56 protein-coding genes and 3 pseudogenes (1 of these 59 only partly in view) are annotated in these 55,512 nt (G+C 60.7%); 50 read left to right on the forward strand and 9 right to left on the reverse strand.

Going from position 1 to position 55,512, the window contains the following annotated elements:
* Nucleotides 1-157: 157 nt before the first annotated feature.
* From ACWKV4_RS12025 to ACWKV4_RS12045, 5 genes are all read left to right on the forward strand, one after another.
* A complete protein-coding gene (locus ACWKV4_RS12025; RefSeq protein WP_483832470.1) occupies nucleotides 158-508 on the forward strand; it encodes a flagellar protein FlaG in 351 nt (116 codons plus the stop codon).
* Nucleotides 509-588: 80 nt separating this feature from the next.
* Nucleotides 589-2,025, forward strand: coding sequence for a flagellar filament capping protein FliD (gene fliD, locus ACWKV4_RS12030; RefSeq protein ID WP_483832469.1), 1,437 nt, complete (start codon nucleotides 589-591; stop codon nucleotides 2,023-2,025).
* A 153-nt stretch (nucleotides 2,026-2,178) separates the two neighbouring features.
* Nucleotides 2,179-2,577, forward strand: coding sequence for a flagellar export chaperone FliS (gene fliS, locus ACWKV4_RS12035; protein WP_483832468.1), 399 nt, complete (start codon nucleotides 2,179-2,181; stop codon nucleotides 2,575-2,577).
* 16 nt (nucleotides 2,578-2,593) lie between these two features.
* Entirely contained in the window at nucleotides 2,594-2,887 is a 294-nt protein-coding gene (locus ACWKV4_RS12040; RefSeq protein ID WP_483832467.1) for a flagellar protein FliT, read from the forward strand.
* A gap of 209 nt (nucleotides 2,888-3,096) precedes the next feature.
* The gene (locus ACWKV4_RS12045; RefSeq protein ID WP_483832466.1) at nucleotides 3,097-4,572 is read left to right on the forward strand and encodes a sigma-54 dependent transcriptional regulator; all 1,476 of its coding nucleotides are present in this window, start codon (nucleotides 3,097-3,099) and stop codon (nucleotides 4,570-4,572) included.
* A 41-nt stretch (nucleotides 4,573-4,613) separates the two neighbouring features.
* Here the strand turns inward: ACWKV4_RS12045 and ACWKV4_RS12050 are convergent, their stop codons facing one another.
* Entirely contained in the window at nucleotides 4,614-4,796 is a 183-nt protein-coding gene (locus tag ACWKV4_RS12050; protein WP_483832465.1) for a DUF1289 domain-containing protein, read from the reverse strand.
* A 375-nt stretch (nucleotides 4,797-5,171) separates the two neighbouring features.
* Between ACWKV4_RS12050 and ACWKV4_RS12055 the strand changes: the two genes are divergently transcribed.
* The 11 genes from ACWKV4_RS12055 (at nucleotide 5,172) to ACWKV4_RS12105 (ending at nucleotide 16,446) form a co-directional block, all read left to right on the forward strand.
* Nucleotides 5,172-6,548 carry a sigma-54-dependent transcriptional regulator gene (locus tag ACWKV4_RS12055; protein ID WP_483832464.1) on the forward strand — a complete coding sequence of 459 codons (1,377 nt, stop codon included), beginning with the start codon at nucleotides 5,172-5,174 and terminating at the stop codon, nucleotides 6,546-6,548.
* Between the two features lie 95 nt (nucleotides 6,549-6,643).
* Nucleotides 6,644-6,979: a flagellar hook-basal body complex protein FliE gene (fliE, locus tag ACWKV4_RS12060; protein ID WP_483832463.1), complete on the forward strand. Its 336-nt coding sequence runs from the start codon at nucleotides 6,644-6,646 to the stop codon at nucleotides 6,977-6,979.
* Nucleotides 6,980-6,993: 14 nt separating this feature from the next.
* Nucleotides 6,994-8,805 (forward strand): flagellar basal-body MS-ring/collar protein FliF, encoded by a 1,812-nt coding sequence (gene fliF / locus ACWKV4_RS12065; RefSeq protein WP_483832462.1) that lies wholly within the window; start codon nucleotides 6,994-6,996, stop codon nucleotides 8,803-8,805.
* Nucleotides 8,798-9,820, forward strand: a complete 1,023-nt coding sequence (gene fliG / locus ACWKV4_RS12070) for a flagellar motor switch protein FliG (protein ID WP_483832461.1) — start codon at nucleotides 8,798-8,800, stop codon at nucleotides 9,818-9,820. The genes fliF and fliG overlap by 8 nt, the downstream gene beginning before the upstream one ends.
* An 85-nt stretch (nucleotides 9,821-9,905) precedes the next feature.
* On the forward strand, nucleotides 9,906-10,667 hold the full coding sequence (fliH, locus tag ACWKV4_RS12075) for a flagellar assembly protein FliH (RefSeq protein WP_483832460.1): 762 nt from the start codon (nucleotides 9,906-9,908) through the stop codon (nucleotides 10,665-10,667).
* Nucleotides 10,657-12,015 carry a flagellar protein export ATPase FliI gene (gene fliI, locus ACWKV4_RS12080; protein WP_483832459.1) on the forward strand — a complete coding sequence of 453 codons (1,359 nt, stop codon included), beginning with the start codon at nucleotides 10,657-10,659 and terminating at the stop codon, nucleotides 12,013-12,015. The genes fliH and fliI overlap by 11 nt, the downstream gene beginning before the upstream one ends.
* Before the next feature lie 6 nt (nucleotides 12,016-12,021).
* Nucleotides 12,022-12,471, forward strand: coding sequence for a flagellar export protein FliJ (gene fliJ / locus ACWKV4_RS12085; protein WP_483832458.1), 450 nt, complete (start codon nucleotides 12,022-12,024; stop codon nucleotides 12,469-12,471).
* A gap of 88 nt (nucleotides 12,472-12,559) precedes the next feature.
* Nucleotides 12,560-12,868: an STAS domain-containing protein gene (locus ACWKV4_RS12090; protein ID WP_483832457.1), complete on the forward strand. Its 309-nt coding sequence runs from the start codon at nucleotides 12,560-12,562 to the stop codon at nucleotides 12,866-12,868.
* Nucleotides 12,868-14,571, forward strand: coding sequence for a SpoIIE family protein phosphatase (locus ACWKV4_RS12095; protein WP_483832456.1), 1,704 nt, complete (start codon nucleotides 12,868-12,870; stop codon nucleotides 14,569-14,571). The genes ACWKV4_RS12090 and ACWKV4_RS12095 overlap by 1 nt, the downstream gene beginning before the upstream one ends.
* Nucleotides 14,572-14,593: 22 nt before the next feature.
* Entirely contained in the window at nucleotides 14,594-14,923 is a 330-nt protein-coding gene (locus ACWKV4_RS12100) for an Hpt domain-containing protein (protein ID WP_483832455.1), read from the forward strand.
* A 95-nt stretch (nucleotides 14,924-15,018) separates the two neighbouring features.
* Nucleotides 15,019-16,446, forward strand: a complete 1,428-nt coding sequence (locus tag ACWKV4_RS12105) for a flagellar hook-length control protein FliK (protein WP_483832454.1) — start codon at nucleotides 15,019-15,021, stop codon at nucleotides 16,444-16,446.
* 12 nt (nucleotides 16,447-16,458) lie between these two features.
* On the opposite strand, the gene ACWKV4_RS12110 is transcribed toward ACWKV4_RS12105, so the two are convergent.
* Nucleotides 16,459-19,449, reverse strand: coding sequence for a dermonecrotic toxin domain-containing protein (locus tag ACWKV4_RS12110; RefSeq protein WP_483832453.1), 2,991 nt, complete (start codon nucleotides 19,447-19,449; stop codon nucleotides 16,459-16,461).
* Nucleotides 19,450-19,594: 145 nt separating this feature from the next.
* Between ACWKV4_RS12110 and fliL the strand changes: the two genes are divergently transcribed.
* The 23 genes and pseudogenes from fliL to ACWKV4_RS12225 all read left to right on the forward strand — a co-directional run.
* Nucleotides 19,595-20,110, forward strand: coding sequence for a flagellar basal body-associated protein FliL (gene fliL, locus ACWKV4_RS12115; protein WP_483832452.1), 516 nt, complete (start codon nucleotides 19,595-19,597; stop codon nucleotides 20,108-20,110).
* A 9-nt stretch (nucleotides 20,111-20,119) separates the two neighbouring features.
* Nucleotides 20,120-21,088, forward strand: coding sequence for a flagellar motor switch protein FliM (gene fliM / locus ACWKV4_RS12120; RefSeq protein ID WP_483832451.1), 969 nt, complete (start codon nucleotides 20,120-20,122; stop codon nucleotides 21,086-21,088).
* A gap of 40 nt (nucleotides 21,089-21,128) precedes the next feature.
* Nucleotides 21,129-21,593, forward strand: a complete 465-nt coding sequence (gene fliN, locus ACWKV4_RS12125) for a flagellar motor switch protein FliN (protein ID WP_483832450.1) — start codon at nucleotides 21,129-21,131, stop codon at nucleotides 21,591-21,593.
* Complete coding sequence (gene fliO, locus ACWKV4_RS12130; RefSeq protein WP_483832449.1) at nucleotides 21,593-22,063, forward strand: flagellar biosynthetic protein FliO; 471 nt, start codon at nucleotides 21,593-21,595, stop codon at nucleotides 22,061-22,063. Before fliN ends, fliO begins: the two co-directional genes overlap by 1 nt.
* Nucleotides 22,063-22,815: a flagellar type III secretion system pore protein FliP gene (fliP, locus tag ACWKV4_RS12135; RefSeq protein ID WP_483832448.1), complete on the forward strand. Its 753-nt coding sequence runs from the start codon at nucleotides 22,063-22,065 to the stop codon at nucleotides 22,813-22,815. Before fliO ends, fliP begins: the two co-directional genes overlap by 1 nt.
* A gap of 14 nt (nucleotides 22,816-22,829) precedes the next feature.
* A complete protein-coding gene (fliQ, locus tag ACWKV4_RS12140) occupies nucleotides 22,830-23,099 on the forward strand; it encodes a flagellar biosynthesis protein FliQ (RefSeq protein ID WP_483832447.1) in 270 nt (89 codons plus the stop codon).
* A gap of 1 nt (nucleotide 23,100) precedes the next feature.
* A complete protein-coding gene (gene fliR, locus ACWKV4_RS12145) occupies nucleotides 23,101-23,877 on the forward strand; it encodes a flagellar biosynthetic protein FliR (protein ID WP_483832446.1) in 777 nt (258 codons plus the stop codon).
* 3 nt (nucleotides 23,878-23,880) lie between these two features.
* On the forward strand, nucleotides 23,881-25,032 hold the full coding sequence (flhB, locus tag ACWKV4_RS12150) for a flagellar biosynthesis protein FlhB (protein ID WP_483832445.1): 1,152 nt from the start codon (nucleotides 23,881-23,883) through the stop codon (nucleotides 25,030-25,032).
* A 238-nt stretch (nucleotides 25,033-25,270) separates the two neighbouring features.
* On the forward strand, nucleotides 25,271-27,388 hold the full coding sequence (gene flhA, locus ACWKV4_RS12155; RefSeq protein ID WP_483832482.1) for a flagellar biosynthesis protein FlhA: 2,118 nt from the start codon (nucleotides 25,271-25,273) through the stop codon (nucleotides 27,386-27,388).
* A gap of 11 nt (nucleotides 27,389-27,399) precedes the next feature.
* A complete protein-coding gene (flhF, locus tag ACWKV4_RS12160) occupies nucleotides 27,400-28,725 on the forward strand; it encodes a flagellar biosynthesis GTPase FlhF (RefSeq protein ID WP_483832444.1) in 1,326 nt (441 codons plus the stop codon).
* Nucleotides 28,726-28,928: 203 nt separating this feature from the next.
* Nucleotides 28,929-29,762: a flagellar synthesis regulator FleN gene (gene fleN, locus ACWKV4_RS12165; protein WP_483832443.1), complete on the forward strand. Its 834-nt coding sequence runs from the start codon at nucleotides 28,929-28,931 to the stop codon at nucleotides 29,760-29,762.
* A complete protein-coding gene (fliA, locus tag ACWKV4_RS12170) occupies nucleotides 29,759-30,508 on the forward strand; it encodes an RNA polymerase sigma factor FliA (protein ID WP_483832442.1) in 750 nt (249 codons plus the stop codon). The genes fleN and fliA overlap by 4 nt, the downstream gene beginning before the upstream one ends.
* A 172-nt stretch (nucleotides 30,509-30,680) precedes the next feature.
* On the forward strand, nucleotides 30,681-31,055 hold the full coding sequence (locus ACWKV4_RS12175; RefSeq protein WP_483832441.1) for a chemotaxis response regulator CheY: 375 nt from the start codon (nucleotides 30,681-30,683) through the stop codon (nucleotides 31,053-31,055).
* Between the two features lie 17 nt (nucleotides 31,056-31,072).
* On the forward strand, nucleotides 31,073-31,861 hold the full coding sequence (locus ACWKV4_RS12180) for a protein phosphatase CheZ (protein ID WP_483832440.1): 789 nt from the start codon (nucleotides 31,073-31,075) through the stop codon (nucleotides 31,859-31,861).
* A gap of 86 nt (nucleotides 31,862-31,947) precedes the next feature.
* Entirely contained in the window at nucleotides 31,948-34,107 is a 2,160-nt protein-coding gene (locus ACWKV4_RS12185) for a chemotaxis protein CheA (RefSeq protein ID WP_483832439.1), read from the forward strand.
* A 46-nt stretch (nucleotides 34,108-34,153) separates the two neighbouring features.
* Complete coding sequence (locus tag ACWKV4_RS12190; RefSeq protein WP_483832438.1) at nucleotides 34,154-35,311, forward strand: protein-glutamate methylesterase/protein-glutamine glutaminase; 1,158 nt, start codon at nucleotides 34,154-34,156, stop codon at nucleotides 35,309-35,311.
* Complete coding sequence (locus ACWKV4_RS12195; protein WP_483832437.1) at nucleotides 35,311-36,051, forward strand: flagellar motor protein; 741 nt, start codon at nucleotides 35,311-35,313, stop codon at nucleotides 36,049-36,051. The genes ACWKV4_RS12190 and ACWKV4_RS12195 overlap by 1 nt, the downstream gene beginning before the upstream one ends.
* A gap of 3 nt (nucleotides 36,052-36,054) precedes the next feature.
* Nucleotides 36,055-36,936: a flagellar motor protein MotD gene (gene motD / locus ACWKV4_RS12200; protein ID WP_483832436.1), complete on the forward strand. Its 882-nt coding sequence runs from the start codon at nucleotides 36,055-36,057 to the stop codon at nucleotides 36,934-36,936.
* A gap of 21 nt (nucleotides 36,937-36,957) precedes the next feature.
* Nucleotides 36,958-37,746, forward strand: coding sequence for a ParA family protein (locus tag ACWKV4_RS12205; RefSeq protein WP_483832435.1), 789 nt, complete (start codon nucleotides 36,958-36,960; stop codon nucleotides 37,744-37,746).
* A gap of 1 nt (nucleotide 37,747) precedes the next feature.
* Nucleotides 37,748-38,767, forward strand: coding sequence for a CheW domain-containing protein (locus ACWKV4_RS12210; protein ID WP_483832434.1), 1,020 nt, complete (start codon nucleotides 37,748-37,750; stop codon nucleotides 38,765-38,767).
* 66 nt (nucleotides 38,768-38,833) lie between these two features.
* Nucleotides 38,834-39,313, forward strand: a complete 480-nt coding sequence (locus ACWKV4_RS12215; RefSeq protein ID WP_483832433.1) for a chemotaxis protein CheW — start codon at nucleotides 38,834-38,836, stop codon at nucleotides 39,311-39,313.
* Nucleotide 39,314: 1 nt separating this feature from the next.
* Complete coding sequence (locus ACWKV4_RS12220) at nucleotides 39,315-39,707, forward strand: DUF2802 domain-containing protein (RefSeq protein ID WP_483832432.1); 393 nt, start codon at nucleotides 39,315-39,317, stop codon at nucleotides 39,705-39,707.
* A gap of 283 nt (nucleotides 39,708-39,990) precedes the next feature.
* Nucleotides 39,991-40,074 (forward strand): annotated as a pseudogene (locus ACWKV4_RS12225) (DUF2802 domain-containing protein); the annotation flags it as partial.
* Between the two features lie 68 nt (nucleotides 40,075-40,142).
* Here ACWKV4_RS12225 and ACWKV4_RS12230 read toward each other — a convergent pair.
* From ACWKV4_RS12230 to ACWKV4_RS12240, 3 genes and pseudogenes are all read right to left on the reverse strand, one after another.
* Nucleotides 40,143-40,916: an RHS repeat-associated core domain-containing protein gene (locus tag ACWKV4_RS12230; protein ID WP_483832431.1), complete on the reverse strand. Its 774-nt coding sequence runs from the start codon at nucleotides 40,914-40,916 to the stop codon at nucleotides 40,143-40,145.
* 179 nt (nucleotides 40,917-41,095) lie between these two features.
* A pseudogene (locus tag ACWKV4_RS12235) lies at nucleotides 41,096-41,347 on the reverse strand (EscU/YscU/HrcU family type III secretion system export apparatus switch protein); the annotation flags it as partial.
* 93 nt (nucleotides 41,348-41,440) lie between these two features.
* Nucleotides 41,441-42,416: pseudogene (locus tag ACWKV4_RS12240) on the reverse strand (IS5 family transposase).
* Between the two features lie 720 nt (nucleotides 42,417-43,136).
* Here ACWKV4_RS12240 and ACWKV4_RS12245 point away from each other — a divergent pair.
* Nucleotides 43,137-43,511: a response regulator gene (locus ACWKV4_RS12245; protein ID WP_483832430.1), complete on the forward strand. Its 375-nt coding sequence runs from the start codon at nucleotides 43,137-43,139 to the stop codon at nucleotides 43,509-43,511.
* Between the two features lie 165 nt (nucleotides 43,512-43,676).
* Here ACWKV4_RS12245 and ACWKV4_RS12250 read toward each other — a convergent pair whose 3' ends face one another.
* A complete protein-coding gene (locus ACWKV4_RS12250; protein ID WP_483832429.1) occupies nucleotides 43,677-44,024 on the reverse strand; it encodes an EscU/YscU/HrcU family type III secretion system export apparatus switch protein in 348 nt (115 codons plus the stop codon).
* Entirely contained in the window at nucleotides 44,021-45,592 is a 1,572-nt protein-coding gene (gene fliK, locus ACWKV4_RS12255) for a flagellar hook-length control protein FliK (RefSeq protein WP_483832428.1), read from the reverse strand. The genes ACWKV4_RS12250 and fliK overlap by 4 nt, the downstream gene beginning before the upstream one ends.
* 183 nt (nucleotides 45,593-45,775) lie before the next feature.
* Here fliK and ccmA point away from each other — a divergent pair, with 183 nt between their 5' ends.
* Genes ccmA through ACWKV4_RS12305 form a run of 10 tightly spaced genes read left to right on the forward strand, consistent with a single transcriptional unit; the run spans nucleotide 45,776 to nucleotide 53,033 of the window.
* A complete protein-coding gene (gene ccmA, locus ACWKV4_RS12260) occupies nucleotides 45,776-46,405 on the forward strand; it encodes a cytochrome c biogenesis heme-transporting ATPase CcmA (RefSeq protein ID WP_483832427.1) in 630 nt (209 codons plus the stop codon).
* Nucleotides 46,402-47,085 (forward strand): heme exporter protein CcmB, encoded by a 684-nt coding sequence (gene ccmB, locus ACWKV4_RS12265; RefSeq protein WP_483832426.1) that lies wholly within the window; start codon nucleotides 46,402-46,404, stop codon nucleotides 47,083-47,085. Before ccmA ends, ccmB begins: the two co-directional genes overlap by 4 nt.
* A gap of 25 nt (nucleotides 47,086-47,110) precedes the next feature.
* Nucleotides 47,111-47,872, forward strand: a complete 762-nt coding sequence (locus ACWKV4_RS12270) for a heme ABC transporter permease (protein ID WP_483832425.1) — start codon at nucleotides 47,111-47,113, stop codon at nucleotides 47,870-47,872.
* Complete coding sequence (gene ccmD, locus ACWKV4_RS12275; RefSeq protein WP_483832424.1) at nucleotides 47,869-48,045, forward strand: heme exporter protein CcmD; 177 nt, start codon at nucleotides 47,869-47,871, stop codon at nucleotides 48,043-48,045. The genes ACWKV4_RS12270 and ccmD overlap by 4 nt, the downstream gene beginning before the upstream one ends.
* Nucleotides 48,042-48,485 (forward strand): cytochrome c maturation protein CcmE, encoded by a 444-nt coding sequence (ccmE, locus tag ACWKV4_RS12280; RefSeq protein ID WP_483832423.1) that lies wholly within the window; start codon nucleotides 48,042-48,044, stop codon nucleotides 48,483-48,485. Before ccmD ends, ccmE begins: the two co-directional genes overlap by 4 nt.
* The gene (locus tag ACWKV4_RS12285) at nucleotides 48,482-50,446 is read left to right on the forward strand and encodes a heme lyase CcmF/NrfE family subunit (protein WP_483832422.1); all 1,965 of its coding nucleotides are present in this window, start codon (nucleotides 48,482-48,484) and stop codon (nucleotides 50,444-50,446) included. The genes ccmE and ACWKV4_RS12285 overlap by 4 nt, the downstream gene beginning before the upstream one ends.
* A complete protein-coding gene (locus ACWKV4_RS12290; RefSeq protein WP_483832421.1) occupies nucleotides 50,443-50,979 on the forward strand; it encodes a DsbE family thiol:disulfide interchange protein in 537 nt (178 codons plus the stop codon). Before ACWKV4_RS12285 ends, ACWKV4_RS12290 begins: the two co-directional genes overlap by 4 nt.
* Entirely contained in the window at nucleotides 50,976-51,437 is a 462-nt protein-coding gene (locus ACWKV4_RS12295; RefSeq protein WP_483832420.1) for a cytochrome c-type biogenesis protein, read from the forward strand. The genes ACWKV4_RS12290 and ACWKV4_RS12295 overlap by 4 nt, the downstream gene beginning before the upstream one ends.
* Nucleotides 51,430-52,620, forward strand: coding sequence for a c-type cytochrome biogenesis protein CcmI (gene ccmI, locus ACWKV4_RS12300; protein WP_483832419.1), 1,191 nt, complete (start codon nucleotides 51,430-51,432; stop codon nucleotides 52,618-52,620). The genes ACWKV4_RS12295 and ccmI overlap by 8 nt, the downstream gene beginning before the upstream one ends.
* 14 nt (nucleotides 52,621-52,634) lie before the next feature.
* Complete coding sequence (locus ACWKV4_RS12305; protein WP_483832481.1) at nucleotides 52,635-53,033, forward strand: hypothetical protein; 399 nt, start codon at nucleotides 52,635-52,637, stop codon at nucleotides 53,031-53,033.
* Nucleotides 53,034-53,044: 11 nt separating this feature from the next.
* Here the strand turns inward: ACWKV4_RS12305 and ACWKV4_RS12310 are convergent, their stop codons facing one another.
* Together ACWKV4_RS12310 and ACWKV4_RS12315 are read right to left on the reverse strand one after the other, a co-directional pair.
* Nucleotides 53,045-54,037: a sulfate ABC transporter substrate-binding protein gene (locus ACWKV4_RS12310; protein WP_483832418.1), complete on the reverse strand. Its 993-nt coding sequence runs from the start codon at nucleotides 54,035-54,037 to the stop codon at nucleotides 53,045-53,047.
* Between the two features lie 95 nt (nucleotides 54,038-54,132).
* Nucleotides 54,133-55,512: the 3' portion of a putative bifunctional diguanylate cyclase/phosphodiesterase gene (locus ACWKV4_RS12315; RefSeq protein ID WP_483832417.1), read on the reverse strand. Its footprint extends 885 nt past the window's final position; the window shows 1,380 of its 2,265 coding nt (coding positions 886-2,265); its start codon lies off the right edge, out of view — the gene reads right to left on this strand; the stop codon is at nucleotides 54,133-54,135.

Here is a 55,512-nt window from a genome sequence, read left to right on the forward strand (position 1 = left end):
CCCTGCAACAGGCTTCCACCGCGATCCTGTCCCAGGCCAACCAGATCCCTTCCTCTGTACTGAAATTGCTTCAGTAATATAGGCAGACGGTCAATGACGAGGGGGTGCGCGGTGCGCGCCCTTTCGTTGTTTTCACCCTGAGGTGACGGTTATGGACATGAGTGTCAATGCAGTAAAGGCGCTTGAAGTCAGTAAACCCATGACCACGCCAACCCACGTCGACGCTACTACGCTCGCTGCTGCCAAACCCAGCAACGATGCCGTAGCCCCGGCTGGCAAGGTTGAGCGTGATCAGGTTGAAAAGGCTGTTCAGGATATTCAGGCGTTCGTGGATTCCAACCAGCGCAACCTTAACTTTTCCATCGACGAAACCACAGGTGACGTTGTGGTGAAGATAGTCGCGACCCAAAGCGGAGAAGTCATTCGGCAACTTCCTTCCGAGGAAGCCTTGAAGATGGCCGAGCGCCTAAGGGACCCTCACAGCCTGTTGTTCGATGAGCAAGCGTGAGTTGGGCACGGAACTTGTAGTGTTCCGGTGAATAAGGCAGCGCGCCGGAATCTCGGCGGCTGACCTCCAGGAGAAGATTAATGACCAGTACTTCATCCACCACGTCAGTCAGCTCGAGCGGCGGGATTTCGGTCAGTGGCGTAGGTTCAGGCATCGATACCACATCGATCGTCAACGCCTTGGTAAACGCCTCCACCAGCCCCAAGCAAAGCCAGATCAAAAAAGCCGAAGCGGCCACCAATACCACGTTGTCCGGCATCGGTAGCCTCAAAAGCGCGCTGGAAGCGTTCCAAACCGCGGCGGCTGCGTTGAACAACACCAACACCTTTATGGGCTTGAACGCGGCTTCCTCTATGGAAACCGTGGTCAAGGCAACGTCGGATAACACCGCCTCGCCGGGTAACTATGCACTGGACGTCAAAAACATAGCGACGGCCTCTAAAGTCGCCAGTAAGCTGTTCAGCAGTGGCAGCAACACGGCGATCAGCTCTGGCACCTTGGCCATCACCCAGGGCGGCAAAAGCTATTCGGTGGACATCGGTTCCGGGGCGACCTTGGGTAGCGTTCGCGACTCGATCAACTCTTCGCTGTCCTCCAGTGGCATTAGCGCCAACATCGTGACCGATGCCAATGGCTCGCGCCTGGTGTTTAGCTCCACTACCACCGGTGCGGGTTCGGATATTTCCACCAGTGGCATCTCCGAGCTGACCATTGATGGCACCCAGCAACTGGCGGCAGGTGATACCAGCAGTGCAGGCTATATCACTGCCAGACCTGTCGACGCGTCTTATACCCTCGACGGTTTGTCGATGACCAGCAGCTCCAACGCGATCACCTCGGCCGTGAGCGGGCTTAGCCTGACACTGACAGGTGCTGGGAAGTCAACGGTTACCGTGTCATCCGATACGGACACCTTGAAAAAGTCGGTGCAAACCTTTGTAGATGCCTATAACACCATGATGACCGTGGTGAACAAGCAGACCAAAGTGACGTCCACCGGGGCTACCAGCAGTAGCAGCGACTCGGCTACTACCTCCGCTGGCGCCCTGACCGGCGACGCCATGGTGCGCAAGTTGGTGTCCCAGGTGCGCGGTGCCTTGACCGAAGTGAGCACCAGCAGTGGTTCGCTGAGCGTGTTGTCCCAGTTGGGGGTAGGTACCAACTCCTCCACAGGCTTGCTGTCGCTGGATGACACCAAGTGGAACACAGCGATGAAAACCCAGTATGGCAACGTTGCCAATTTGTTCACTGGGGACAAAGGCCTGATCACCCGGATGAACGGTATCCTCAAAGGCTACACCCAGGGCGGCGGAGTGCTTGAAAACCGGCAAAAAAGCCTAAACGCCACCCTGACCGACCTGGACGACCAACAGGATGCCCTGGACCGCCGTACCGCGTCGCTCACTGCCATTCTGACGGCCAAGTACACTGCCATGGACACGCTGGTCGCCCAGCTCAACGCCACCAGCAACAGTGTGTTGAACACCCTTGAGGCGATGAACAAGTCCAAGGACTGATTCAGCGGATCGCGGCCTTTCGCCCGGTAATCTTCGCAGGTTATCGGGCGTTTTCATTTCAGCCAGCCATAAAGTTCAGGCGCTGTGTGTCGATAAACTTAACGAGAGAACCTTCGGTTCCACCGTTACTGCCCACTTCCGAGGCCAACCGCAATGCATCCGATGAAGGCGCTTCGCCAATACCAGAAAGTCAATTCCCACGCTCAAGCGTCGGAAGCTAGCCCGCACCGCCTGGTGCAAATGCTGATGCAAGGCGCCCTCGACCGCCTGGCCCAGGCCAAAGGCGCCATGGCTCGCGAGCAACTGGCCGAGAAGGGGATGCTGCTGGGCAAGGCCATCGAAATCATCGGTGGCCTGCGCGAAGGCCTGGACCCTGAAAAGACCGACGACAAAAAAGGCATCGCCCGCCTCGATCAGCTTTATGCGTACATGATGAAGCAGTTGATTCAGGCAAACCGTAAGAACGACCCGAACATCGTCGACGAGGTTGCTCGCCTGATGATCACCGTCAAGGCTGGTTGGGATGCGATCGGCCATGTTGCTCAGGAATAATCGCGAGGACTCGACCATGAGTGCCCTGGAGCGGATCGAATACACCCGGGCGGCCTTGAGCGATGCGTTGGCGATCAAAGACTGGACCGCCATAGGCCAACTGGACCTGCAATGCCGGGCGTGCCTGGATGGGCTGTTCGACGGCGTGACGGTGGACCCCGCCGTGCTTCGCCATAATCTGGAGTCCCTGCTCACGCTCTACCGCCAACTGGTCGACGCCAGCAGAGGTGAGCGCCAAGCTGTGGTTGACGAACTCAAGCAGGTACGTCAGGGTCAAAGCGCTAGCAAGGTGTATCACCTGTTTCGCTGAGCAGGTTTAAGTAATATCGCTTTGCAGCAAGGCTTGAGAGGCCGTTGAACGCATTTAGCGCGCCAGGAATTTGACTGCGCCACTGTTTTTGACTTTACTAGTGCCTGGTTGAAGGGTTCCGGCGTCTCACGGTTTCGAGCCATGAGTTGGCAAATCGCCGTAGCGGGCATTGGGCCGTATCGGGCATTGACTAGGGAAGTTGCTATTGCATGTGGCGTGAAACGAAAATTCTGCTGATCGATGACGATAGCGTTCGCCGCCGTGACATGGCGGTGATTCTTAGCTTCCTGGGCGAGGACAACTTGCCCTGTGGTAGCGCGGACTGGCAACGGGTAGTCGAAGGCTTACCCTCCACCCGTGAAGTGCTCTGCGTATTGGTAGGCACCTTGAGCGCCCCGGCCAGCTTGCCGGGGCTGTTAAAGACAATCGCCGCTTGGGACGAATTTCTGCCGGTGCTGTTGCTGGGCGATAGCCCACAACTGGAACTGCCGGAAGACCAGCGTCGGCGTGTGCTCTCTACGCTGGAAATGCCGCCTAGCTACAGCAAGCTGCTGGATTCGCTGCACCGCGCGCAGGTGTACCGGGAAATGTACGATCAGGCTCGGGACCGCGGCCGTCATCGCGAGCCGAACCTGTTCCGCAGCCTGGTAGGTACCAGCCGTGCCATTCAGCACGTGCGCCAGATGATGCAACAGGTGGCCGATACGGACGCCAGCGTGCTTATCCTTGGCGAGTCCGGTACTGGCAAAGAGGTGGTCGCGCGTAACCTGCATTACCATTCCAAGCGGCGCGACGCGCCGTTCGTGCCGGTCAACTGCGGCGCCATCCCCGCGGAGCTGCTCGAAAGCGAACTGTTCGGCCACGAGAAGGGTGCCTTCACCGGCGCCATCACTAGCCGTGCTGGCCGCTTCGAACTGGCCAACGGCGGTACCCTGTTCCTCGACGAGATTGGCGACATGCCACTGCCCATGCAGGTCAAACTGCTGCGGGTACTACAAGAGCGCACCTTCGAGCGCGTGGGCAGCAACAAAACCCAAAGCATCGACGTGCGTATCATCGCTGCCACCCATAAAAACCTCGAAAGCATGATCGAGATCGGTAGCTTCCGCGAAGACCTCTACTACCGCTTAAACGTGTTCCCTATCGAAATGGCACCGTTGCGTGAGCGGGTAGAAGACATCCCCTTGTTGATGAACGAGCTGATCTCACGCATGGAACACGAGAAGCGTGGCTCCATCCGTTTCAACTCCGCGGCCATCATGTCGCTGTGTCGCCATGCGTGGCCGGGGAATGTGCGCGAGTTGGCCAACCTGGTGGAGCGCATGGCGATCATGCACCCCTATGGCGTGATCGGCGTGGCGGAGCTGCCAAAGAAATTCCGTTACGTGGACGACGAAGACGAGCAACTGGTGGACAGCCTGCGTAGTGACCTGGAAGAGCGGGTAGCCATCAACGGCCACGCCCAGGACTTCAGTTCGAGCGCGCTGTTGCCGCCGGAAGGCCTGGACCTCAAGGACTACCTGGGTGGCTTGGAACAGGGGCTGATCCAGCAGGCGTTGGACGATGCTAACGGCATCGTGGCCCGGGCCGCCGAGCGCCTGCGTATCCGGCGTACCACCTTGGTGGAAAAAATGCGCAAATATGGCATGAGCCGCCGGGAAGGCGACGAAGCTGGCGACGACTGAACCGGGTAAATGGCTAGCGTTGCTGGCCATTCCAGGCAGGCCTAGCGGGACGCTTTCTTCAAGGCCTTAAGGCGTTGCCTGGCCAGTTCGACCACCTCTTTCTTTTCCGGGCGTTTCATCTTCTTCCACTTTTTGATCTCCTGCCTTAGGCGCCCGCAGCTGACGCACATCTCGGCGTTGAGCTTGCAAATGGACACGCAGGGGTTTTCGACTTCTTTTGCCAAGGGTATTGCTCCTCATAACGCCACGGCGGATGCCCAAGGCTGGCTGGTTGGCTGTATGCAACTGACCGCGCCGCAGCCTTGAAATTGCGGCTTAAATGACCGTCGTGCTCAGTTGCTACGGTGGCCCCTATCGCCTGTGGGAGCGAGCGCAAGCTCGCGAAGAGATGGCACATTCGCCTGCACGCCTGCCCAACCTTCGGGCGCAATTCACGGCACATTCGCCAGCTCTGCTGGCTCCTACAGCAATCCCGTTTGTGCGATGAGTATCAAGACGGTATCCACGGGTTACCGATGTTGATTTCTCCGGCACATCCATTGCACCTTTATGGTACCCCGACCGTCTTCTGACGGTGAGCCACGAGAATTGATGAGCGGATGAGCCTAAAGATACTGCTGATAGAAGACGACCCTGGTCTGCGTGAGGCCCTGCTCGATACCTTGACGCTGGCCGGGCATGAGGCCGTGGCAGTGGCCGACGCCCAAAGCGCCTTGGCCCACGTGGCCCAAGAACCGTTCAGCCTGATCGTTAGTAACATGAACATGCCGGGCATGAACGGCCATGATCTGTTGGATCGGCTGCAAGCAGGGTGGCCGCATTTACCGGTGCTGCTGATGGCCGCCGATGGCCACGTGGAGCACGCTGTCAGCGCCATGCGGCAGGGCGCGACGGATTACCTGGTCAAGCCTTTCGAGCCCCAGGCCTTGTTGCAACTGATCAGCCGCTACGCCCTTGGCCATTTGCCTTTGGGCGAGGGTGAAAGCGCGGTGGCCTGCGAACCTGCCAGCCAACGGTTGTTGGCCCTGGCCTTGAAGGTAGCGCGCAGTGATTCAACGGTGTTGATTTCCGGCGAATCCGGTACTGGCAAAGAAGTATTGGCTCGTTACATTCACCGCCATTCGAGCCGCGCGGGGCAGCCCTTTGTGGCCCTCAACTGCGCGGCCATTCCCGACAACATGCTCGAAGCCACCCTTTTCGGTTACGAGAAAGGCGCCTTTACGGGGGCCGTGGCCGCCCAGCCGGGTAAATTCGAGCAATCCAATGGCGGCACTCTGCTGCTCGATGAAATTTCCGAGATGCCGTTGGCACTGCAAGCCAGGCTACTGCGGGTGCTGCAAGAACGTGAAGTGGAGCGGGTAGGGGGACGTAAGCCTATTGCCTTGGATATTCGTATCTTGGCCACGACCAACCGTGCATTGCAGGACGACGTGGCTGCGGGCCGTTTTCGTGAAGACCTCTACTATCATTTGTCGGCCTTCCCGCTAGCCTGGCTGCCCTTGAGGGACAGGCCCGCCGACATCCTGCCGTTGGCCGAACGGCTGCTGGCGCGCCACAGCTTAAAAATGAAACTGGAAAACGTCCGGCTGTCGGACCGTGCCAAAGCCGCTTTAGAGGCGTATGCCTGGCCCGGCAACGTACGTGAGCTGGACAACGCTTTGCAGCAGGCACTGATTCTGCAACGCGGCGGGGTGATCGATGCGCAGGATTTTTGCCTGCCTATCCTGGCCAGCCCGGCTATACAGACCGTTTCCGAGGCGCCCGCCAAGGCGGCGGTACCCGTTGAAACCCTGGGTTTGGGCGACGACCTGCGCCGCCGCGAGTTCGAATTGATCCTCGATACCCTGCGCAATGAGCGCGGGCGCCATAAGGAAGCCGCCGAGCGGTTGGGCATTAGCCCTCGAACCTTGCGTTATAAGCTTGCTCAAATGAAAGACGCCGGAATGGACGTGGAGGCCTACCTCTTCGCCAGCTGATTTACCGCATTTGTTGCCGTTGGCATCGCTCTTGCTACCTCTATGGTAACTGACGACGTTAGCGTCAAAAATTTGCAGGCCCCGGAGAGCAGCCCATGAGCCAAGGTGTTGAATTCAATCGCTTGATGATGGACATGCGTTCCATGCAGATGGAAGCCATGGGCTCGTCCAAAGCCGCTGCCGTTTCCGCGGTCAGCGCCGCTGGGGGCAGTAGCTTCGCTGACCTGCTTGGCAATGCTGTAGGCAAGGTTAATGACACACAGCAGGCAGCCAGCGAACTGGCCAATGCGTTCGAGATCGGTAAAAGCGGCGTCGATCTGACGGACGTAATGATTTCCTCCCAGAAAGCAAGCGTGTCCTTCCAGGCAATGACCCAGGTTCGTAACAAGCTGGTGCAGGCCTACCAAGACATCATGCAAATGCCGGTTTGAGGGCAGATTAGGCCATGGCGGACGCAACAACCGACAACGTACCGGTCAAGAGTGGCATGGCAGGCAACAAAGCTATGCCCGGCATGGCCTTTCTTGAAAACATCTCCAAGATGCCCGTGCTGCGGCAGGTGGGCCTGTTGGTGGGGCTGGCGGCCAGCGTGGCGATCGGTTTCGCCGTGGTGCTGTGGTCGCAACAACCTGACTACCGCCCCCTGCTGACCAGCCTGCAAGGGATGGACGCCAAGCAGGTGACCGATACCCTGGCCGCTTCGGACATTCCCTATACCGTGGAGCCCAACTCTGGCGCGCTGCTGGTCAAGGCGGACGACATCGGCCGCGCTCGGCTCAAGCTGGCCTCTGCTGGCGTGGTTCAAGGCGACGGTAACGTTGGCTATGAGCTGTTGGACAAAGACCAGGGCCTGGGTACTAGCCAGTTCATGGAAGCGGCCCGGTACCGGCGCGGCCTGGAAGGCGAACTGGCACGGACCATCTCGGCGCTTAACGGCGTAAAAGGCGCGCGGGTTCACCTGGCCATTCCGAAAAGCTCGGTGTTCGTGCGCGACGAACGCAAGCCTACTGCCTCGGTATTGGTAGAAATGTACGGCGGCCGTACCCTCGATCCAGGTCAGGTGATGGCAATCGTTAACCTGGTGGCGACCAGCGTGCCGGAAATGGACCGCTCGGGTGTGACTGTCGTCGATCAGAAAGGCACTTTGCTGTCAGACTTGGGCGAAAATTCCGAGTTGAGCATGGCCGGCAAGCAGTTCGATTACACTCGGCGCATGGAAGGCATGCTCACCCAGCGCGTACAGAGCATTCTGCAGCCAGTGCTGGGCAACGACAAATTCAAGGCCGAAGTGTCCGCTATGGTGGACTTCAGCGCGGTGGAGTCGACCTCCGAGCAGTTCAACCCTGACCAGCCGGCGCTGCGCAGTGAGCAATCGGTGAGCGAGCAGCGCTCTAGTGGCAGCAGCAATGGTGGGGTGCCAGGGGCGTTGAGCAACCAGCCGCCGAGCCCAGCCACTGCGCCACAAACCACACGTGGCGGTGCAGCCGCGGGCGCCCCTGGGGCAATTCAGCCTGGGCAACCGCTGCTTGACGCCAATGGTCAGCAGATCATGGACCCGGCCACCGGCCAACCCATGCTTGCGCCATACCCGGCAGACAAGCGTCAGCAGTCTACGAAGAACTTCGAGCTTGACCGTTCCATCAGCCACACCCGCCAGCAGCAGGGCCGTTTGACCCGATTGTCGGTAGCCGTTGTAGTGGATGACCAAGCCAAGCTAAACGCGGCCAATGGCGAAATCACCCATGCTGCCTGGAGCGCCGACGATTTGGCGCGCTTCCAGCGCCTGGTGCAGGACGCTGTCGGTTTCGATGCCAGCCGTGGGGACAGCGTGACGGTGATCAACGCGCCTTTCAATCCTGACAAGGGTGAGGTCATCGCCGAGCCGTCCTTCTACCAGCAGCCTTGGTTCTGGGACATCGTCAAGCAAGGCTTGGGCGTAGTGTTCATTCTCCTGCTGGTGTTCGGTGTATTGCGCCCTGTGCTCAACAACATCACCGGCGGCGGCAAGTCCAAGCAACTGGCATTGGACGGCGAAGGGGTACCGGGCGGTGGCGGCATGGCCGGCCCAGGTGGCTTTACGGGTATGAGTAGTGAGCTGGCCGATGATCGGGTCAGCCTAGGCGGGCCGCAGAGCATCATGCTGCCAAGCCCGACAGAGGGATATGACGCCCAACTGAACGCAATCAAGAGTTTGGTGGCCGAAGACCCGGGCCGTGTCGCGCAGGTCGTGAAAGAATGGATCAACGCAGATGAGTAGTAATCAGGCGATTGCCGCACCCAAACTGACCAAGGTCGAAAAGGCCGCCATTCTGTTGCTCTCGCTGGGTGAAACCGACGCGGCCCAAGTGCTTCGCCATATGGGCCCGAAAGAAGTGCAGCGGGTGGGCGTGGCCATGGCGCAGATGCGCAACGTGCACCGTGAACAGGTCGAGGAGGTGATGACCGAGTTCGTGGCCAGCGTGGGCGACCAGACCAGCCTGGGCGTGGGCTCGGATGGCTACATTCGCAAAATGTTGACCCAGGCCTTGGGCGAGGACAAAGCCAACGGTTTGATCGACCGTATTCTGCTGGGTGGCAACACCAGCGGGCTGGATAGCCTCAAGTGGATGGAGCCGCGCGCGGTCGCTGATGTTATCCGTTATGAGCACCCGCAGATTCAGGCCATCGTGGTGGCGTACCTGGACCCGGACCAAGCCGGTGAGGTGCTGGGCCACTTTGACCACAAGGTGCGGCTGGATATTGTGCTGCGCGTGTCGTCGCTCAACACCGTGCAGCCCTCGGCGCTCAAAGAACTCAACACCATCCTTGAGAAGCAGTTCGCCGGCAACTCGACCACGGCTCGGACCACCCTGGGTGGCATCAAGCGTGCGGCGGACATCATGAACTTCCTCGACAGCTCGATCGAAGGTCAAGTCATGGATTCGATCCGCGAGATCGACGCCGAGCTGTCTGGCCAGATCGAAGACTTGATGTTCGTCTTCAACAACCTCAAGGACGTAGATGATCGTGGTATTCAGGCGCTGCTGCGCGAGGTGTCTTCCGAAGTACTGGTGGTAGCGCTCAAGGGTGCGGACGACGGTATCAAGGAGAAGATCTTCAAGAACATGTCCAAGCGCGCGTCCGAACTGCTGCGCGACGACCTGGATTCCAAGGGGCCTGTTCGCGTCAGCGACGTGGAAACCGCCCAGAAGGAAATCCTCACCATTGCGCGGCGCATGGCCGAGGCAGGTGAGATTGTACTGGGCGGGAAGGGCGGCGAAGAGATGATCTAACCTCCCGAGGAGGTGTCTTAGTATTGGCGCGGCTCAGCCTTTTGGCTGCCGCGCCAATCGCCTATCCGTTTGCCAGGAATCATTGATGAGCCAGTCGAGCAAGGAACCGGTCAGCGAGCTGATTCGCGCCAAGGATTTACTGGGCGTGGACGTCTGGCGGCTGCCCAGTTTCGACCCGCCACCGCCGGAGCCAGAGCCTGAACCGGAGGGGCTTGGCGAAAGTGAAGAGGTGCCCCTGGATGAAGTGCAGCCGCTGACCCTTGAGGAAGTGGAAGCGATTCGCCAGGAAGCCTATAACGAAGGCTTTGCCGTGGGCGAGCGTGACGGTTTTCACGCAACCCAACTGAAGGTGCGTCAAGAAGCCGAGGTTGCCCTGCAGGCCCGCTTGGCGCCTCTTGAAACACTGATGGCGAACCTGATGGCGCCTATTGCTGAACAGGACACCGCGATCGAGCGTTCGCTGGTGGAGCTGGTCAGCCATATCGCCCGCCAGGTGATCCAGCGTGAACTGAAGATGGAGTCGTCCCAGATCGAACGGGTGATCCAGGAAGCGCTCAAGCTGTTGCCCATGGGCGCCAACAATATTCGCATTTTTATCAACCCCCAGGATTTCGAGCAGATCAAGGCGCTACGTGAGCGCCATGAAGAACAGTGGAAAATCCTTGAGGACCCAGCGCTCTTGCCGGGTGGCTGCCGCGTAGAGAGCGAGCACAGCCGCATCGATGGCAGCGTGGAAACCCGCATTACCCAAGCCTTGGCGCTGCTGTTCGACCAGTTGCACGAACAGGGCATGCACCCTGCCGAGGCAGACCTGCACCTGGAACTGGAGAGCAGCGATGCGCCTTGACCGTACCAGCTTCGCCCGGCGTTTGGTGACCTATGCGCCGGCGGTAGACTTGCCACGTCAGGCAGTGGTGGAGGGTCGGTTGCTGCGCATGGTGGGCCTGACCCTAGAGGCCGAAGGCCTGCGCGCAGCCATGGGCACCCGCTGTATGGTTATCAATGACGACTCCTACTACCCCTCCCAGGTAGAAGCCGAAGTCATGGGCTTTTCTGGCAGCAAGGTATTTCTGATGCCTGTAGGCAGCGCCGCGGGCATCGCGCCAGGTGCACGGGTCGTGCCCTTGGCTGATACCGGGCGCCTGCCCATGGGCATGAGCATGCTCGGCCGCGTGCTTGATGGCGCCGGCCGCGCGCTCGATGACAAAGGCCGGATGCGTGCCGAAGACTGGGTGCCACTCGATGGCCCCACCATCAACCCCCTTAACCGCGACCCCATCAGCCAGCCGCTGGACGTGGGCATCCGCTGCATCAACGGCCTGCTTACGGTCGGCCGTGGGCAGCGCTTGGGCCTGTTCGCCGGTACCGGGGTGGGTAAGAGTGTGCTGTTGGGGATGATGACCCGCTTTACCGAAGCGGAAATCATTGTGGTGGGGCTGATCGGAGAACGTGGTCGCGAGGTAAAGGAATTCATCGAACATAGCCTGGGTCCCGAGGGCCTGAAGCGTTCCGTGGTGGTGGCGGCACCGGCGGACGACGCGCCGCTGATGCGCCTGCGGGCTGCCATGTATTGCACGCGTATTGCCGAATACTTCCGCGACAAGGGCAAGAATGTCCTGTTGCTAATGGACTCGCTGACCCGCTATGCCCAGGCTCAGCGTGAAATCGCCCTGGCGATCGGCGAACCGCCCGCCACGAAGGGGTACCCACCCTCGGTATTCGCCAAGCTCCCCAAGCTGGTAGAGCGGGCCGGCAACGCAGAGGCGGGCGGCGGTTCGATCACCGCGTTCTACACGGTGTTGTCCGAAGGCGACGACCAGCAAGACCCTATCGCTGACTCTGCCCGTGGCGTATTGGACGGGCATATCGTGCTGTCCCGCCGCCTGGCTGAAGAAGGCCATTACCCGGCAATCGACATCGAAGCGTCCATCAGCCGGGTGATGCCGTCGGTGGTCACGCCTCAACACTTGACCCAGGCCCAGCAATTCAAACAGTTGTGGTCTCGCTATCAACAGAGCCGTGATTTGATCAGCGTCGGCGCCTATGTAGCGGGTGGAGATCGCGAGACCGACATGGCGATCAGCTTGCATCCACAGCTGGTGCACTTCCTGCGCCAAGGGCTGCACGACAACGAAAGCCTTGCCGCGAGCATGGAGCGCCTGGCTACGGTGTTCCGGCCCTTGGCGCCGGGTTGATAAGCCATGGCCGTTAGCCGCGCGGCGCGCCTGGCGCCGGTCGTTGAAATGGCGGAGAAAGCCGAGCGCACGGCTGTCCAGCGCCTGGGCCACTTCCAGGGGCAGGTACGCCTGGCCGAAGCCAAGCTGCAAGAGCTGGAGCAGTTCCGCATGAATTACCAGCAGCAGTGGATTGCCAATGGCACCAAAGGGGTATCCGGGCAGTGGCTGATGAATTACCAGCGCTTTCTTAACCAACTCGAAACAGCCGTGGCGCAACAACGCAAAAGCCTGGCCTGGCACCAGAACAACTTCAATAACGCGCGTGACGCTTGGCAGAAAGCCTACGCACGGGTAGAAGGGCTGCGCAAACTGGTCCTGCGGTATATGACCGAAGCGCGTACGTTGGAAGATAAGCGTGAACAGCGGTTGCTCGATGAACTTTCTCAGCGGTTGCCACGGTCTGATTCTTATTGAAACCTGATTTTCAGCCTGGTGGGCCCCCACATTGGGTGTACCCGCCTCGTTATCTCAAAGACGCCCAAGCATAGAGAAGGATCGATGTATGGCAGACGTAAGCGCAACGCCGTCCGAAGACGGCCGCGAGTTAAACATCAAGATCAACGGCCGATTTGACTTCGGCTGTCACCAGGCTTTTCGGGATGCCTATGAAAGACAAGCGCCCAAGCCTGCAAAGGTCATCATTGACCTTAAAGACACCACTTATCTGGACAGCTCTGCCTTGGGAATGCTGCTGTTGTTGCGTGACTACGCGGGAGGCGACAACGCCGATGTGAGCCTGGTCAACATCAGCTCCGACACGCGTAAGATCCTGGCCATCTCTAACTTCGAAAAACTGTTCAACGTGTCGTGATGCTACCGGACAGCCCCTCCGTCTCGGTATTGATCGCCGACGACAACATGACCGACCGTATGCTGCTTTCGAGCATCGTACGGCGCCAGGGCCACCATGTGCTGCAAGCCGGCAATGGCGAGGAAGCCGTGCGGGTGTTCGAGCAGATGCGGCCGCAGATCGTACTGCTGGACGTGATGATGCCGGTGATGGACGGGTTCGAAACCGCTCGACGCATCAAGGCCTTGGCGGGGGAGGCACTGGTGCCAGTGATCTTCCTCACCTCCATGTCCGAGGACGATGCCCTGGTTCGCTGCCTGGAAGCCGGGGGCGATGATTTCCTGCCCAAGCCCTATAACCAGATTATCCTGGCGGCGAAGATTCATGCCATGGAGCGCATGCGCAGGCTCCAGGCAACAGTGCTTAAACAACGTGATGAGTTGGCCCGCCACCACGGCCACCTGCTCAACGAGCAACGGGTGGCCAAGGCAGTGTTTGACCAAGTAGCGCACTCCGGTTGCCTGGGCGCCGCCAATATCCGTTACCTGCAGTCGCCCTATGCGCTGTTCAACGGCGACTTGCTGCTGGCCGCCGCCAGCCCCGGTGGCGACCTGCACGTGTTGCTTGGTGATTTCACCGGGCACGGTTTGCCTGCCGCGGTCGGCGCCATGCCCTTGGCGGACGTGTTCTATGGCATGACTGCCAAGGGCTATGGCCTGGCCGAGACCTTGCGGGAAATGAACGCCAAGCTCAAACGCATACTGCCGCCGGACATGTTCTGCTGTGCCACCTTGCTGAACGTGAGCGTGAACCGCCGCGTACTGGAAGTGTGGAACGGCGGCATGCCCGACGGCTACTTGCTGCGTCAGAACGGCGAGCGCCTGGTATTGCCTTCAAAGGCCTTGCCATTAGGCATTCTTTCGCCCGAACGCTTTGACCCGATGACCCAGGTCTACCCGGTGGAGGAGGGGGATCGTATCTTTCTACTGTCCGACGGTGTGATAGAAACCGCCAATCACCAAGAAACCCTATTCGGCGCGGAGCGCCTAGAGGCGGTGCTGGACCATAACACCGACCGTGATCGGCTGTTCGAGGACATTCGCGAGGCATTGCAGCGTTTTCATGGGGAAACCCGCGATGACGTCAGCATGGTACAGGTAAAGGTTGTGGACTCAGCCAGCCTGCCGCCTGTGGCGGTGACGTCCGCGCGCGGCCAACCCACCCCGACCGATTGGTCAGTGTCGTTCGAATTCCGGGCCGAAACCCTGAAACATTACAACCCGTTGCCTTTCCTGTTGCAGCTGCTTCAGGAAGTGCAGGGGCTTCGTGCCCAAAGCGGCGCCCTGTATACGGTGCTGACCGAGCTGTATTCCAATGCCCTGGAGCATGGTGTGCTAGGGCTAGACTCTAGTTTGAAGCGCGATGCCCAGGGGTTCGCCAGCTACTATCAGTTGCGTGAAGAGCGGCTCAAGGAACTGCAACAGGGGTATGTGAAGATTGGCCTGACGGTGGAGCCAGAGGGTGAGCACGGCGGGCGGCTGGTTATCGCTATCGAAGACAGTGGTATAGGCTTCGATGTGGCTGAAACCATGCGCCAGTCGGGTTTGGGGATGGTGTATTCGGGCCGTGGGGTGAAGCTGGTCAAGGCACTGAGCCGTAGTGCGCAGTGGGCTGACGATGGGCGTAGCGCGCGCGTGGAATTTGCGTGGGAGGGCCAGGCATAATACGCCGCTCAAGGAGGATAATGTGAACACACAGCCTGTGGACGCCGCTGTACTGGCAACGCTCAAGGACATCATGGGTAACGATTATAGCCTTCTGGTGGACACCTACCTCGGTGATTCCGAGCATCGGCTCGCTCAACTGCGGGGCCTGCCCAATGGTCGCCCATTGCGTGAAGCCGCCCACAGCTTTAAAGGGAGCAGCAGCAACATGGGTGCGGTTTGCCTTGCCGCCCATTGCGCTCAACTCGAACACCTGCCCCTGGATGCCGCCGACGAACACATTGATGCGCTGCGCCGTTGCATCGTCGAGGAATTCGACCAGGTGAAGGCGTATTTCTTGGCCGAGCGCTGACCTCTCGAACGCATACAGTTGTCTCGGCCGGCCTGGCCCACCTTTTGCTTTAAGCCATGTAACTGATCATTCACCCACTCTGCGGGGTCGCTGTCATGGCTGTCGCTTCAAACCCATTACTGCAAATTGGCAGCCCTTTTGGGGCAACCGGCAAGGCCCAGCCTGGAGCCGTCAACCCCACTTCAAAAGTGGCTGATAGCGGCAACGACGGGGGCTCCAGCTTCGCTCAGGTGTATGCCCAGGAACACAAGGCGGTGCCACAGAAGGCCCCGGCGTTGGCTAGCGCGCGCGTAGCCACCCACTTGGCCAGCAGCGACAAAAAGCCAGCGGTTGCCGTACAAGGCAAAGACGATAAACCGTCGGTTGCCGATAGCGGCAAGCGCTCGCCGGTTAGCAAAGCTGACAATACCGCCACCGACAAGGTAGACGACCCCAAGGCCACTCAGAGCCCTGATGACGCTCAAGCCAGCAGCAAAACCGACGACAGCAAGGCCGCAAGCGATAAAGCCAGCGAAGAAGACACGCTGGCTCAGGCCACTGTCGAGGATGCTACGCCGCCGTCGGCCCCTGTCACCGACCTCACGCTAGCGACCGCGCCGGTGGCCGCGCCTGTGGTGGACCCCACTACGCTGCCTCAGCCGCTGGTTGACCCGGCCCAATTGCAAGCGGCCGTGCAAACCCCGACGCCTGCCTCCGCGGATACCTTTGACCCTGCGGCAGACCCCTTGGCTGACATGCCTATGTTGCGTATGGCGCTTGAGCAAAGCGCAAAGGACCAGGGCACTACCTCCGTGCATGCGCACACCGAGAGCAGTCCCGCGCAAGCGGCCACTGACCCAGTGGCTGACGCCTCCTTCTCCGAGCTGATGGGGGCCATGGCTGATAAACAGGCCGTGACTGAAAGCACGGCTGATAGCGATGCCGATGGGCTGGGGGCGATTGGTGAACTCAAGGCCGGTTCAGGCACGGACAAGGGCGATACGCGCCTAGACGACTTGACTAGCCGCCTGGGCCAACTCAACCAGGCAGTGGGTGCCAAGGGCCAGGCGGCGGCTGCGCCACCGGCGCAGCCCTTGAATATGCAGCAAAGCGGTTGGAGTGAAGGCTTGGTCAACCGGGTAATGTACCTGTCCAGCCAGAACCTGAAAACCGCTGACATCCAACTGCACCCGCTGGAACTGGGGCGCCTGGATATCCGCGTAGACGTGACCCCTGATCAACAGACCCAGATTACCTTCCACAGCGCCCACCTGGGGGTGCGCGAGGCCCTGGACAGCCAGCAGAATCGGCTGCGTGACATGCTCGCCCAACAGGGCCTGACTCACGTTGACGTCAGCGTGTCTGATCAGTCCCGGCAATCTCAGCAGCAACAGCAGCACCAGGCCCACGCCAGCCAGGGCAACGGCAACGCCCAGGCCCGTGGCGGCGGGGCGGTGGATGACGTCGATGAGGTCAGCGCGGTAGCCGCGGCGGCCGCCAATCAAACCGTGATCGGCAGCAGCCTGGTGGATTACTACGCCTGACCCGGCTTTACCTTACCGGGTATGTAACCAACTGGAGGTGGCGCCAATGCGAATGTGCCACGCCAGCGGGCAATAGTGGAGGGTCTGTACGCGGATTTGCTTATGCAGGGCGGCCAAATGGCGCGCAGGCACGTACAGTTCCGTGGCGATACGGCACACCGAACGGAATTGGCGCACATCCGCCTGTTGCGCCATAAGCACATCATTGAACACCCCGGGGCCGGTGACCTGATTGATCCGCCGCGCGTAGGCGGTCACCTGTTCATGGGGGTCGGCGCCTTCATAGGGGCGCTGACGGTACAGGTCGCGATTGGTCAAATAACGCAAGTAGCTCTCTTCGGAAATGGCCTCCAGCAAAGGGTTATTGGGTAGGCTGGCGAAGTTGCTGGTATTGAAGCCGCAATGCAGCCCTAGCCGCGGTTCGCTCACCAGGCCATTGAGCAGCAAGCGCCCCGGTGCTACGGTCCACTGCTGATCGGCGAAGCGCCCCTGGCTGGGGGTGCCGGCATAAATCACATCGTCCACGTCCATGTATACGCCGCCAAAATGATGCACCAGGCGGTAGCGCAGCACGTCCGTGGCGCTTGCATAGTTGATGCCGCTGCCCTGGGTAGCCGCCAGGTATTGCTGGTGGTAAGGCGTGTTTTGGAATTCGCGAAAGAACTGGGTTTGCGCCAGCTTATGAATATGCAGGTTGGGCGGCGCCGCAGCCAGGTCCGCCAAGGTCAGCGCATGGTCAAGGGGGTCGTTGACCGCCAGGTACAGGTGATAGTCGAAGGGCGCTTGGCCCAGGCCGGCCTGGGTAGCGTTGCGCAGCAGGTTATCCGCCAGTTTGCCGGGCATGCGGCGGCCCAGCCATACGCTGTGGATCATTCGCGGCAAAGGCAGGCGGTCAGTGGTAGGCAAATCTGGAATTTGCCAAGGGTAGGTAGCAGGCATGCCCAGTTCAGCGGTTGCGGCCTCGATGGTGGGTGCCAGAGCCTCAGGGGCGTTGGTCGCGTCGAAGCGTTCGAACAGGCTACGGTCGCCGTTATAGCGAAAGGCAGTGCCCCCCGGGGTGCGCCAGCTTTCACTGAAGGGGTCGAAGCGAACCAGGCGCAGGCTGTCCTCGGTCTCGATCAGAAACCCCGGCGCTACTACGCTGTTGAGCCGCTGACGCTGCACGCCACGTAGAACGCTCAGCGCAGGCCGCCGCCAAGGCTGCACAGCCATGGGTGATAGCAAGCGCAGCCGCGCAGGGTGCAGGTCGGCAGCCGCTACATGCACTTCATGTTCCAGCCAGGCGCCATCGCCCAGGGCCCGGAGGTCCTCACTGCTCAGCTGATGGTCCTCCTGGCCGAGCAGCGCCAATGTATTGGCTCGATTCAGACGCAGGTTATGGCGTAGCGACACAACGCGTATCCCACGGGCATGCAAGCGAAACAAGTGGAAGGGCCCATCGAAATTGGCCTTGGCATGAGCCAGGGCGCCCTCGGCGTTTCCAAAGGCCCGGACCACCGGGCCGCTGAGCATGGGGGGAACGTTCTCAAAGCGCAACGTGATCGGCAGCCCTTCCTCCAATAAGGTGGCAGGGGATTGGCCGCGCATTGAGGGCTGAACCGCGAACAGGAAGTCCATATCCGTACGCTCGATCATCCCTTGGGCGTTCAATGGCCAGAATGACACCGGCGACGTGGGTACGGGCGTATTGTCTGCCAAGGCTACCGGCTCGGCTTCGTCCACTTCCCAGGGCCAGTCGGGCACCTCTGCGGTGGTTAAAAAGGGCAAGGTCAGCAACGCGCTCAGCCCGGCGCCCACGGCAGCAACGATGGCCTGGGTACGCTCTGCCGTGGAGCGTGCATTTACAGCCTTTTCGATATCCAGGCCCGTGGCGATGCTGGCACTGGCCACCGCCACCAGTGCGATGGGCCAGCCTGTCGGTGCCAGGTTCAGTGCCAGCCCCGACAGCGTGGACAGAAACGCGATGGCTTCGTCCTTGCGCAAACGGTTATTGCTGGTCAATGCCTGGTGGGCATGCTGTTCCATTTCTGCCCGTGCTCGCTCAGCCAGCCAGGCAAATGGGTCGCTACCCAAGGGCAAGGCCTCACCACCGAGCCATCCTGGCGCCAGGGCGCCGTTCGCCAACTCGGCCAGGGCACTACGAATCCCGGTTTCCGTGGGCGCGAAATGCTGCTGCAGTTGCCTCAGGCCTTCGGGCGTGCTGGTTTGCCCAGCCAACCAGATGGCCAGGGCGTCGTCTGACTCGAAGCGGTGAAAGGCTTGCCAGGCGCCAGGGATATACAAGTATTGTCCGCCACGGGCGCTATGAATACGCAGCAGGTGTCGGGCGCTATGGCCTGCAAGGCTCAAATCGGTGATACGCACCTCTGGCCTTGGCGGCAGGAGGCGGCCCAGGGCGCCTGGGGAAAGGTCTCGGCCTATCCCAGGGGCCAGGGCGCCACGCAGAATAGAAAGGTCCTGCGCGCTCAACAGCCCTTGGTTGCGGCCATGGCCTAGGCTGGCCAACGCGCTGGCGCGGCTCAAGGCAATAAAGTCGGGGGTACGGGTGCGCCAGAAATAAGCCAGTCGGGTTCGGTAGTGGCCGGCGAAATCAGCGCGCCAAAAATCAGCGCTCAATTGGCTGGGCAGTAATCGCACTTCGCAGGTTTCGTCGAAGGCGCCCGCACCGGCCGGCGCGGTGTAGAAACCACTGAGCACATCCAGCTGATCCAGGTTGTCCTGAGCGGCGAAGGGAAAGCGCTGCGCTACCAAGGCCGGCAGGCTCAGGCTTTGCACCGGTGGGCCGCTGTGGGCCCAGCCGGTAAACGCCCGTGGGCTAGAGCGGGCATTGTCGAAGCGGTGCCAGTACAGGCTGTGCACATCCACCGGAGGCATGGGATGCAAGCGTACCAGCCGCTTGGCTTCAATTTCAGCCGCTTGGCCCAGGTCAGGATAATCGTTCAACCAGCGCTGGCTCATCTCGAGCAATTCGGCCATTTCGCGGGTATGTGCATCTACAGGCATGGTATTGACTCCAAGAAAAAAACCAAGCCTGACCAAGCCTGTAGAAATCGGGTGGTGCATATGCGCATCTGCCGGAAACATGGCATAACACTTGCTCGACCTGAGCCAAAGCAACTGTATCCTCTTAACGCGACGGATTATTGGCATGGCTAAGAAAGACGAAGACGCAGGCGCCGGCCCTGAAAAGAAAAAGGGCAAGCTCAAGTTCATCCTGATCATTGTGGTGGCGCTGTTGCTGGCGATCGGCGCCTCGGTGGGTGGAACCTGGTACTTCATGCACAAGTCCCAGGCTAATAAGGACGAAAAAGCGCCGGGCGCCGCCGATGCCGCCGCCACCAAGGCCGTGGCGATCTATGAGCCGCTCAACCCAGCCTTCGTCGTTAACCTGAATCAGAACGGCAGGCAGCGTTACCTACAAGTGAGCATCACCTTGATGACCCACGACCAGGCGGGGCTCGATGCCTTGAAAGAACACCTGCCGGTTATCCGCAACAACCTGGTAATGCTGCTGTCGGGTCAGGATTTCACTACCTTGGCCAGCCCTGTAGGCATCGAGATGTTGCGTCAGAAAGCCACCGCGAGCGTGCAGGAAGTCGCTCAGAAAGAGGTTGGCAAGCTGGTCGTGGATCAACTGCTGTTCACCAATTTCGTATTGCAATAGGAAAACCTCATGGCCATGCAGGACCTGTTGTCACAGGACGAGATCGACGCGCTGCTTCACGGCGTGGATGACGGCCTGGTACAGACCGACGCGCCCGCGGTACCCGGCAGCGTTAAAAGTTACGACCTCACCAGCCAGGACCGGATCGTGCGCGGGCGCATGCCCACGCTGGAGATGATCAACGAGCGTTTTGCCCGCTACACCCGCGTGAGCATGTTCAACATGCTGCGCCGCTCCGCCGACGTGGCCGTGGGCGGTGTACAGGTGATGAAGTTTGGCGAGTACATCCACTCCCTCTACGTGCCCACTAGCCTCAACCTGGTAAAGGTCAAGCCGCTTCGGGGCACGGCGTTGTTCATTCTCGACGCCAAGCTGGTATTCAAACTGGTCGATAACTTCTTTGGTGGCGACGGCCGCCACGCCAAGATCGAAGGGCGCGAATTCACCCCTACCGAGCTGCGCGTGGTGCGCATGGTGCTGGACCAAGCCTTCGTGGACCTCAAAGAGGCTTGGCAGGCGGTGCTGGAAGTAACGTTCGAGTTCATCAACTCGGAGGTCAACCCGGCCATGGCCAACATCGTTGGCCCAAGCGAAGCGGTGGTGGTGTCCACCTTCCACGTGGAGATGGACGGCGGCGGCGGGGATTTGCACGTGGCCATGCCGTATTCGATGGTCGAGCCCATACGGGAAATGCTCGATGCCGGGTTTCAGTCCGACCTGGATGACCAGGACGAACGCTGGATCAAAGCGCTGCGTGAAGACGTGCTAGACGTATCGGTGCCCTTGAGCGCCACCGTGGTCCGTCGGCAGCTCAAGCTGCGGGACATCCTGCACATGCAGCCAGGGGACGTGATCCCTGTGGATCTACCCGAAGAACTCATCATGCGCGCCAACGGCGTGCCCTCGTTCAAGGCCCGCCTGGGCTCGCACAAGGGTACCCTGGCATTGCAGGTCACTTCACCGATAGAGCGCCGCTGAACCGGGCCGCGCTGATCAACCGAGTATATTGAGGAACACCATGGCTGACGATAAAAACACTTCCGCTGACGACCAGGCCCTGGCCGATGAGTGGGCCGCGGCGCTGACTGAATCCGGCGATGGCGGGCAAAGCGATATCGACGCACTGCTGCAGGCCGACGCCGCCTCACAACCGGCCGGTACTCGCCTGCCGATGGAAGAGTTCGGCTCCTCGCCGAAATTCTCAGAAACCCAAGGCATGGAAGGCCCGAACCTGGATGTGATCCTGGACATTCCAGTGACCATTTCCATGGAGGTGGGCAGTACCGAAATAAACATTCGCAACCTGCTGCAGCTCAACCAGGGTTCGGTCATCGAGTTGGACCGCTTGGCTGGGGAAGCCTTGGATGTGCTGGTTAACGGTACCCTGGTGGCTCATGGCGAGGTGGTAGTGGTGAACGAGAAGTTCGGCATTCGCCTGACCGATGTGATCAGCCCGGCTGAACGCATCAAGAAGCTGCGCTGATGAGGGCCGTAGCGGCCGGTCTGGCCTTGCTACCTGCCTTGGCGCTGGCTGCCACTGAGCCTGTGACCGTGCCCGCCACGGCACCGGCGCAAACAGTAGCCCCTACTGCCGCTTCAGCCGTAGGAGGGGGCATGGCCTCGCAACTGGGGCAGACCGCTCTGGGGTTACTGGCCGTAGTCGCGGTGATCCTGGCGCTGGCCTGGGTGCTGCGTCGGGTGCAGCATAACCAACCGCGCGGTGGGCAGGTCATCGAAATGCTTGGCGCGCGCGCCCTGGGCCCACGGGACCGGCTGGTGCTGGTGCAAGTAGGGCGTGAACAGATCCTGCTGGGCCTGTCGCCTGGGCGCATCACCCCCTTGCATGTACTGCAACACCCGGTCGAGGCCCCCAAGCCTGGCGAGCCGGTTACGCCTGAATTCGCTCAGCGGCTCATGGAACTGCTTGGCAAGGATCATAAGGATAAAAAGTAATGCGCAGCCTGCGCTGGCTCATTGTGCTTTCTGGGGTATTGCTCGCCCCAACCGTGCTGGCGGCCGACCCCTTGTCGTTGCCGGCCATTACCATGACCACCGGCGCCAACGGCCAGCAGGAGTATTCGGTCAGCCTGCAGATCCTGGCGATCATGACGGCGCTGAGCTTTATTCCAGCGTTTGTGATGCTGATGACCAGCTTCACCCGGATCATCATCGTGTTTTCCATCCTGCGTCAGGCGCTGGGCCTGCAACAAACTCCCTCCAACCAGTTGCTCACTGGCATGGCGCTGTTTCTAACCCTGTTTATCATGGCGCCGGTATTCGACCGGGTGAACAACGATGCCCTGCAGCCCTACCTGGCTGAGCGTATGAGTGCACAGGACGCCCTGGCGAGGGCAGAGGTGCCAGTACGGGACTTTATGCTGGCGCAAACCCGGCAGAGCGACTTGGACCTGTTCATGCGGTTGTCACGCCGCACGGACATCCCCAGCGCCGATCAGGCCCCGCTGACTATCATTGTGCCGGCCTTTGTGACGTCCGAGCTTAAAACCGCTTTCCAAATCGGCTTTATGATTTTTATCCCGTTTCTGATCATCGACCTGGTAGTGGCCAGCGTGCTCATGGCCATGGGCATGATGATGCTCTCGCCGCTGATCATTTCGCTGCCCTTCAAGATCATGCTGTTCGTGCTGGTGGATGGCTGGGCGCTGATCATTGGCACATTGGCCGGCAGCTTCGGCGGCGTCTGACCTGAGGACGTGTAATGACCCCGGAAATCGCAACAGACCTGTTCCGCGAAGCCCTGTGGCTGACCACGCTGATGGTGGCCATCCTGGTGCTGCCCAGCCTGCTGGTAGGCCTGGTCATCGCCATGTTCCAGGCCGCCACCCAGATCAACGAACAAACCCTGAGTTTTTTGCCGCGCATGCTGATCATGCTCGTCACGCTCATCGTGCTCGGGCCCTGGATCGTGCGTGAATTCATGGATTACATCACCACGCTGTATGGCAGCATCCCTGGGTTGATCGGCTAGCATGCTGCAACTCACCGATGGCCAGATCGGCGCCTGGGTGGCCATGTTCATCCTGCCGCTGTTTCGCGTAGCGGGCTTATTGATGACCATGCCACTGTTCGGCGGCAACATGGTCTCCACGCGCATTCGTCTGTATCTCTCGCTGGCCATTACGGTGGTAATCGTGCCAGGGCTGCCGCCCATGCCGGAGGTACATGCCCTGGACCTGAGCGCGCTGTTGCTGGTAGGCGAGCAGATCATCGTCGGCGCGCTGATGGGGCTGTCCATTCATATGCTGTTTCAAGCCTTCGTGATTGCTGGGCAGATCGTGGCCATCCAGATGGGTATGGCCTTCGCCTCGATGGTGGATCCTACCAACGGCGTAAACGTGGCGGTGGTCAGCCAGTTCTTCAACATGCTCGTCACCCTGCTGTTCCTGACCATGAACGGCCACTTGGTGGTATTCGAGGTGCTGACCGACAGTTTTACCACCTTGCCCATCGGCCACGCGTTGTTTACCGGGCAGTTCTGGGACCTGGTTACCCGCATGGGCTGGGTGCTGGGCGCGTCCTTGCTGTTGGTGTTGCCGGCCATCACTGCGTTGTTGGTGGTGAACATCGCCCTGGGCATCATGACCCGCGCCGCGCCTCAGTTGAATATCTTCTCCGTGGGCATGCCCATGACCCTGGTGTTGGGCATGGTGATCCTGTGGATCAACATGGCGGACATTCTCAACCAGTACCAGCCCCTGGCCACTGAGGCCCTGCGCTGGCTCCGTGCACTGACAGAGGCGAGGTGAGCCATGGCGGAAAGCGAAAGCGGCGCGGACAAAACAGAAGACCCCACGGACAAACGAAAGAAAGACTCCCGTGAAAAGGGTGAGATCACCCGTTCCAAGGAGCTCAACACGTTCGTGGTCATGCTGGCGGGCATTGGGGCTGTGCTGGCGTTCGGCGGTGCCCTGGCCGAAGCGCTGATGGCGATCATGAAGTACAACTTTACCCTCAAGCGCGACGTGCTGACCGATACCAACCAGATGGCGCTGTTTCTGTTCAGCTCCGGAAAGATGGCGCTGCAGGGCATTCAGCCCATCATGATCGTGTTGATCCTGGCGGCTATCATTGGCCCCATCTGCCTGGGCGGCTGGTTGTTCGCCGCAGGCTCCATGGCGCCGAAATTCAGCCGCATGAACCCGGCCAGCGGCTTGAAGCGCATGTTTTCCAAGCATGCCCTGAGCGAACTGCTCAAGGCCCTGGGCAAGTTCGCCATTACCATGGCCGTGGCGGTCTGGGTACTCAAGCGCGACCAGCCAGAACTGCTGGCCATTGCCCACGAGCCCATGGAAAAAGCCATCATGCACTCCATTCAGTTGGTGGGGTGGAGCGCCCTGTACATGGCCATGGGGCTGTTGATCATTGCCGCCATCGATGTGCCCTTGCAACTGTACCAAGGCAAGGAAAAGCTCAAGATGACCAAACAGGAGGTGCGCGACGAGCATAAGGATTCCGAGGGCCGGCCCGAGGTGAAAGGCCGTATTCGCCAATTGCAGCGGGAGATGTCCCAACGCCGCATGATGACCAATATCCCCCAGGCGGATGTGATCATCACCAACCCCACCCACTTTGCCGTGGCGCTCAAGTACGACGCCGACACGGGAGGCGCGCCGATGCTGGTGGCCAAAGGCGTGGATATGCTGGCGCTGAAGATCCGCGAAATCGGCGTGGCCAACCAGGTGCAGATCATGGAGTCGCCTGCGCTCGCGCGGTCGATCTACTACTCCACCGAGCTGGATCAACCGATTCCTTCAGGGCTGTACCTGGCCGTGGCGCAGGTGCTGGCCTACGTGTACCAGATCCGCCAATTCCGCCCCGGCCAAGGCAAGCGGCCCGAGCCGCCCAAGGACATGCCCATTCCCGATGAGCTCAAGCGCGATGAACGCGGCGAGCCCTTGTAGGCGCCAGCCAAGCTGGCGAACAGATTTCACCGACTCTGCCGCGCAATCATCAACACCGCGTTCGCCAGCGTTGCTGGCTCCTACCGCTGATAAATCAGTAAGTTGCTTTTCAAATAGACGAACCGTTATCCAGCCATTGAACACTCCTCGGCAGCGATTGCCAAAACTGGAGAGCTTCTTGCACTGCCCCCGTTAGCACGCATGAGCGTCAAATGTTTGTGGGGAATACTAGATGGCGGTGGATCGCACACAATTACTGAGCAACGCCCGGAGCCTGAGTCAAGGCAACCTTGGGGTACCGTTGCTGTTGCTCATCATGCTGGCAATGATGATGTTGCCCGTCCCGCCGTTTCTGCTGGACGTTTTCTTTACCTTTAACATCGCGCTGTCACTGGTGGTGCTGTTGGTGTGTGTCTACGCCATGCGGCCTCTGGACTTTGCGGTGTTCCCGACCATCCTGCTGGTGGCCACCCTGCTCAGGCTGGCGTTGAACGTAGCCTCCACCCGTGTGGTCATGCTCCACGGCCACGAAGGCCATCAGGCCGCGGGTAAGGTGATCCAGGCCTTTGGTGAGGTTGTGATCGGCGGTAACTACGTTGTCGGTGGCGTGGTGTTCGCCATCTTGATGATCATCAACTTCGTGGTGGTCACCAAGGGCGCGGGGCGGATTTCCGAGGTGAGCGCGCGTTTCACCCTCGATGCCATGCCCGGTAAACAAATGGCCATCGACGCCGACCTCAACGCAGGTTTGATCGACCAGGCCGCTGCCAAGCATCGCCGCGCGGAAGTCGCCCAAGAAGCCGAGTTCTACGGCTCGATGGACGGTGCCAGCAAGTTTGTGCGCGGTGACGCCATCGCCGGCTTGTTGATCCTGTTCATCAACCTGCTCGGCGGTATGGCCATCGGTATTCTCCAGCACGGCCTGACCTTTGCCGACGCCGGTACTACCTACGCGCTCTTGACGATTGGTGATGGCTTGGTAGCGCAGTTGCCTTCTCTGCTGCTGTCTACCGCCGCCGCGATCATGGTGACCCGTGCCTCGGGCTCTGAGGAAATGGGCAAGCAGATTGGCCGCCAGATGTTCGATTCGCCCAAGGCCTTGGGCGTGTCCGCTGCGCTGATGGCGGTCATGGGCATGGTGCCAGGCATGCCCCATATCGCCTTCTTGTCATTGGCCGCCGCCGCGGGTGGCGGTGCCTATCTGCTGTGGAAGAAAAAGAATCAGATCAAAGTCGAAGCGGCGGCTGAAGTACAACGCCAGCAGGAATTGCTGCCTTCGCCCCAGCGGTCCCAGGAAACCAAGGAGCTGGGTTGGGACGACGTTACCCCCATCGATATGATTGGCCTGGAAGTCGGCTATCGGCTTATTCCACTGGTGGACCGCAACCAAGGCGGCCAACTGCTGGCCCGTATCAAAGGTGTTCGCAAGAAGCTGTCCCAAGACCTGGGTTTTCTGATGCCAACGGTGCACATCCGGGACAACCTGGACCTGGCCCCGAGCGCCTATCGTTTGACGCTGATGGGGGTGATCCTGGCCGAGGCGGAAATCTATCCGGATCGGGAGCTGGCCATCAACCCTGGCCAGGTATTCGGCTCGCTCAATGGTATCCAGGCCCGGGACCCAGCCTTTGGTTTGGAGGCGGTATGGATCGAAATCAGCGCCCGGGCCCAGGCGCAGTCCTTGGGTTATACCGTGGTGGACGCCAGCACGGTGGTTGCAACCCACTTGAACCAAATCCTGCAAAAGCATGCCCATGAATTGATTGGGCATGAAGAAGTACAGCAATTGCTGCAAGTATTGGCCAAGGGTTCGCCCAAGCTTGCCGAAGAACTGGTGCCAAGCCTGATCACCTTGTCTGCTTTACTCAAGGTGCTGCAAGCGCTGTTGGCCGAACAGGTGCCAGTGCGGGATATCCGCAGTATTGCCGAAGCCATCGCCAATAGCGGGGCCAGGAGTCAAGATACCGCCGCTATGGTGTCAGCAGTTCGGGCCGGGTTATCCCGGGCAATTGTGCAAAGTATCGTAGGGACTGAGTCTGAGCTGCCAGTGATCACCTTGGAACCGAAGTTGGAACAGATATTGCTCAATAGTATTCAGAAGGCGGGGCAAGGCCAGGAAGATGGCGTTTTGCTGGAGCCGAGCATGGCGGAGCGGTTGCAGCGGTCGTTGATCGAAGCCTCGCAACGCCAGGAAATGCAAGGCCAGCCTGCCATATTGTTGGTTGCAGGGCCGATCCGGACCATGTTGTCGCGCTTTGGCCGGTTGGCTGTACCAAACCTGCATGTGTTGGCGTACCAAGAAATACCGGATAACAAGCAAGTCACGATCGTAGCGACAGTAGGGCCCAACGGCTGAGGTAGCGGGATATGCAAGTGAAGCGTTTTTTCGCCGCGGATATGCGTCAAGCCATGAAATTGGTACGTGACGAACTGGGCGCTGACGCTGCGATTATCGGTAACCGCCGGATCGCAGGCGGCGTGGAGCTCACCGCTGCGCTGGATTACAAGCTGTCGGCGCTGGCGCCTCGGGTGCCTAACATCGAACTCGAAGACGAGCTGCGCAAGACGCAGTCGCGTATCGTCTCGGCCCAGGCTGAGCTGGACACCCGTGGCAACACCGATGGCGTGAACAACCGCCAGCTGTTCGCAGGCCTCCCCCTGACCGCCGCCGAGCCTTTGATCGAACCCACCCTCGACGAAGCACCCCGTGTGCCTGCCGCGCTCGCGGCACCCGCACCTGCCGCCGTGGACCAACGCCTGTTCGACTCCATGCGCTCCGAGCTTTCGGGCCTGCGCGAGCTACTGGAAGTCCAGCTCGGTTCCCTGGCCTGGACTCAGTTGCAAGGTAGCCGCCCCGAGCAAGCTACGCTGTGGCGCAAGATGCAACGCATTGGCCTGTCTGGCCCCATTGCCCGGGACCTCCTGGCACAGGTGGGGGACATTGATGAGCCCCGCCATGCGTGGCGCATGTTGCTGGCTCACCTGGCGCGGATGATTTCCACCCCAGACCTGGAGCCTCTGGAAGAGGGCGGGATTATTTCCGTGGTTGGGCCGGCAGGCATGGGTAAAACCACCACCCTGGCCAAGATGGCGGCGCGCTATGTACTCAAGTACGGCGCGCAGAACATTGCCCTGGTGAGCATGGACAGCTTCCGCATCGGCGCCCAGGAACAGCTCAAAACCCTGGGCCGCATCCTTAACGTTTCAGTGACTCACGTCGACCCAGGCCAATCCCTGGCTCAAGCCTTGGAGCCGCTACTGCGCAAACGCGTGGTACTGATCGATACCGCTGGCCTGCAAGCCAGCGATCCGGCCCTTAAGCTGCAACTTGAAAGCCTGGCCGGGCGGGGCATTCGGGCGCGCAATTACTTGGTGCTGGCCACTACCAGCCAGAAACAGGTATTAACGGCCGCGTACCATAGTTACAAGCGCTGTGGGCTCGCAGGCTGTATCCTCACCAAGCTTGACGAAACGGCGAGCCTGGGTGAGGTATTGAGCTTGGCCATCAGCCATGAGCTACCGGTGGCGTACCTTACCGATGGCCCACGTATTCCAGACGACCTTCACCTGCCCCGCAAGCACCAGTTGGTGAGCCGCGCGGTGAACGTCCAGATGCAGGAAGAGCCGAGCGAGGAGGCCATGGCCGACATGTTCGCCGACCTGTATCACAGCCCTAGCAAGCGCGCGGGTTGAGGGCATGACAATGAATGAATGCATGCGCAAGTGGTTGCGCGACAGCAGGCCAAAGGGCTTGCTGAATGGTTTGAAACCTACCTGCATCACGCGCGGCAAGCCGTCGAAGCACTTAGGTGTGCAACGGTGTTGTCGTGCCGGTTCGCCACAAGGGCGGCCCGGCGGTGGTGTAGCCAGCGTCTCAGTGACAAGGTAAAAAACGAATGGGCAGCATGCATCCCGTACAGGTGATTGCGGTGACCGGCGGCAAAGGCGGCGTCGGCAAGACAAACGTGTCAGTGAACCTCTCATTGGCATTGGCCGAACTCGGCCGGCGGGTGATGCTGCTGGACGCTGACCTGGGCCTGGCCAACGTCGATGTGCTGCTGGGCCTTACCCCTAAACGCACCCTGGCCGACGTGATCGAGGGCCGCTGCGATCTGCGCGACGTGCTGTTGCAGGGCCCGGGCGGCATTCGCATCGTGCCCGCGGCCTCCGGTACCCAGACCATGGTGCACCTGACCCCCGCGCAGCATGCCGGGCTGATCCAGGCCTTTAGCGAAATCGGTGACAACCTGGATGTGCTGGTGATCGATACCGCGGCCGGGATTGGTGATTCGGTCGTCAGCTTTGTCCGTGCGGCCCAGGAAGTGTTGCTGGTGGTGTGCGATGAACCTACCTCCATCACCGACGCTTACGCGCTGATCAAGCTGCTTAACCGTGACTACGGCATGAACCGCTTCCGTGTACTGGCCAACATGGCTCAAAGCCCTCAGGAAGGGCGGAACCTGTTTGCCAAACTGACCAAGGTGACGGACCGCTTTCTGGACGTCGCCCTCCAATATGTGGGCGCGGTGCCGTATGACGAAACCGTGCGCAAGGCCGTACAGAAGCAACGCGCTGTGTACGAAGCCTTCCCACGCTCGAAATGCGCTCTGGCCTTCAAGGCCATCGCCCAGAAGGTGGATACCTGGCCGCTGCCCGCCAACCCGCGGGGGCACTTGGAATTCTTCGTCGAACGTTTGGTACAGCAAACCAGTGCGGGGCCTGTCTCATGAGCGCCAGTGGATACCGGATGTACAACAATGCTTCTCGGCAATCGCAGCAGCATGAACTGATCGAGCGCTATGCCCCTTTGGTCAAGCGGATCGCCTACCACCTACTGGCACGGCTACCGGCCAGCGTTCAGGTGGAGGACTTGATCCAAGCGGGAATGATCGGGCTGCTGGAGGTCGCCAACAAATACGATTCCAGCAAAGGGGCCAGTTTCGAAACCTACGCCGGCATTCGAATTCGCGGCGCCATGCTCGATGAAGTACGTAAAGGCGACTGGGCACCGCGCTCGGTACACCGCAATACCCGCACCGTGAGTGAGGCAATCAGAAAGATTGAAGCGCGAACCGGGCGTGACGCTAAAGATCACGAGGTTGCTGCCGAACTCAACATGAAGATCGATGAATATTATTCGATCCTCAATGACACACTGGGCAGCCGCCTGTTCAGCTTTGACGACCTGCTTCAGGACGGCGAGCATGAAGGGCTGCACGAACACGGCGCCAGTGGTAGTGGCGAACCGGCCCGAGGCCTGGAGGACGAGCGCTTCCAAACAGCCTTGGCCGACGCCATCGCCAACTTGCCGGAACGTGAACGCCTGGTGCTGGCGTTGTATTACGACGAGGAGCTTAACCTCAAGGAAATCGGCGAAGTGCTTGGGGTGAGTGAGTCCCGGGTGAGCCAGCTACACAGCCAATGCGCCGCGCGCTTGCGCAGCCGCCTTGGCGAATGGCGGGCCGCCGCGCGGTAAACAGTGCCGTGACAGTAGGGCTTGCTCGCGATGGTCTTCGCTTTGGCGTTGTGGCTGGTCGCGGGCAGGCCCTCTTGTTGCGGGGTGTAGCGCATACATAACGAATTCGATTGATTGCGCGTCCCGGAGCGGGCGTGTTTGAGACTGCTTGGAGGTCTACTTGGACAAGAACATGAAAATCCTCATCGTTGACGATTTCTCGACGATGCGGCGGATCATTAAAAACCTGCTGCGCGATCTGGGCTTTACGAATACCTCCGAAGCCGACGATGGCGTCACTGCTTTGCCGATGCTGCTAAACGGCAGTTTCGATTTCCTGGTCACCGACTGGAACATGCCAGGCATGACAGGCATCGACCTGCTGCGCCAGGTCCGTGCCGATGACCGCCTCAAGCACCTTCCCGTGCTAATGGTCACCGCCGAAGCCAAGCGCGAGCAGATCATCGAAGCGGCCCAGGCCGGGGTCAACGGTTATGTGGTCAAGCCATTCACCGCACAGGTCCTTAAAGAGAAGATTGAAAAAATCTTCGAACGCGTGAACAGCTAAGGCCGCCAGGGGGCGCTATGGAGTCCAGAAATCTGCCGTTGGGTGAGTTTGAAAACACCCTGAAAACCCATGCCCGCCGATTGGTCGACAGCCTTGAAAAAGGCCAGTTTGGCGAAGCGGTGCAGCTGATTCACGAGCTTAACCAGACCCGGGATCGTGGCCTGTACCAGGAAGTGGGCAAGCTGACCCGCGAGCTGCACAGCGCCATCGTCAATTTCCAGATCGACCCACGGTCTCCCAAGGCCGAGGAGGTGTCGCAGATTACCGACGCTACCGAGCGCCTGGACTACGTAGTGCGCCTGACGGAAAACGCCGCCAACCGCACCATGGACCTGGTAGAGCAAAGCACGCCGGTGGTCCATGGGTTGGAAGAAGACGCCAAGGCACTGCGTGCCGATTGGCAGCGGTTCATGCGCCGCGAAGTGCAGGCCGATGAGTTTCGCGAACTGGTCAAGCGCGTGGATGGCTTTTTGGCGCGCAGTGAAAGCGACGCCAGCGCGCTCTCTTCTCATCTCAATGATATTTTGCTTGCCCAGGATTACCAGGACCTCACCGGCCAGGTGATCAAGCGGGTGACGACCCTGGTCACCGACGTGGAATCTAACCTGCTCAAGCTGGTGCTCATGGCCAGCCAGGTAGACCGGTTCGCGGGCATCGAGCACGACGCCGAAAGCATGCGTCAGGAAAAAAATCCTGAAAAAGACACCTCTCGGGGTGAAGGTCCGCAGATCCATGCCGATAAGCGTGAAGACGTCGTATCCGGTCAGGACGATGTGGACGATCTGCTTTCCAGCCTGGGCTTCTGACGCGGGTTTAGCAGGTTCGTCGAACAGGTGCTAACGCGCGCCATCCAGGCCGGATGTCATTTCTAAGAACCCCAGGGAGCACCCACATGAGCTTCGGCGCCGATGAAGAAATCCTCCAGGACTTCCTGGTAGAGGCCGGCGAGATCCTCGAGCAGTTATCCGAGCAATTGGTAGAGCTGGAAAGCCGACCCGATGACGCGAACCTGCTCAATGCGATTTTTCGTGGTTTTCATACCGTCAAGGGCGGCGCCGGCTTTCTTCAGCTCAATGAGCTCGTGGAATGCTGCCACATCGCCGAAAACGTGTTCGACATCCTTCGTAAAGGTGAGCGCCGGGTTGACTCCGAGCTCATGGACGTGGTGCTCGAAGCACTCGATACCGTCAACAGCATGTTTGGCCAAGTGCGTGAACGTGCGCCGCTGACCCCCGCCACGCCTGAACTGCTGGCCGCACTGGCTCGCCTAGCCGAACCAGCCGGCGCCCAACCGCTGGTGGCACAGGCGCCAGCACCGGCACCGATGGCCGATGCAGGCTTCGATGCCTTGATGGACAGCCTGGACAGCACGGCTGAGGCCACGGTCGAGGGTGATGAAATCACTGATTCGGAATTCGAATCGCTGCTCGATCAGTTGCACGGCAAAGGCCAGTTCGCCCCCAACGCTGCTGCCCCTGCCGCCGTGTCTGCCGCGTCAGGTACCAGCTCGGACGAAATCACCGACTCTGAGTTCGAGGCGTTGCTCGACCAACTGCACGGCAAAGGCAGCTTCGCGGCGGATAACCTGCCTAGCACGCCCCAGGCCACTGCTACACCTGCCGCGCCAGCGGTAGCCAGTGGTGACCTGATCACTGATAACGAATTCGAAGCCCTGCTGGATCAACTTCACGGCAAGGGCAAGTTCAGCGCCGAAGGTGCAGACACCGGAACCACCCCGGCGCCTGCCGCCGCCCCCAAAGCGGCCGCCCCTGCGCCTGCCGCGGCGCCGGTGGCCAAAGCTGAGCCTGCGCGGGCCGCCGCGCCTGCCGCTGCCCCAGCAGCGCGGCCTGCGCCGCCGCCGGAAAAGCCCGCCGCCAGCGAAGCGGAAACCACCGTGCGGGTAGATACCGCCCGGCTGGACGAAATCATGAACATGGTGGGCGAACTGGTGCTGGTGCGTAACCGCCTGGTGCGCCTTGGCCTCAACAGCAATGACGAGGCCATGTCCAAGGCTGTTTCCAACCTGGACGTAGTGACTGCCGACCTGCAAACCGCGGTAATGAAAACCCGCATGCAGCCCATCAAGAAAGTGTTCGGGCGTTTCCCGCGCCTGGTTCGCGATTTGGCCCGGCAGCTTAAGAAAGAAATCAACCTGGAGCTGGTGGGCGAAGAAACCGACCTGGATAAAAACCTGGTCGAGGCCCTGGCCGACCCGTTGGTCCACTTGGTGCGCAACGCCGTTGACCATGGCGTGGAAATGCCCGCTGAGCGCGACGAGGCCGGTAAGCCCCGTTCAGGCAAGGTGGTGCTATCGGCCGAGCAGGAGGGCGACCATATTCTGCTGTCGATCTCCGACGACGGCAAAGGGATGGACCCGGCAGTACTGCGCGCCAAGGCGGTAGAGAAGGGCGTGATGGACAAGGACGCCGCCGACAGGTTGTCTGAGACCGATTGCTATAACCTGATCTTCGCGCCGGGCTTCTCAACCAAGACCGAGATCTCTGACGTGTCCGGCCGTGGCGTGGGCATGGACGTGGTTAAAACCAAGATTTCCCAGCTCAACGGCTCGATCAACATCTACTCGGCCAAGGGCCAGGGATCGAAGATCGTAATCAAGGTACCGCTAACCTTGGCCATCATGCCTACGCTGATGGTAATGCTGGGCAACCAGGCCTTCGCCTTCCCGCTGGTTAGCGTGAACGAGATCTTCCACTTGGACCTCTCTCGCACCAACGTGGTAGACGGGCAGGAAGTGGTTATCGTGCGCGACAAGGCCCTGCCCTTGTTTTACCTCAAGCGCTGGCTGGTGCCAGGCGTTCAGGACAGCGAGCAGCGTGAAGGGCATGTGGTGATTCTCTCGGTAGGTACCCAGCGCATCGGCTTTGTGGTGGACCAACTGGTGGGGCAGGAGGAGGTCGTGATCAAGCCATTGGGCAAGATGCTTCAGGGCACCCCCGGCATGTCCGGCGCCACCATCACCGGTGACGGCCGTATTGCCCTGATCCTGGACGTTCCGAGCATGCTCAAGCGCTACGCCGCACGGCGTATCTGACTACCACCGCCGGCTGTGCAAGCCGGCGGCCTGTAATGGAGTAACTATGGCAGTCACAGTCCTGGTGGTGGACGATTCGGGTTTTTTCCGCCGCCGCCTTACGGAAATTCTTTCCCAAGATAGCAACGTTAAGGTGGTCGGTACCGCCAGCAATGGCCGCGAAGCCATCGACCAGGCCATGGCGCTCAAGCCTGATGTGATCACCATGGACTACGAGATGCCGATGATGGATGGCATCACCGCGGTCCGCCATATCATGCAGCGCTGCCCTACACCGGTGTTGATGTTCTCCTCCCTCACCCATGAAGGCGCCCGGGTTACCCTGGATGCCCTGGATGCGGGCGCGGTGGACTTTCTGCCGAAAAACTTTGAAGACATCTCCAAAAACCCGGACAGAGTTCGCCAGTTGCTGTGCGAGAAGGTCAATTCCATCGCCCGCAGCAACCGTCGCGCAGGCGCGTCGGCCGCACAGGGTCATAGCACACCAGCCGTGGCGCCCGCCCGTGATCCCCGTGTAACCCGCGAACCGATGGCGCCACGTGTCCCACCGCGGCCGGGCGCCGCGCCTGCCCCGGCCGCGCGGCCAGCCCCGGCACCCGCGGGCACGGCCGCGCCAGCCAACAGCGGCCCGCCCAAACGCAAAGCTTACAAATTGTTGGCGATAGGGACCTCTACCGGCGGGCCGGTGGCGTTGCAGCGCGTGCTCACTCAGTTGCCCGCCAACTTTCCGTCGCCCATTGTGTTGATCCAGCATATGCCCGCGGCCTTTACCAAGGCGTTCGCCGAACGTCTGGACAAGCTCTGCCGTATCTCGGTCAAGGAAGCCGAGGACGGTGATCAGCTGCGCCCTGGCTTGGCGTTGCTGGCCCCGGGTGGCAAGCAGATGATGGTCGATGCGCGCGGTACCGTTAAGATTCTGCCAGGGGACGAGCGCTTGAATTACAAGCCTTGCGTGGACATCACCTTTGGCTCGGCGGCCAAAAGCTTTGGCGACAAGGTACTGGCCGTAGTGCTGACCGGCATGGGCGCCGATGGCCGAGAAGGCGCGCGCCTGCTCAAGCAGGTGGGCAGCCAGGTATGGGCCCAGGATGAAGCCAGCAGTGTGATCTATGGCATGCCGATGGCTGTGGCCAAGGCAGGCCTGGCCGACGCGGTGTATAGCCTTGATGACATGGGCCGGTACCTGACGGAGGCTTGCCAGTAATGGACGTGTTAAGCCTGATCGGCATCATCCTGGCGTTCGTGGCCATCGTGGGGGGCAACTTCCTGGAGGGCGGCCACTTGCCTTCGCTGCTCAATGGCCCCGCGGGCTTGATTGTGCTCGGCGGTACCCTGGCCGCTGCGCTGTTGCAAACCCCGATCAATGCCTTCAAGCGGGCATTGCACATCCTGCCGTGGATCTTCTTTCCGCCGCGTATCGACCTGCCCGGTGGGATCGACCGGGTGGTGAGCTGGAGCCTGGTGGCCCGCAAGGAAGGCTTATTGGGCCTGGAAAGCGTGGCCGACGGCGAATCGGACACCTACGCCCGTAAGGGCTTGCAGTTGTTGGTGGACGGCGCAGAGCCCGAAGCTATCCGCGGTATCCTGGAGCTGGATTTCTTCACCCAGGAAGCCCGGGATATTCAAGCGGCGAAGGTGTACGAGTGCATGGGCGGTTATGCCCCCACCATCGGCATCATCGGCGCGGTGATGGGCCTTATTCACGTGATGGGCAACCTGGCCGACCCTTCGCAGTTGGGAAGTGGCATAGCCGTTGCTTTCGTCGCCACTATCTACGGTGTGGCGTCAGCCAACCTGGTGTTGCTGCCCATCGCCAATAAACTCAAGGCGCTGGCTCAGCGCCAGTGCCGCTATCGGGAAATGCTCCTCGAAGGGCTGCTCTCCATCGCGGAAGGTGAAAACCCCCGGTCCATTGAACTGAAGCTTTTAGGCTTCATGGAGTAACGGATGCGTCGCCGCCGGGTCACCGAAGAGCATGAAAATCACGAACGTTGGCTGGTGTCCTATGCGGATTTCATCACCTTGCTGTTCGCTTTTTTCGTGGTGATGTATTCCATTTCCTCGGTCAACGAGGGCAAGTACAAAGTCCTCTCCGATGCCTTGGTGGGGGTGTTCAACGACCAGCAGCGCAGCACCAAGCCGATCAACATCGGCGAGGAGCGCCCACGGGCGTTGCAACCGGCCATGCCACTCAATACTGACAACGTTGAGCCGGACGCTGCCGTGGGCCACGCCGACCCGCTGCAGAGCATCGCCGACGATGTACGCAATGCCTTTGGAGATTTGATTGCCGCCGATCAGCTCACCGTGCGCGGTAACGAATTGTGGATCGAAATCGAGCTTAAATCTGGCCTGCTGTTCGGCAGCGGCGATGCCATTCCCAGTGACCGCGCCTTTGACATTGTAGAAAAGGTAGCGGGCATTCTTAAACCCTTCGCCAACCCAGTGCATGTGGAGGGTTTCACCGATAACCAGCCCATTCGCACCGCCCAGTACCCCACTAACTGGGAGTTGTCATCGGCCCGTGCCTCCAGCATCGTGCGCATGCTGGCCATGGACGGCGTCGACCCTGGTCGCATGGCCGCCGTGGGCTATGGTGAATACCAGCCGGTCGCGGAAAACGACAGCGCCGATGGACGCGCGAAAAACCGCAGGGTGGTGCTGGTGATTTCCCGCAACCTGGAGGTGCGCCGCAGCCTGACTGGCTCAGGCACCGCCAATGCAACGCCAGATGCCGCCTTGAAGCGGGCTGGCACACAAAGTGCACCGTCCGACACAACGCAGCCGGGGAAGGGGCAACCCGTCAAAACCCCGTCACCATCGTTGTAACCCGTCATCAGGACCGTACGCATGAGAGTCTGGGCAGTCGCCAATCAGAAGGGTGGGGTAGGCAAAACCACCACCACCGTCGCGCTCGCGGGCCTGTTGGCCGATGCAGGCAAGCGCGTGGTCGTGGTAGACCTAGACCCGCATGGCTCGCTGACCAGCTATTTCGGCAATAACCCTGACAGTCAGGAACACAGCTGCTTCGACCTGTTCCAGCACAAAGGCAACGTGCCTGAAGGCCTGCCTGGCCAGTTGCTGTTGCCAACCGCAGATGAACGCATCTCGCTGTTGCCTTCCAGTACGGCCCTGGCCACGTTGGAGCGCCAGTCACCGGGCCAAAGCGGCTTGGGCCTGGTGGTCGCCAAAGCCTTGGCACAACTGTGGCAGGATTTCGACTATGCCTTGATCGACAGCCCACCCTTATTGGGGGTGCTGATGGTTAATGCCTTGGCGGCCAGTCAACAATTGGTGGTACCGGTGCAAACCGAACACCTGGCAGTCAATGGCCTGGAACGCATGATCAGCACCCTGACCATGATCAACCGTTCCCGTAAGCAACCCTTGCCTTATAGCATCGTGCCTACCTTGTTCGACAGGCGCACCCAGGCTTCCCTGGGTACCTTGCGCGTGCTGCGCGACCGGTGGCAGGACAGCGTGTGGGAGGGCTACATTCCGGTCGATACCCGCCTGCGTGACGCCAGCCGTGCGGGCTTGGCGCCGTCGCGGTTTGACGCCAAAAGCCGAGGCGTGATTGCCTATCGGGCGTTGCTCAAGCATTTGCTTGCTCAACAGTTGCAGACCCAGGTGGCCTGACATGAGCCGACCCACGGACATTCCTCCGCGCCCTCAGCAAGCGTTGCAGGCCTACCTGGACGGCTTGCTGCAAGAGGCCACTGAAGCGGCGCCAGAGGAACCCTCGTCGCCTAATGCGCCTGCTACCGAGCCGGTGATTGCGCTTGCGCCTGCGGATGATTTCGAGGCGGCAGTGCGAGAAGAACAAGCCCGCGATGCCAGCCGCCCTAAAGCCATGCCTGCCCCTATGCCGGTGCCCAAGGCTCTACCGACGGCGCCGGACGTCAGGCCCTTGGCCCACGCCGAGCCCCTCAAAGAGCTGGACCGGCCAAGCCTCTGGACCGGGCCTAGCTTGTTGCCTCAGGCGCCGGTTGAGATCGAAGCCGAGCCATTGGCACCCGTCGCGACTGAAGTACCTGAAGCAACACCACAGCCCTCAGTACCGGAACCCGTGCAGGCCATCAACCTGACAACCCACGGGGGTGGCCCAACAGCGCCCACTAAAACCGGCCGCCCAGCCTGGGGTGAAGAGCCGTTCGAGTGCCTGCTGTTTGACGTGGCCGGGCTAACCCTGGCGGTGCCCTTGGTCTGCCTGGGCTCGATCTACCCCCTGGCCGGCCAGGAATTGACGCCGCTGTTCGGCCAGCCAGAGTGGTTCCTGGGGCTTCTGCCCAGCCACAACGGCAACTTGAAAGTATTGGACACTGCCCGCTGGGTGATGCCGGACCGCTACAGAGACGACTTCCAGCAGGGCCTGCAGTACGTGATTTCCGTACAGGGTTACGAATGGGGCCTGGCGGTGCACGCGGTAAACCGCTCACTGCGCCTGGACCCGGCTGAAATCAAATGGCGCAGCCAGGGTGGGCAACGCCCTTGGCTAGCCGGTACCGTGATCGAACATATGTGCGCGCTGGTCGATGTGGCGCAATTGGCTGAAATGATCGCCAGTGGCGCGGTTAAAGAGCAAGACGCCGCGAGTCGGGCAAAGGCGGCCGCCGATGCCAAGGCAAAGGCAGAGGCCGCTAAAGGCCGTAAACGATAACTTCCTTGGCCGATTGGCCGAGGGCATGCACAACAAGCCGCGAGAGCGGGAGCGAGGGGTGAGGGTATGAAGAAAACGTCCGGTCAGGGTTCCGAGGATCCGATCCTGCAATGGGTCACCTTCCGCCTGGATAACGAAACCTATGGCATCAACGTGATGCAGGTTCAGGAAGTGTTGCGCTACACCGAAATCGCCCCAGTGCCTGGGGCGCCGACCTATGTGCTAGGCATTATCAACCTGCGCGGCAACGTGGTCACGGTGATCGACACGCGTCAGCGCTTTGGCCTGGCCTCCAGCGACGTGAGCGACAACACCCGTATCGTGATCATCGAAGCGGACAAACAAGTGGTCGGCATCCTTGTGGACAGCGTGGCCGAAGTGGTTTACCTACGCCAGTCCGAAGTGGAAACCGCGCCAAACGTGGGTAACGAGGAATCAGCCAAGTTCATCCAGGGCGTGTGTAATAAAAACGGCGAACTGTTGATCCTGGTCGAACTCGATAAGATGATGAGCGAAGAAGAGTGGTCTGACCTGGAGAACATTTGAGTTGATTCTAGAAGCCGCGGTCATCGTACTGGCTATTCTCTGGGCCGGTTCGGTGGCGATGTTTATCGCCTACCAACGCACTCAGCAACGCCTGGCCGCCGAACAGGCCGCCGGCGATACCGTGCGTGATCAACGTATCCGCGAGCTGGCCAAGCGTTTGGACGACTACCAGAACGGCACCGTGCGCATGGGTGAAGCCATTCACGAACTGCGCGCGGTGGTCGCGCCCTTGCCGGACAAACTCCTGCAACTGGAACAGCGCGACCCGGATAGTCTTTCCTTCGATCAGGCCGCCAAGCTGGTGCAGATGGGGGCCAGCATTGATGAGCTGACCCAGGCCTGTGGATTGACCCAGGCCGAGGCGCAGTTGATGACTCGGATGCATGGGGGGTAAGGGCTACACCTCAGTGCACCCGTATCTCGATGCCCCTATTCGCCAGCTCTGCTGGCGCCTACCTTGACGTTAACAACCTACCGAAATCAAACGGCATGGCGTCCCCTGTAGGAGCCAAGCTGGCGAATGGCGGTTTCAAATTGATTCATCAGCGCCTAATTGCCTGTTTTCGCTCTAGGCCGGTTCGGTGGTGCTGTTTATCGCTTACCAACTCATTTAGCAGCGCCTGGCCGTCGAACATGCCGCCGGCGACGCCGTGCGTGATCAACGTATCCGCGAACTGGCGAGCATCGATGAACTGACCCAGTCCTGTGGGTTGACACAGGCCGATGCGCAGTTGATGATTCGGATGCATGGTACTAAATAGTCCACTAACGGATATTGATATATCTTGTTAAAGCTTAAGTCCGTTGCAATGGATAGCGGCTTATGTGGCTACATCCGTGATGTGTTGTCCCAATAAGCTCGGGTATCGCGTTCCTTCACCTTGGATGGAAGAAATTTCCCATCGAAGCCTCTTGAATGCGTCTGGGACATCTCAAAATTTCGCATTTCGTAGGTACCACGGCTACGGTCTGCTCTGGTTGGGCTGAAGAGATTTTTTTTAGAGGGCTGTAGTCTAAACTTCGGATCTGGATTCAGACGCATTGTGCGCTTAATCCCATTCAAGACCGCCGGTTGAGACGGCGCCCTACCTCGAAGCGCCCGGACTCCAATCGCGCCCGCTCCGAGTAAAGCAAGCGCTCCACCACCGATTATAAGCCCTAGGGATAAGTCAGACGGTGACTTTTCGTGCATGATACTGCCACCGATCAACGCGCCTATTCCCAAAAAGGCTGTGGATATGCCCAATCCTAAAAGCAGAGAAAACTGGCCGTTTGGATCACTGCGGGTAACGGGCTGCCCTAAGCAGTAACTGTAACTATTCAGCCCACCCTTGCCGAACGGGCTTAGTTCATCTGCTGCGGTGAAGCGCAGCAGAGAGGGCGAGTACCCGCGATAGCCATTGCCCAACATGTAGTTCTTAGTACCAGGCTCCTTCATTTGCCCAGTAAAGCCTGTGCTACCGCCCCCAAGATCGGCGGTATGACCGAAAGGGGTATAGGCAATACGCCTAAGCCCGGAAGTGGAGAGTTTTTGAATAGCAGAGCCGAGTAGATCGGTACCCTGTAGCCGAGTGGTAGGCAAAGCATTAGAGGTAGTGGTCATAAGGTTTTCCTGCGGAAAATACGAAACCATTTAACCCCGTAATTGCTGTCTGGATAAGCTGGCAAACTGTTAGGTAATCACCTCGCTTTTACTACGGTCAACGCCATTTCTACGTCTGGCGCTGATACTGTGCAGCCCAGCTGCGCCTTATTACTTTTAATGCGCCGCTGCTCAAGGCTTTATTCAATCAATAAACAACCCGGCGTCACATCCCGCTCCGTCCTCGCCGCCGGGCTGATATCCACCCCTACCGGCACCTTGCCCTGCAAGTACCAGGCAAACGCAATAATCTCGGCGATGGTCAGGTACAGCTCCCGTGGGATGCTGTCGCCCAGTTCCAACTGGCCTAGCATTTTTACCAGCTCGGCGTTTTCGTAGATGGGCACTTCGTGGGCTTTAGGGAAGCTCCGAGCAACTTCGGCGCGGAAGTCGCCCAAGCGCAGAAAGGCCTAAACCCCGTCAGTTTTCGCCACACCAGCGCCCGTTGAGTCCGCTGACCGGGCTTTTCAGCCCGATCTACCGTGTTACATGCGCAACTCGCCCAAACCCATTACGTGTTTTCGTGTCATCCAAAGGTTCGACAGTGCGAACAACGTGGTCAATTGCGCGGTGTTCTTCACCAGCCCCCGGAACCTCGTTTTCACGTAACCGAACTGGCGCTTGATCACGCGAAACGGATGTTCGACCTTGGCTCGGGTCTGTGCCTTAGCCCGCTCGATCCTCCGCTTGCCCTTGTAGATCAGGCTGCGTTTGGACAGCATGGTGTAGCTGCTGCGCCGGGCCGCGATCCGCCAGATAACCTTACGCCCAGCATGCTCATCCCGCTTTTCGACACCGGTATAACCAGCATCGGCGTAGACCGCATTCTCCTCGCCATGCAGCAGTTCGACCACCTAGGTGACGTCCGCCACGTTGACCGCGGTACCGTGAATGTGGTGCACCAGGCCCGATTCCACGGCAGCACCGATGTGTGCCTTCATCTCGAAGAAGTACTGATCCCTCTTTTTCGTCTGGTGCATTTCAGGGTCGCGCTTGCCGCCCTTGTTCTTCGTCGAGCTGGGGCATGGATGATCGTGGCATCGACGATGGTGCCCTGGCGCAAGGACAAGCCCTTGTCCTGCAAGTAACCGTTGATAACCTGCAGTATCCCGGCCGGCAGCTGATGCTTCTCCAGCAGGTGGCGGATTCATGATCGTGGTGTCTTCGGGATCGGCGCGCTGAGTGTGAGACGGGCGAACTGGCGCATCGGCCTGATCTCGTAAAGCGCCTCTTCCATCGCCGGGTCGCTTAGCGAGAACCCGTTCTGCAACAGGTGGATGCGCAGCATGGTTTCCAGTGGGTACGGCTTGCACCCGCCGCCCGCTTTTAGGTAGTACGGTTCGATCAGCGCGACCAGCCCTGCCCAGGGCATGACCTGATCCATTCGGTCAGAAAGCACTCGCGGCGGGTCTGCTTGCGTTTACCGGCGTATTCAAAATCGGAAAAGCTCATCTGGCTCATGGGGTCTGTTGGTTTGCCTGGGGGGAGGGGTTATTTCGGCATAGGTGGTCGAACGTGTGCAGACTTGATCGGAGAATCCCTAGAAATTTTGCCAGGGGGCCTACAAAGGAAAGTAAACAGTGCGCATGACTTTAGTGCATTTTATCGGAGAATCACCAACCAGTCATGGATGGTGGCATAATGGAATCAATCCATCCTTTTGAAGTTTGACTACAGCATGAACGCTTATGATCTTAGACACCTGCGCTTGCTTGATTTCATAGAAGCCCGGCGCTGGGCTGAGTTTAACCTTGACGATATTCTGGAACTCAAGGTTTTGATCAGTTGCAAATATTTGGTCCTTATTGAGAGGGCTGGCAAAGCTCCATCGGTTTCGCTAACCCCTGACGGTTATCACTATCATCAAAGGCTGTCGCAACTTTTTATGCAGTATCACAAGAAAGCGAGCTAAATTTTAGCTGGCTCACTAAGATTTTTGCTAAATCATTAAGCGTTTGTTTCCATCAAGCTCACCAACGTTTTACCGTTGTACGCCATAAGCCGTTTATAGCGGCTAGCTGATCCAATATTTTGCGCACAATAAATTATTATTGTAAAAAAGATAAGTCAAATTTCTGTCGTGACGATAATAACTACCGACTATCAGTTGTTATCCAATGATTAAAAACGATTTATATAAGCCGCTATCTGAACAGTTAAGTACTTCAGGAATAGAGGCTCATGTGTACTACAGTTCTTCTTGTCGAGGATGATGACATCCTGCGGATGTTAGTCACCGAAGCACTATCCATGCTGCCGGTAAAAGTGATTGCTTGCCCTTGCGCAGATGCCGCGTTGCACATCCTGGAAGAGGCCGAGCCTGTCAACCTTGTATTGACGGACATTCGCATGCCAGGACAGCTTGACGGTTGGGACCTGGCCAACGTCATCTGGAACCGTTGGCCACACCTGCCGGTGGTCTTGACCTCAGGACACCGGCGTTTATCGTCTGACGACCTACCGGAGCAGTCAGCGTTTATTCCCAAACCCTGGACGCTGGATATGCTGTATGAAACAGTTGAAGCACGATTGCAGCAGTGTTGTTCTGGTCCATAGCAGTGACGGGCCTTTAAGCGAGTAGGCGCGCTCCGATATCGGCGCAACGATGACGGCAGTTTCCTTGACACCAAGGTAAGGTGGGGGCGCCACCGTTCGTTAAGCGACACACCCTGGAGCGTGCCAGCCGAGCACTGGAACAGGCCCCAAACAACAAGGCAACGCCTACCTGCTCTGTCCTATCCGAGGCAACAACCCAACCGGCGTCACATCCCGCTCCGTCCTCGCCGCCGGGCTGATATCCACCCCCGCCGGCACCTTGCCCTGCAAGTACCAGGCAAACGCAATAATTTCAGCAATCGTCAGGTACAGCTCCCGTGGGATGCTGTCGCCCAGCTCCAGTTGCCCAAGCATCTTCACCAGCTCGGCGTTTTCGTAGATGGGCACTTCGTGGGCCTTGGCGATGGCGATGATGGCGTCGGCCAGGTCGTCGTTGCCTTTGGCCGACAGGGTAGGGGCCTGGGTGCCGTCATAGGTCAGGGCGATGGCCTGGCGGGGGTAGCGATTGCTCATGCGGTTTCATCCACCCAGCGTTGTTCGAGGCGTGTGCGGTTGCCTTGGGGCGGGCGGCCGCTGTGGCAGGCCAGGTCGCCTACTTCGAGCCCGGCGGCCACCAGGCGCTCACGGAACCAAGGCAGTTCGCGCTCGACCACGCTTACGGTGGTGGGTGATTCGGCCCATACCTGGCTCGACAGGTTGTTGTTGAACAGCTGGGCCTGCACATGCAGTGGGCCCAGGCGTGGCAGGTCGAAGGCTAAATCCAGGCGCCATAACTTGCGCGGCGGCAGGCGGTTGCCTTCGGCGTCGTGCTCCGGTTCCTGTTCATAGCCTCTGGGGTCATCCTGGGCCTGCACCCGCACCTGTAACGGCACGATGTCATTAAAGGCCCGCATCGGTATCTCCAACTGCCAGCTGTGCTGCACCCCGGCGTGATTGCCTGGGGCGCTTTGCTCCAGGCTGGCGAGTTGGTGGGTCTGCACCCGGGCCAGTGCCGCGGAAGCTAAACGCAACAGGGCATGCAGGTCATCTTCGTCATCGCCCTTGGCCAGGGTGCGGCTGGCCAAGGGAAAGCCTGGCCCGGGTTGAGTACGGGCTCCCACTTGCCCAAGAATCCCTAAGGCATTGCGAATAAAGCCCGGCGCGGCCAAGGCCATGGTTGCCAGGGTGGCAGGGTTCAAGGGCTGGTTGCTGGCGGGCAGGTTGGGCAGAATGTGCGCCACCAGCCTCAACAGCGCGCCTTTGAGGTCCTGCTCAGGGGCGGTCAGGCTGCCGGTGAGCAGGCCGGCTTCCAAGAACAGGCCGCTGCTGGCGAAGGCCTTGGCTACAGCGTCCGCCTGGGTCAGGTCTGGCAGGGTGGGTAGCGCGGCCAGTACCGCCTGGGCACTGGCGCTCACGTTTGCGGGTAGCTGGCCCTGGTTTTGCCCCGCCTGAATGATCGCCAATAAGCTTTGCAGCGAGGCCTGGCGGCTATGTTGAGTAGTAAGTTGCTGGGCCACGGCCAGCTCATCGAGTTGCCCACCCAACTGAACCACCGTTAGGGCCTGGCTGCCTTGTACCTGGGCACTGAGCAGGCTGCCTACGCGCAAGGGTTGGGTGCTGTCGATGGTCAGGGTTTGCCCGGCCAGGGCCGTATTGAGCAGGGTGACCATGGCGCGGTATTGCCCAGGGCTGTCACCGCTGGCAACCGGCAGCGACGTTACAACCTTGCCTTGCAACAAGGTACCCACCGGCAACCGAGCGGTATCCAACTCGGTCAAACCGGTGCGTGGCGCGCCTGCGAGGCTTATGGACAGCTGTTCCGAGAGCATGCGCGTCACGTGCAGGGAGGTCCCTACCGCCAATGGCTGGGTGGCACCCACTTGCAGCGTGACCTGGCGGCCGCCCTCCAGGGTCAGTTTCAATAACAGCTGGAAGTCTGCTGGCAACTGTTTGATCGATAGCACTTCAGCCTTGGCGGTTTGCCCAGGCTCCAACAGGCCGTCCACCGATTGCAGCAGCTTGAGCAGCTCTCCGCTCACCGCGGCTGAACGGGTAGAGGCGGCCAGGCTGGCGGCAGTGACGGCGCTGATTTCATTTGTCATGGTTGATGACCGCTAAGGGTGCGAGTACCAGGCCGGGCGTACGCCAGGCTCAGCAGCGGCGCCACTGTGTATAATCGCCCGCTGCCCAGGCAACAGCCGCGGGGCGTTCGTTGCTTATTTCTATCGGCCCGGCGCGCGGGGACTTGAACCCCCTTACAGCGCCTCCATTGCACAAGGCTTATTGTGACTGCAGTTCTGGAAGGCGTGGCACTGGCCTGCGAGCGTGACTGGCGGCTGCTGTTCGAAGGCTTGAACCTGAGCGTAAGCGGAGGCGACATGCTTCAGGTAAGTGGGCCCAACGGCGCGGGCAAAACCTCGCTGTTGCGGATGCTCTGCGGCCTACTACCGCCCAGCGCCGGCCAGGTACGTTTTCAAGGCCACGCCTTGCCAGGCGCGGCGCGGGCCTTGGCGGCCAGCCTGCTATGGTTGGGGCATGCGCCAGCCGTCACCTTAAGCCTTACACCGCAAGAAAACCTGGCCGCACTTTGCGCCCTGGGCACGCCCGCAACCCCCGGTGTCATCAATGCGGCCTTGGCGGAGATGGGGCTGAGCGGCTTTGAAGCTCAACCTTGCCATAGCCTGTCGGCCGGCCAGGTGCGGCGCGTGGCCTTGGCGCGGTTGCACCTGAACCCGCCCCCGCTATGGCTGCTGGATGAACCCTTCACTGCCCTGGATGCCGCTACGGTGGTTCGCCTCGAAAAGCACCTGGCGGCCCACTGCGAGGGCGGCGGCATGGTGGTGTTTACCGCGCACCATGGCCTGTCTACGCGCCCCTCGCGTTACCGTGAGCTGGTGCTGGAGGCGCCGTTATGAGCGCGACCGGCTTGGCGGTAGGCCTGAGCCTGTTACGCCGCGAGATGCTGCTGGTGGCGCGACGGCCCGCCGGGTGGGGCTACCCCTTGGTGTTCTTCGCCGTGGTGGCCACGTTGTTTCCGCTGGCAACCGATGTCGCCCCCACGCTGCTCCAGCAAATGGCCCCTGGGGTGGTGTGGGTGGCAGCCGTACTGGCGGTGTTGCTGTCCATGGACGGGCTGTTCCGAGAAGATTTCGAAGACGGCACCCTGGAGCAGTGGGCCCTGAGCCGCCATGGCATGCTGCTGCCGGTCGTGGCCAAGGTGACGGTGCATTGGCTGTTTTCCGGCCTGGCCCTTACGGTGCTGGCGCCGGTGTTGGGCCTGATGCTGGGCTTGCCGGTGCATAGCCTGCCTACTCTGGTAGCGGGCCTGGCCTTGGGTACGCCGGTACTTACTCTGTTGGGCGCCATTGGCGCGGCACTGACCTTAAGCCTGCGCCGGGGTGGCGTGCTACTAGCCTTGCTGGTGCTGCCCTTATATATTCCCGTGCTAATCCTCGGCGCTGGCGCGTTGCGCGCGGCGCTGTCCGGCCTGCCCGTGGCGGGGTTTATGCTGTGGCTAGCCAGCCTCAGCGCCCTGGCCGTCACCCTTGGCCCGTGGGCCATCGTGGCTGGCTTGCGCATTGGCCTTAACGAGTGACTAACCTCATGGACCTACACCGCCTATGAACTGGGCCTGGTTTCATCGCCTGGCGTCGCCGCCGCGCTTCTATGCCCTGGCCGGGCGATGGCTGCCCTGGCTGGGCGGCCTGGCCGGGCTGTTGCTGCTCATGGGGTTTACCTGGGGCCTTGCGTTCGCGCCGCCGGATTACCAGCAGGGCAATAGCGTGCGCATTCTGTACATCCATGTGCCGGCGGCTTTGTTGGCTCAAAGCTGCTACCTGCTGCTGGCCGTGGCCGGGGTGGTGTCGCTGGTGTGGAAACTCAAGCTGGCCGAGGTGGCCCTGCGCTGCGCGGCGCCCATCGGTGCCTCCATGACCGCCTTGGCCCTGGTCACCGGCGCGATCTGGGGCAAGCCCACCTGGGGCGCCTGGTGGGTATGGGATGCCAGGCTTACCTCGATGCTGATTCTGTTGTTTCTGTACGCCGGGGTCATCGCCTTGGGCCAGGCCATCGGCAATCGGGACAACGCGGCCAAGGCCTGCGCGATTCTGGCCATCGTGGGTGTTATCAACCTGCCCATCATCAAGTACTCGGTGGTGTGGTGGAGCACGCTGCATCAGGGGGCGACCTTTACCCTCACCGCCAAGCCTGCCATGCCGGCGCAGATGTGGTTGCCCCTGGCCTTTACCGTGCCGGGCTTTTATCTGTTCTTCGGCTGGGTCTTACTGCTGCGCATGCGCGTGGACGTGCTACGCCGTGAAGCGCGCAGCCGTTGGGCACAGGCGTTGCTCCAGGGTGAGCCCATGCCAGAGGGTAAGCCATGAGCTTTGCCAGTTTTTCGGACTTTCTCGCCATGGGCCGCCACGGGCTGTACGTGTGGGCCGCCTATGGTTGTTGCCTGCTGGTACTGGCCTGGAACCTAGCCGTGCCCCTGTTGGCCCGGCGGCGCCTGCGTGCACACGCGGCGCGCCAAGCCAATCGGGGAGGGCGGCTATGAACCTTGTACGCAAGCGCCGCTTGCTTATTATCCTGGCGTTGCTGGCCGGGGTGGGGCTAGCGGCTACCTTGGCGCTCAGCGCCCTGCGACAGAACATTAACCTGTTTTACACCCCCACTCAGATCGCCACCGGGGAGGCGCCCGTGGGGCAGCGTATCCGTGCCGGCGGCATGGTTGAGCGCGGCTCGCTGCAGCGCAGTGCCGACAGCCTGGACGTAAGCTTTGTGGTCACCGACTTTAACCACTCAGTGACCATCCATTACCGGGGGATCTTGCCGGACCTGTTCCGCGAGGGGCAGGGCATCGTCGCCATGGGCATGGTGGACGCAAGCGGCGCCGTGCGTGCCGATGAAGTGCTGGCCAAGCACGACGAAAACTACATGCCGCCGGAAGTGAACAAAGCCCTGAAAGACAGCGGCCGCCTGGGAGCTACGCCATGATGCCTGAACTGGGCCAACTGGCCCTTGCCTTGGCGTTTTGCCTGGCCCTTGCCCAAGCCGTGCTGCCTTTGCTCGGCGCGTGGCGCAACCTGCCCGCCTGGATGGCCGTGGCGCGGCCCGCGGCCTGGGGGCAATTCGGGTTTTTGCTGTTCGCCTTCGCCTGCCTGGCTTTAGCGTTCTTGCACGATGATTTTTCCGTGGCCTATGTCGCTGAAAACTCCAACAGCGCCTTGCCCTGGTATTACAAGTTCAGCGCGGTATGGGGGGCGCACGAGGGCTCGCTGTTGCTATGGGCGCTTATTTTGGCCGGCTGGACCTTCGCCGTATCCCTGTATTCGCGGCAGTTACCGGGGGCAATGCTGGCGCGGGTGCTGGGCGTGATGGGCATCATCAGCAGTGGCTTTTTATTGTTCCTGCTGGCCACCTCCAACCCCTTCGCCCGCATTTTGCCCCAGGTGCCGCTGGAAGGCCGGGACCTGAACCCCCTGCTGCAAGATTTCGGCCTGATCGTTCACCCGCCCATGCTGTACATGGGGTATGTAGGGTTCTCTGTGGCCTTTGCCTTCGCCATCGCCGCCTTGCTCAGTGGTCAGCTGGATGCGGCCTGGGCCCGCTGGTCGCGGCCGTGGACGCTGGTGGCCTGGAGCTTTCTGGGGCTTGGCATCAGCCTGGGCTCTTGGTGGGCTTATTACGAACTGGGTTGGGGCGGCTGGTGGTTCTGGGACCCGGTGGAAAATGCTTCCTTCATGCCCTGGCTGGTCGGCACGGCGCTGATTCACTCGTTGGCGGTGACCGAGCAGCGGGGTGTGTTCAAAAGCTGGACGGTGCTGCTGGCCATCGCTGCATTCTCTTTGAGTCTACTGGGTACCTTTCTGGTGCGCTCTGGGGTACTGACCTCGGTGCACGCGTTCGCCTCCGACCCTACCCGTGGCGTGTTCATTCTGATTTTCCTGCTGGTGGTGACCGGGGGCTCCTTGGCGCTGTTCGCTGCCCGGGCACCGGTGGTGCGCAGCCATGCTCGCTTTACCTGGGCCTCCCGCGAGTGCCTGCTGCTGGTCAACAACCTGTTACTGGTGGTGGCTGCTGCTACGATTTTGCTGGGTACCTTGTATCCGCTGCTACTTGATGCCTTGACCGGCGCCCGGCTGTCAGTGGGGCCGCCTTACTTCAACGCGCTGTTCGTGCCGTTGATGGGGGTGTTGCTGGCCACCCTGGGGGTAGGTGTGCTGATGCGCTGGAAGGCAACCCCCGGCGCCTGGCTGCTGAAAATGCTAGGCCCGGTGTTATTGGGGGCAGTGTTGCTGTGCGCGGCGTGGGGCGCGCTGGCCGGGCTGGACCGCTGGCCCTTGCTGGCGGTGGTGTTGCTGGCCGCTTGGGTGGTGTTGGCCGGGCTTCGAGACCTGGCCAACAAGCTGCGCCATCAAGGGGCGGGTAGCCTGTCGCGGCTGCGTCGGGCCTATTGGGGCATGCAACTGTCGCACCTGGGCCTGGCCATCGCCGCAGTGGGCGTGGTGTTCACCACGGGGCTAAGCGCCGCTCGGGACCTGCGCATGGCGCCCAACGACAGCGCCGAGGTTGCCGGCTACACCTTTATTTTCCGCGGCACCCAGAGCATGCGCGGGCCCAATTACACGGGGGACCGGGCGATTGTCGAAGTCAGCCGCAATGGCCACACGGTCAGTGTGTTGCACCCGGAAAAACGCTTGTACGCAGCCCAAGGCTCGGTAATGACTGAGGCGGGTATCGATCCTGGCGTGTTCGCCGACCTTTACGTGGCGCTGGGCGAGCCCCTGCCAGAGGGCGCCTGGGCCATCCGCTTGCAGGTCAAGCCATTCGTGCGCTGGATCTGGCTCGGTGGCCTGCTCACCGCATTGGGCGGGGTATTGGCGGCGTTGGACCCTCGTTATCGGGCCAAGCTGCGCCAACGCGCGAGCCAGGGTGCCGGGGAGGCTGGCGTATGAAGCGATGGTTATTGGCGATTCCGCTGCTGGCGTTTCTGGGCTTGGCCGTGGTGCTCTACCGTGGCCTGTACCTGGACCCCACCGAACTGCCCTCGGCGTTGATCGGTAAACCCTTTCCGGCCTTTAGCCTGGCCGCGCTGGACGATGGCCGCCCGCTGGGCCGCGACGCGCTGCTGGGCGCACCTGCCTTGGTCAACGTATGGGGCACCTGGTGCGTGGCCTGTCGTGCTGAGCACCCGACCCTGGAACGCCTGGCCGCCCAGGGCGTGCGGATTCACGGCATCAATTACAAGGACAACAGCCAAGCCGCCCAGCGCTGGCTACGGGAGTTGCACAACCCTTACACGCTTAACATTAGCGACCCTGAGGGTACGCTGGGCCTGGACCTGGGCGTATATGGCGCGCCAGAGACCTTCCTGATCGATGCCCAGGGCAACATTGTCTACAAGCATGTGGGTATCGTTAACGATCAGATATGGCGCAACGAGCTGGCGCCGCGCTATCAGGCGCTAAAAGAGGGTACCGCCCCATGAAGCCTCTTTTGCTGGCCCTGGCCTTGGCGCTTGCCCCCATGGCCCACGCGGCTATCGACACCTATGCCTTCGATAACGATGAGCAGCAGGCCCGCTTTAGCGCGCTGACTCAACAGTTGCGCTGCCCCAAGTGCCAGAATCAGGATTTGGCCGATTCCAATGCGCCCATCGCCGCGGATCTGCGCCGGGAAGTGCATCGCCTACTGACTGAAGGCAAGTCCGATCAACAAGTGGTGGACTACCTGGTGGCCCGCTACGGTGAGTTCGTACGCTACAAGCCGGCCTTCGAGGCCCGTACCTGGTTGCTTTGGGTAGGGCCTGGGCTGTTGTTGGTCACTGGAGCGGGGTTGGGCTGGGCCTTGGTGCGCAGGCGCCGGCCGTTGCCCGCTGGCGATACCTTGAGCACCCAAGAGCAGCAGCAGTTAGCGGACTTACTAAAAAGGCGTAACCATGATTGATTTCTGGGGCGCCGCGCTGGCGCTGCTGGTGATTGCCGCGGCTCTACTGGCAGTGCCCTTGCTGCGCGGCGCCCGGCTGGGGCGCTATAGGGATGAGCCGCGCGCGGCGGTCAACCTTGCCGTGTACGACGAGCGCTTGGCGGCGCTGCGTGAAGCGCACCAGGCGGGCACCCTGGATGCCCAGGCACTGGAAGCAGCCGAGGCCGAGGCGGCTCGCGCCTTGCTGGCCGACGTACCCGCCAACGCCGCCCCAGCGGCGTACAACAGGGGAGGGCGGGGTATGCTCTGGGCGGTCACCGCGCTGGTGCCCCTCGCGGCCCTTGCACTGTACCTGCAATTCGGCGCCCTGGACCGGGTGCGCCTGAGCCGTGAGCTGACCACGCCGGCAGCCACCCCGGCACAGAGGCTCGACCGCCTGGAGCGTACCGTGCAAGCGCAGCCCGACGCGCCTGACGCCCTCTTTATGTTGGCCCGTACCTATATGACTCAGAATCGCGCCAGCGAAGCGGTGCCGCTGTTCGAGCGCGCCGCGCGCCTGGCCGGGCGACCTCCGGCATTGTTGGGGCAATGGGCCCAGGCCGAGTTCTTCGCCTCTGGCCGGCAATGGTCGGCGCACATTCAAGGGTTAGTGGACGAAGCCTTGGCGGGTAACCCCAATGAAGGCACCAGCCTGGGCCTGCTGGGCATTGCTGCGTTCGAAGGCCAGCACTGGGCCGCGGCCATTGCCTACTGGCAGCGCCTGCAAGCCGGCTTGGTACCTACAGACCCAGCCCGGGCAGCGCTGCAAACGGGCATCGATCGTGCTCGCCAAGCCTTGCAAGGCCAGGGCGCCAGCGCGCCAGTGGCCAATGGGCTCAGGATCAGCGTGCGGCTTGCCCCGGCCGTAGTCCGGCTGGCCCGCCCGGATGATGCGGTATTCGTGTTTGCCCGTGCCGCCAATGGCCCGCGCATTCCGCTGGCGGTCAAGCGGCTGCGGGTGGGCGACCTGCCCACCGAGGTCACGCTCAGCGACGCCGATGCCATGCAGCCCGGCCTGAAACTATCGACCTTCGAGGGTGCCCAAGTGATGGCTCGGATCAGCCGCTCCGGCGAGCCCACCCAGGGCCAATGGACCGGCGCCGGTGAGCCTACCGCGGGCGAACCCAATACCTATGGCCTGACAATCGACACTCCGGAAAATTAAGTATGCCGCACGCCTTGACCACCGCTTCCCGCCTGATGCTGATCACCCTGGCTCTAGGCCTGGGCGCCTGTAGCTCCCAGCGCCCCGATTCACAGGCCCCCTTGCCGCCTATTCCTTCGGCCCCAGCGCCAGCACCCACCCCGGCGCCCAAGCCGCCCGCCAGCGTGCCAACGCCTACCGCACCCGCGGCCCCGCGTACCTCGGCAAGCTTTGCGCCGCCGCCAGGCGGGCCGAGCCACTGGGACCAGGCCCTAGGGGTGTATGTGCTGGATAACCAACCGAGCGTGTATTACCGCCAGCGTACCTACTACCGCTGGAACAACGGTTGGAGTTGGGCCACCAGCCCCGTCGGGCCCTGGGAAACCACCGACGCTAGCGGTGTGCCGCCAGGGCTGGGGCGTCAGCACCCTTAAAGGGCTATCGCTCAAGGATAGATCTGGTCAAACACCCCGCCGTCGGCGAAGTGGGTTTTCTGCACCGTGCGCCAGTCCCCGAAGGTCTGTTCAACGGGCAGAAAGTCCACCTTCGGGAAGCGGTCAGCGTACGTGGCCAGCACCGCCGGGTCCCGTGGGCGCAGGTAGTTGTTGGCTGCGATGGTCTGGCCTTCGCTGGACCATAGGTACTTCAAGTAGTCTTCGGCCAAGGCCTGGGTGCCTTTTTTCGCCACAACCTTCTCTACTACCGCCACGGGTGGTTCGGCCTCGGCCGAGACGCTTGGGTAGATCACCTCGAACTGATCACGCCCAAACTCCCGCGCGATCATCTCGGCTTCGTTCTCAAAAGTCACCAGCACATCGCCAATCTGGTTGGTCATAAAGGTGGTGGTCGCCGCACGCCCACCGGTGTCGAGCACGGGCGCCTGCTTGAACAGCTTGCCCACGAAGTCCCGGGCCTTGGCGTCGTCACCACCGTGCTTGAGCACATAGGCCCAGGCCGAAAGGTAGGTATAGCGGCCGTTGCCGGAGGTCTTGGGGTTGGGCACGATCACCTGAACCCCTTCGTTGAGCAGGTCGGGCCAGTCTTTGAGGTGCTTGGGGTTACCCTTGCGCACGATAAACACCGTGGCTGACGTAAAAGGCGCGCTGTGGTTAGGCAACAGGGTGACCCAGTTGTCCGGTACCAGCTTGCCGTTGTCGGCCAAGGCATTGATGTCGGTGGCCATGTTCATGGTGATCACATCCGCTGGCAGGCCATCGATCACTGAACGTGCCTGTTTGCTGGAGCCGCCAAAGGACATCTGCACCGTCACGTGCTCATTGTGCTCGGCCTGCCAGTGCTTCTGGAACGCGGTGTTGTAATCCTTGTAGAAATCCCGCATCACGTCATACGACACATTAAGCAGCGTGGGCGCGGCGCTTGCGCCATTGGCCAGCAGCACGCTGGCACATAACAGCGAAGCGGTGAACAGTTTTTTCACGAAAAGGTCCTTGCTGCGTGGGAAGGTGCCCGGACTATAGCCAAGCTGGCCCTGGCCCTGAAATTACTAAAGGTGCTGAGCTTATAGCCAAAACTTCAGCTGTTGCCATCGGCTTGAACCCTAAGGGTCATTTCCAAGGGCTCCACCTGCCGCCAGCGTACAGAAGGTCGCCAGTTGGCCACCCATTTTGGTACGGCGTCAGCGGGCATGGGCCGTGCGATGCAAAAGCCCTGGGCCAGTTCACAACCTAGCTCCAGCAGCCGAATGCCGTGGTTGACGGTGTCCACGCCCTCGGCGATCAACTCCTGTTTGAACGCGCGCGCCAAGCCGATGATCGCAAGCAGGATCGATACGTTGTCAGCATCGTCCAGCAGGCCCTGGACGAAGGTCTGATCGATTTTCAACTGGCACACCGGTAACCGCTTGAGGTAGGTCAGGGACGAATAGCCCGTACCGAAGTCGTCCAGGGAAAAGCCCACGCCCAAGGCCTTGCACGCCGAGATGGTCTCTGAAACCCGGTCCATGTCCTTCAGCGCGCTGGTTTCCAGGATCTCGATCATCAGCATCCCGGGCTGTACATCCGGGCAGGCTTGCAGCTGTTTGCCCAAGCGGCCTACAAAATCAGCCTGTTGCAACTGCCAGCCCCCCACATTGACGCTGATGGGCAAGTGAACCCCTCGCGCCGCCCAGCTTTGCACTTGGCTAAGGGCTCGGCCGATGACCCAGTCACCCACTTGGCGCGACAGCTCGGTATTTTCGATAAAGGGCAGAAAGGCGTCGGGAGCCACCAGCCCCTCCTCGGGGTGCTGCCAGCGGATCAACGCCTCGACCCCCAGCACCTCGCCGCTGCGCATGTTGACCTTGGGCTGGTAATACAGCACGAATTCGTGCCGCTGCAACGCGGTAAGAATGCGTTCAACCCGCGCGTTGTACAGGCGCAAGTCCATTTCATGTTCAGGGTCGAAGAAGCAGTAACGGTTTTTACCGCCTACCTTTGCCTGGTACATCGCTTGGTCGGCCTGGCGCAGCAGCTGGTCAGCGCTGATTTCTCGGGTTTGGGGGTAGAACGTTACCCCCATGCTGGCGGTCAGGGTCAACTCCAGGCGCTCTACCCCGACGGGCCGTGAAGCGGCGCCCAGCAGGCGGTCGAGCATGGCGGTGGTGTCGTGGGTCTGTTCCAGTTCGGTAATCAGGATCACGAATTCGTCACCGCCCAGGCGCGATAGCGTACAGCCTTCGCGCAGCGAGTGTTTCATTCGCTGTGCCACCGCCGCCAGTACCCGGTCGCCGGTGGCATGGCCATGGGTATCGTTTACTGCCTTGAAACCGTCCAGGTCCAGGTAAGCCACGGCCAACATATGCTTGCCGTGTTGGGCCCTGGCCATGGCTTGTTGCATGCGCTCGCCGAGCAGCACACGGTTGGGCAGCTGTGTCAGGGCGTCGTAGTGGGCAAAGGTTTCCAGGCGGGTTTGATG

This window comes from Pseudomonas artemisiae (assembly GCF_057128685.1).

Excerpts from the sequence above, each read along its gene's own strand:
- ACWKV4_RS12025 (WP_483832470.1), top strand. The coding sequence starts at position 158 with ATGAGTGTCAATGCAGTAAAGGCGCTTGAAGTCAGTAAACCCATGACC.
- fliD (WP_483832469.1), top strand. The coding sequence starts at position 589 with ATGACCAGTACTTCATCCACCACGTCAGTCAGCTCGAGCGGCGGGATT.
- fliS (WP_483832468.1), top strand. The coding sequence starts at position 2,179 with ATGCATCCGATGAAGGCGCTTCGCCAATACCAGAAAGTCAATTCCCAC.
- ACWKV4_RS12040 (WP_483832467.1), top strand. The coding sequence starts at position 2,594 with ATGAGTGCCCTGGAGCGGATCGAATACACCCGGGCGGCCTTGAGCGAT.
- ACWKV4_RS12045 (WP_483832466.1), top strand. The coding sequence starts at position 3,097 with ATGTGGCGTGAAACGAAAATTCTGCTGATCGATGACGATAGCGTTCGC.
- ACWKV4_RS12055 (WP_483832464.1), top strand. The coding sequence starts at position 5,172 with ATGAGCCTAAAGATACTGCTGATAGAAGACGACCCTGGTCTGCGTGAG.
- fliE (WP_483832463.1), top strand. The coding sequence starts at position 6,644 with ATGAGCCAAGGTGTTGAATTCAATCGCTTGATGATGGACATGCGTTCC.
- fliF (WP_483832462.1), top strand. The coding sequence starts at position 6,994 with ATGGCGGACGCAACAACCGACAACGTACCGGTCAAGAGTGGCATGGCA.
- fliG (WP_483832461.1), top strand. The coding sequence starts at position 8,798 with ATGAGTAGTAATCAGGCGATTGCCGCACCCAAACTGACCAAGGTCGAA.
- fliH (WP_483832460.1), top strand. The coding sequence starts at position 9,906 with ATGAGCCAGTCGAGCAAGGAACCGGTCAGCGAGCTGATTCGCGCCAAG.
- fliI (WP_483832459.1), top strand. The coding sequence starts at position 10,657 with ATGCGCCTTGACCGTACCAGCTTCGCCCGGCGTTTGGTGACCTATGCG.
- fliJ (WP_483832458.1), top strand. The coding sequence starts at position 12,022 with ATGGCCGTTAGCCGCGCGGCGCGCCTGGCGCCGGTCGTTGAAATGGCG.
- ACWKV4_RS12090 (WP_483832457.1), top strand. The coding sequence starts at position 12,560 with ATGGCAGACGTAAGCGCAACGCCGTCCGAAGACGGCCGCGAGTTAAAC.
- ACWKV4_RS12095 (WP_483832456.1), top strand. The coding sequence starts at position 12,868 with ATGCTACCGGACAGCCCCTCCGTCTCGGTATTGATCGCCGACGACAAC.
- ACWKV4_RS12105 (WP_483832454.1), top strand. The coding sequence starts at position 15,019 with ATGGCTGTCGCTTCAAACCCATTACTGCAAATTGGCAGCCCTTTTGGG.
- ACWKV4_RS12110 (WP_483832453.1), bottom strand. The coding sequence starts at position 19,449 with ATGCCTGTAGATGCACATACCCGCGAAATGGCCGAATTGCTCGAGATG.
- fliL (WP_483832452.1), top strand. The coding sequence starts at position 19,595 with ATGGCTAAGAAAGACGAAGACGCAGGCGCCGGCCCTGAAAAGAAAAAG.
- fliM (WP_483832451.1), top strand. The coding sequence starts at position 20,120 with ATGGCCATGCAGGACCTGTTGTCACAGGACGAGATCGACGCGCTGCTT.
- fliN (WP_483832450.1), top strand. The coding sequence starts at position 21,129 with ATGGCTGACGATAAAAACACTTCCGCTGACGACCAGGCCCTGGCCGAT.
- fliO (WP_483832449.1), top strand. The coding sequence starts at position 21,593 with ATGAGGGCCGTAGCGGCCGGTCTGGCCTTGCTACCTGCCTTGGCGCTG.
- fliP (WP_483832448.1), top strand. The coding sequence starts at position 22,063 with ATGCGCAGCCTGCGCTGGCTCATTGTGCTTTCTGGGGTATTGCTCGCC.
- fliQ (WP_483832447.1), top strand. The coding sequence starts at position 22,830 with ATGACCCCGGAAATCGCAACAGACCTGTTCCGCGAAGCCCTGTGGCTG.
- fliR (WP_483832446.1), top strand. The coding sequence starts at position 23,101 with ATGCTGCAACTCACCGATGGCCAGATCGGCGCCTGGGTGGCCATGTTC.
- flhB (WP_483832445.1), top strand. The coding sequence starts at position 23,881 with ATGGCGGAAAGCGAAAGCGGCGCGGACAAAACAGAAGACCCCACGGAC.
- flhF (WP_483832444.1), top strand. The coding sequence starts at position 27,400 with ATGCAAGTGAAGCGTTTTTTCGCCGCGGATATGCGTCAAGCCATGAAA.
- fleN (WP_483832443.1), top strand. The coding sequence starts at position 28,929 with ATGGGCAGCATGCATCCCGTACAGGTGATTGCGGTGACCGGCGGCAAA.
- fliA (WP_483832442.1), top strand. The coding sequence starts at position 29,759 with ATGAGCGCCAGTGGATACCGGATGTACAACAATGCTTCTCGGCAATCG.
- ACWKV4_RS12175 (WP_483832441.1), top strand. The coding sequence starts at position 30,681 with ATGAAAATCCTCATCGTTGACGATTTCTCGACGATGCGGCGGATCATT.
- ACWKV4_RS12180 (WP_483832440.1), top strand. The coding sequence starts at position 31,073 with ATGGAGTCCAGAAATCTGCCGTTGGGTGAGTTTGAAAACACCCTGAAA.
- ACWKV4_RS12185 (WP_483832439.1), top strand. The coding sequence starts at position 31,948 with ATGAGCTTCGGCGCCGATGAAGAAATCCTCCAGGACTTCCTGGTAGAG.
- ACWKV4_RS12190 (WP_483832438.1), top strand. The coding sequence starts at position 34,154 with ATGGCAGTCACAGTCCTGGTGGTGGACGATTCGGGTTTTTTCCGCCGC.
- ACWKV4_RS12195 (WP_483832437.1), top strand. The coding sequence starts at position 35,311 with ATGGACGTGTTAAGCCTGATCGGCATCATCCTGGCGTTCGTGGCCATC.
- motD (WP_483832436.1), top strand. The coding sequence starts at position 36,055 with ATGCGTCGCCGCCGGGTCACCGAAGAGCATGAAAATCACGAACGTTGG.
- ACWKV4_RS12205 (WP_483832435.1), top strand. The coding sequence starts at position 36,958 with ATGAGAGTCTGGGCAGTCGCCAATCAGAAGGGTGGGGTAGGCAAAACC.
- ACWKV4_RS12210 (WP_483832434.1), top strand. The coding sequence starts at position 37,748 with ATGAGCCGACCCACGGACATTCCTCCGCGCCCTCAGCAAGCGTTGCAG.
- ACWKV4_RS12215 (WP_483832433.1), top strand. The coding sequence starts at position 38,834 with ATGAAGAAAACGTCCGGTCAGGGTTCCGAGGATCCGATCCTGCAATGG.
- ACWKV4_RS12230 (WP_483832431.1), bottom strand. The coding sequence starts at position 40,916 with ATGACCACTACCTCTAATGCTTTGCCTACCACTCGGCTACAGGGTACC.
- ACWKV4_RS12245 (WP_483832430.1), top strand. The coding sequence starts at position 43,137 with ATGTGTACTACAGTTCTTCTTGTCGAGGATGATGACATCCTGCGGATG.
- ACWKV4_RS12250 (WP_483832429.1), bottom strand. The coding sequence starts at position 44,024 with ATGAGCAATCGCTACCCCCGCCAGGCCATCGCCCTGACCTATGACGGC.
- fliK (WP_483832428.1), bottom strand. The coding sequence starts at position 45,592 with ATGACAAATGAAATCAGCGCCGTCACTGCCGCCAGCCTGGCCGCCTCT.
- ccmB (WP_483832426.1), top strand. The coding sequence starts at position 46,402 with ATGAGCGCGACCGGCTTGGCGGTAGGCCTGAGCCTGTTACGCCGCGAG.
- ACWKV4_RS12270 (WP_483832425.1), top strand. The coding sequence starts at position 47,111 with ATGAACTGGGCCTGGTTTCATCGCCTGGCGTCGCCGCCGCGCTTCTAT.
- ccmD (WP_483832424.1), top strand. The coding sequence starts at position 47,869 with ATGAGCTTTGCCAGTTTTTCGGACTTTCTCGCCATGGGCCGCCACGGG.
- ccmE (WP_483832423.1), top strand. The coding sequence starts at position 48,042 with ATGAACCTTGTACGCAAGCGCCGCTTGCTTATTATCCTGGCGTTGCTG.
- ACWKV4_RS12285 (WP_483832422.1), top strand. The coding sequence starts at position 48,482 with ATGATGCCTGAACTGGGCCAACTGGCCCTTGCCTTGGCGTTTTGCCTG.
- ACWKV4_RS12290 (WP_483832421.1), top strand. The coding sequence starts at position 50,443 with ATGAAGCGATGGTTATTGGCGATTCCGCTGCTGGCGTTTCTGGGCTTG.
- ACWKV4_RS12295 (WP_483832420.1), top strand. The coding sequence starts at position 50,976 with ATGAAGCCTCTTTTGCTGGCCCTGGCCTTGGCGCTTGCCCCCATGGCC.
- ccmI (WP_483832419.1), top strand. The coding sequence starts at position 51,430 with ATGATTGATTTCTGGGGCGCCGCGCTGGCGCTGCTGGTGATTGCCGCG.